The following is a 56284-nucleotide window of genomic DNA, read 5'->3' as shown; positions in this document are numbered from 1 at the left end:
GAAGATGTTGTCCGCCGTGACGGCGAGCTGGCCGTGCGCGAACACCTCCTTCAGCGCATACAGCGGGCTGGTGCCGATGTCGCCATAGACGATGCCGATGGCGCCGAGCGTGAGCACGGCCAGCTTGGAACCGGTGGCCGGGGCTTGGGGGCTGGATTGCACTGAAACGGCAGCGGAGTCGGAAAGCCCGCCATTGTGCGCCTGAGCGTGAAGCCCGCCACAGGCCGGATGTTGCAGCGCAGCAACGCCGGCCGGGGGGCCTCAGGCGGCGGGCGCGGTCACTCGTAGACCTCGGCGTCGGGGTCGGTGGCTTCCAGCTCGTAGCTGGCCGCCAGCATGGCCAGCCGGCCGATCACGCCATACATGTAGAAGCGGTTGGGCGCGCTGGCGCCAGGCTTTTCGCCCGGCTTGGGCAGGTGGTGCGATTCGGCAAAGGCCAGCGGCACGAAGCTGGAGCCCGGCGCGTTGAGGTTTTCGTCGATGCCGCGCTCGGCATGCACCCGGTAGAAGCCGCCCACCACGTAGCGGTCGATCATGTAGACCACCGGCTCGGCCACCGCCTCGTTGATGCGCTCGTAGGTCGGCACGCCTTCCTGGATGATGACCTCGCTCACTTCCTGGCCGTCCTTGATGACGCTCATCTTGTTGCGCGTCTTGCGGTTCAGGTCGGCCAGCTCCTTCGCGTCGCGCACGGTCATGATGCCCATGCCGTAGGTGCCGTTGTCGGCCTTCACGACGACGAACGGCTTTTCGTTGATGCCGTATTCCTTGTACTTGCGGCGCACCTTGGACAGCAGCGCGTCGACGTTGCTCTGCAGGCATTCCTGGCCGGTGCCGTTGGCGAAGTCGACCTCGCCGCACTTGGCGAACATCGGGTTGATGAGCCATGGGTCCATGCCCAGCAGCTTGGCGAACTTCTTGGCCACTTCCTCGTAGGCGTCGAAGTGCTGGCTCTTGCGCCGCACCGCCCAGCCGGCGTGCAGCGGCGGCAGCAGGTACTGCTCGTGGATGTTCTCGAGCACCTTCGGAATGCCGGCCGACAGGTCGTTGTTGAGCAGGATGGTGCAGGGATCGAAGTCCTTCAGGCCCAGCCGCCGCTTGGTGCGCACCAGGGGCTCCACCATGATGTGGCTGCCGTCGGGCAGGTCCAGCCGGGTCGGCTCCTTGATGGTTTCGTCGAGCGTGCCGACCCGCACGTTGAGGCCGGCCAGCGAAAAGATCTGGATCAGCCGCGCGACGTTGGTCAGGTAGAAGGTGTTGCGGGTGTGCTTCTCGGGAATGAGCAGCAGGTTCTTGGCCTCGGGGCAGATCTTCTCGATGGCCGCCATGGCCGCCTGCACCGCCAGCGGCAGCATCTCGGGCGTGAGGTTGTTGAAGCCGCCCGGGTAGAGGTTGGTATCCACCGGCGCCAGCTTGAAGCCTGCGTTGCGCACGTCCACCGAGGTGTAGAACGGCGGCGTGTGTTCCATCCACTCGAGCCGGAACCAGCGCTCGATGGCCGGCATGGATTCGAGGATGCGCTGCTCGAGTTCGTTGATGGGGCCGGTGAGCGCGGTGATGAGGTGGGGGACCATGGCTGCGGGGGGAGAAAAGGCGGGGGCGGCGGGGCGCGAGGCGAAGATTCTAGGAGTTGAGGTCAACCCTAGCAGACACAAGGCGCCGCGCCAAACCTGTTCGATCGCGCCATGAAAAAGGCCGCCCGAAGGCGGCCTCTGCGTTGCGGGCCGAGCCCGCACTCACTCTCGTGTCACTTGTGATAGGCGGTCTCGCCGTGGGCAGCGATGTCCAGGCCTTCGCGCTCTTCTTCCTCGCTCACCCGCAGGCCGATCACCAGGTCGACGATCTTGTAGGCCACCAGCGAGACGACGCCCGACCAGACGATGGTCAGCAGCACGGCCTTGAGCTGGACCCAGACCTGCGCGCCGATGGAGTAGTCGGCCGGCGTGACCATGGTCGCCGTGACCCAGTCGGCCACGAAGCCGGGGCCGCCGAGGGCCGGGGAGTTGAACACGCCCGTCAGCAGCGCGCCGACGATGCCGCCGACACCGTGCACGCCGAACACGTCGAGCGAGTCGTCGGCGCCCAGCAGCTTCTTCAGGCCGTTCACGCCCCACAGGCAGGCGAAGCCGGCGACCAGACCGATGACCAGCGCACCCACGATGCCGACGTTGCCGGCAGCCGGCGTGATGGCGACGAGGCCGGCCACCGCACCCGAGGCAGCCCCCAGCATCGAGGCCTTGCCCTTGATCAGCGCTTCACCCATGCACCAGGCGAGCACGGCAGCGGCGGTTGCGGCGAAGGTGTTGATGAAGGCCAGGGCGGCAAAGCCGTTGGCTTCGAGCGCCGAGCCGGCATTGAAGCCGAACCAGCCCACCCACAGCAGCGAGGCGCCGACCATCGTGAGCGTCAGCGAGTGCGGCGTGAAGGCTTCCTTGCCGTAGCCGACGCGCTTGCCGACCATGTAGGCACCCACCAGGCCCGCGACGGCGGCGTTGATGTGCACCACGGTGCCGCCGGCGAAGTCGAGTGCGCCCCACTGCCAGATCTGGCCGGCCTTGCCGGTCATCTGGTCGACCACTTCCTTGCTGGCGTAGGCATCCGGGCCCATCCAGAACCAGACCATGTGGGCGATCGGGGCGTAGCTGAAGGTGAACCACAGCACCATGAACAGCAGCACCGCCGAGAACTTGATGCGCTCGGCGAAGGCGCCGACGATCAGGCAGCAGGTGATGCCGGCGAAGGTGGCCTGGAAGGCGGCGAACACGATCTCGGGGATGTAGACGCCCTTGCTGAACGTGGCGGCCGGGGCAAAGGTGCCCGCGACGTTGTCCCAGGTGCCCTTCATGAACAGCCGGTCGAGGCCGCCGACGTAGGCGTTGCCCTCGGTGAACGCCAGGCTGTAGCCATAGATGAACCACAGCACGACGATCAGCGAGAAGGTCACCATCACCTGCATCAGCACCGACAGCATGTTCTTGCTGCGCACCAGGCCGCCGTAGAACAGCGCCAGGCCGGGGATGGTCATGAGGATCACCAGCAGCGTGGACACCAGCATCCAGGCGGTGTCACCCTTGTTGATCACCGGGGCTGCGGCCGGTGCAGCCGCGGAGGCGGCTTCGGCAGCAGGCGCCGCAGCGGCGGACGCCGCCTCGGCAACGGCCGCGGCGGCAGGCGCTGAAGCCGCGTCCTGGGCCATTGCCGCACCGGCAAAGCCCAGGACCGCCAGGCCCAGCACGAAAGAAGCGATGAGTTTTCGCATCATGGTCGTCTCTCTAGGTCTCTCTCGAATGGGGTGGCGGCTTAGAGCGCGTCCTTGCCGGTTTCGCCGGTGCGGATGCGGATCACCTGCTCCAGCGTGGTCACGAAGATCTTGCCGTCGCCGATCTTGCCGGTGCGGGCGGAGCCTTCGATGGCCTCGATCACACGGTCGACGACGGCGTCGTCCACGGCGGCCTCGATCTTCACCTTCGGCAGGAAGTCGACAACGTACTCCGCACCGCGGTACAGCTCGGTGTGGCCCTTTTGGCGGCCGAAGCCCTTCACTTCGGTCACCGTGATGCCTTGAACGCCGATGGCGCTCAGGGCTTCACGCACTTCATCAAGCTTGAAAGGCTTGACGATGGCGGTCACCATCTTCATGGTCGTCTCCGTTTTCCTCAGAAGTTGTACTTGACGCCGACAACGACGCCGGCCTTGCCGAGATCCTTGCCGTTGGCAGGCGACGCATAGGCTTTCGCCCCGCCGATGCTCTTGGTGTCGGTCCCCACCACTGCAGCGCTCACGACGAAGCCGCTGAAGTCCTTGCTCACGGTCACCGAGTAGTCGGTGTACGAGTAGTCGTCGTTCTTGGCAACCTTCTGGTAGCCGACGTGAGGCGTGAGCATGATGCCGCCGCCCAGGTCGAAGGTGGCGCTCGCATCGAGGTAGCCGGAGTTCTTGCTGTTGCGCGTGCCGAACAGGTTGGTGGCAGTGTGCGAATACTTCAGCGTGGCCGGCCCGAACGTGATCGCTCCGTACACCTCCGTGGTGTTCGGGTCGTCGTAGAGCGCATCCCAGGCAGCCGTCTTGGCGCTCGGGTAGACGTACTGCAGCACCCCGACGTCGAAGCTCAATCCCTCGGTGATGGCGCCCTTGTAGCCGCCGTAGATGTCGAGTTCGATGTTGGCGTCACCGCCCCAGTCCTTGATCCACTTGATCGTCGACGCCCAGGTGCCGACGTAGAAGCCGCTCGAATGCGAGTAGTCGGCGCCGCCTTGCAGCGCCGGTTTGAAGCGCGTTTGCGAGATGCCGCGGTAGCGGTAGTCGGTCACGGCGCCCGCATTGAAGGCAAACGTGTGCTCATCGGCCGCCTGCGCGAGACCAGGCAGGGCCGCCACCACCAGCGCGGCCGCGAGGGCCGCCAGCGACGTCTTCATGGGTTCTCTCCTCTCCAGGTTAGACAGGTCGAAATCAGGATGGACCTCTGCACGATCCGTGCCATTGCGCCAATAGCGGGAGCGATGAACTGAAACGGGGCTCTCAGCGCACCGCGCGCCCCATGTTCGGGAATATTCGCCCCCGCAAAAGCACTTGTTTGGTGCCACGGCCTGACCGCAGTCGCTGTTCTGGGGAGGCGGCCGGCACTGCTGCAGGAGCACAATGGCCGGCTTCGCTGCCGCCTGCCCTTCGTCATGTCCCTTGCCGTCGTCCACAGCCGCGCCCTGGACGGGCTCCATGCGCCCGAGGTCACCGTCGAGGTGCATCTGGCCAACGGCCTGCCGAGCTTCACGCTGGTGGGCCTGGCGGACACCGAGGTGAAGGAAGCCCGCGAGCGGGTGCGGGCCGCGCTGCACAACAGTGCGCTCGAGTTTCCGCACAACAAGCGCATCACCGTCAACCTGGCGCCGGCCGACCTGCCGAAGGAGTCGGGCCGGTTCGACCTGCCCATCGCCCTGGGCATCCTGGCTGCGGCCGGCCAGATCGATGCCGCCCGGCTCGGCGACTTCGAGTTCGCCGGCGAGCTGTCGCTGGCCGGAGACCTGCGGCCGGTGCGCGGCGCGCTGGCCCTGGGGCTCGCATTGCAGCAAGGCGCCGGGCGCCGCACCCTCGTATTGCCCGAGGAGAGCGCGCGTGAAGCCGCGCTGGTCGAAGGCCTGAAGCTGTGCGGCGCGCGGCACCTGCTCGACGTGGTGCGCGCGCTGCAGCCCACCGACCCCGAACCGCTGCAGCGCACGCCCGCGGCAGCGCCGCCGGCCCGGGCGAGCGGGCTGAACCTGCGCGACGTCAAGGGCCAGGTTGCCGCCAAGCGCGCGCTCGAGATCGCGGCGGCGGGGGGGCACAGCGTGCTGATGGTCGGACCGCCCGGCACCGGCAAGTCGATGCTGGCGCAACGCTTCGCCACGCTGCTGCCGCCCATGACCGACGAGGAAGCGCTGCAGTCGGCGGCCGTGCTGAGCCTGGTGGGCGACTTCGACGCGCACGGCTGGAAGACCCGCACGGTGCGCTCGCCGCACCACTCGGCATCTTCGGCTGCACTGGTGGGCGGCGGCTCGCCACCGCGGCCCGGCGAGATCTCGCTGGCACACCACGGCGTGCTCTTCCTCGATGAACTGCCCGAATTCCCGCGGGCGGCGCTCGAGGCGCTGCGCGAACCGCTGGAAACCGGCCGCATCACGATCTCGCGGGCGGCGCGGCAGGCCGAATTCCCGGCCCGCTTCCAGCTCGTGGCGGCGATGAACCCCTGCCCCTGCGGGCATGCCGGCAGCAGCCTGCGCGCCTGCCGCTGCTCGCCCGACGTGATCGCGCGCTACCAGGGGCGGCTGAGCGGCCCGCTGCTCGATCGCATCGACCTCCAGGTGGAAGTGCCCGCCGTGGCGCCCGAGGTGCTGGCCGCGGCGCCCGCCGGCGATGCAAGCGAGCAGGTGGTCGAGCGTGTGGTACGGGCACGCGAACGGCAGCATCGGCGCCAGGGACGCGCCAATGCAGCGCTCGAACCCGCGGAGATCGACAGCCACGTGCGGCTGGAACCGTCAGCCGTGCAATTCCTCCAAGCCGCATCCACCCGGCTGGGCTGGTCGGCCCGCGGCTACCACCGGGCCTTGCGCATCGCCCGCACCGTGGCCGACCTCGCCCAGGCCGACAGCATCGAGACGGCACACGTGGCAGAAGCCATCCAGTACCGGCGCGTGCTGTCGGTGCAATAGTCCTCCGCTCCTCGTACCTCTTCATGACCATGCAACGTCCCTCCCCCCGCTTCATGTCTTTCGCGGCCGCCGTGCTGCTGTGTGCCGCCCCGGCCTTGACCTTCGCCCAGCCTGCCTCTCTGGTGAAGGTCGAGAACGCCTGGCTGCGACCGGCGGTGGCCGGGCAGTCCGGCACCGGCGGCTTTGCACGCATCACCAGCGACAAGGGCGCCACGCTGGTGGGCCTGGCTTCGCCGGCCGCCGGCGTGGCCGAGATCCACGAGATGGCGATGGAAGGCGACGTGATGAAGATGCGCGCCGTCGAATCGCTGCCGCTGCCCGCCGGCAAGCCGGTCGAGCTCAAGCCGGGTGGGCATCACCTGATGCTCATGCAGTTGAAGCAGCCGCTCACCGCAGGCAGCACCGTGCCGGTGACGCTCAAGCTCAAGGGCGCCGACGGCAAGCTGATCGAACAGCGCGTCGACTTCAAGGTCTCGGCCACCGCGCCCGCGGCAGCCCCGGCCGCAGGCAGCCAGGGCCACGACCACCAGCACAAGCACTGAGGCTGCGCGCCCCAATGACAAACGGCCCTCGCACGCGAGGGCCGTTTGCCGTGGAACGCCGCAAGCCGTGCCGGCTCAGGCCCCCATGTCGGACGACTTGGTCTTCCAGGTGCGGGGCGCATCGCCTGCGGCGCCCTGCGATTCGCTCACCGCGCGCAGCGCTTGCCCGTCGAGGGTGACGCGCTGGCCGACCGCGGGTGCCTGCCGCTGGGTGGTAGTGCGCAGTGAACCATCGTCCATGCGCACCTTCACGCTATAGACGGTTTCGGAGCGGGCGCGCTTTTCGATCTCGTGGCCGGCCAGCCCGCCGCCCACCGCGCCCACCACCGTCATGGCCTTGCGGCCGTCGCCCTTGCCGACCTGGTTGCCCAGCAAGCCGCCGACCACGCCGCCGGCCACGGCGCCCAGCCCCGTGCCCTCGCCCTTCTTCGTCACCGGGGTCACCGACTCGACCACGCCGCAGGTGGCGCACACACTGACCGCCGGCTGCATGTGCCGGGTGTCCGGGTAGCTGTTGTTGTGTCCGGCAGCGGCCTCGCGCTGCGCACTGCTGCCGCCTGCCTTGGGAGTCTTCGCGGTCTTGCCGGCAGGCGCCGCGGGAGCCGTGTTCTCGGCCACTGCAGCTGGCGTTTCGGGTTCGGAGCCGGAGCGGTTCATCACCAGGGCAGAAGCCAGGCCGGCGATGGTGAGCAGCAGAGCCCCACCCACCAGCCAGACGGCACGCGGCAGCGCGCGCCAACCTTGCTGAGGCATCGCGGTCGCTGAATCGAGAGGTTGGGGGTTGTTCATCTGGAAGGTCCTTTCGTGTTGTTGTGGCCGGCGCCTGCAAGGCTTGCCGGCCGCCCACATTCAACGCGACAAGTCGCAAACGGAAATCAGCCGTCCGGTCGGAGATGTAACTGCCGGTCACGCCAGGCGGCCGCGCTCACGTCATGAAACCAAGGTTGCGACTGCTGGCATTCCAGTTGGCGAGGTTCGGAAACAGGTCGAGCAGTTGACCGTCGGACAGACCGAACCAGCGGCCGAGCGTCGCGGCGTACTGGTCCACCGAAACCGCAGGCAGCATGGCGCCGTTGCCGATCTGGTCGGGGCTGTTGTCGAAGTCGTTGTTGTTGGCGTTCTTGGTGCCGAGCACCGGGAAGGCGCCGTAGAGGTCGCCGCCCCGCACGGCACCGCCCATCACCATGTGATGCGACCCCCAGCCATGGTCGGTCCCGTCGCCGTTGCTGGTGAAGGTCCGCCCGAAGTCCGACGCGGTGAAGGTGGTCACCTGGTTGGCCACTCCCAGCGCGGTGAGGACGTTGTTGAAGTACTGCAGCCCATGGCCCAGCTTTGCGAGCAGATCGGCAAGGCTGCGGTTTTCGTTGCCGTGGGTGTCGAAGCCGCCCAGGCTGACGAAAAACACCTGGCGGGTCGCTCCGAGCGCCGAACGCGCGGCAATGGTGCGGGCCACCACCTGCAGTTGCTGCGCCAGCGAGTTGAAGGCCGCGGTGCCGGTGAGCGGATTGTTGTATCGCAGCAGCGGATCGTTGATCACGCTGTAGCTGGCGCTGCCGGCCGGTGGCGTACCGTAGGGCGCCTGCCCGGCGGCCGGCAAGGCGCCGGACAGCAGCGCCTCGGCATCCATCGAGCGCGCCACCACGGCCGCGTGATCGCGCTCCATCAGGTGGCCGCTTTGCGGCGTGCGGACGATGCTGCGCAGCTTGCTGAGCACGGTGGGCGAGTTGAAGAGCGTGGTGCCGGTGCCGCCCACGCGAATGGCGCCGTTGCCGCCCACCTGGTACTGCAGCACGCTGCGCCCGGCCGACCACACCGCGTTGCCGGAGGCGGAAATGCTGCTGAAGATCCGGTGCTGGTTGCCGCTGGCGAGCAGGTCAGCCATGCGGCCGCCCCAGCCGGCCGTGGCGCCTTCGGGGGCGTAGGCCTGCCAGGTGGACTGCTGGTCGTTGTGCGAAAAGAGCTTGGGCGGCTTCGGGAAGCTGGAATTGCGGTAGTCGGCCTTGGTGGTGGGGCGGACCAGCGGACCGACGTTGGGCACGATGGCCAGCCGCTGCGCGGCGAACAGGTCGCGCACGGCGCCGAGCATCGGGTGCACGGCGAAGCTGCGGCCCTGCGCGTTGAGCGGGCTGATCGGCAGCACACCGCCCAGGCGATCGAGTGAGCCGAGCGCGGCATCCGGGTTGGGGGCCACGACCGCCGCGCGCAGCGCGATCGGGTCTGGCGCCTGGTTGCGAACCGCGATGTAGTTGTTCCAGGAGGCGGTGTCGGTGGGCAACACCACGTTGTAGGTGTCGCAGCCGCCGTAGAGGAACAGGCACACCAGCGCCTTGTAGTCGCCTGCGTTCTGCGCGGCCGCAGTGCCGAGCGCAGCGAGGTTCAGCGCAAACGGCGCCCCGGCGGCACCGACGACGGACAGCGCGCTCGCCTGGCGCAGGAATTCGCGGCGGGAAGTGTTGAGTGTCATGGCAGGCCTCGCGCGCAGGGATGGGTCATTTCTGGACGATGAACTCGGGCGACGCGAGCGTGAGGAAGGCCGCCGCCTGCACCCGGTTGCGCCTGGCGGCATCCACCTGCGACTGGTTGCTGCCGTCGGCACGCAGGGCCGGCACGTTGATCGATTCCACCGCCTGCACGATGTCGGCTTCGAGCGCGCTGCTCATGCGCCCGCCCAGCAGCAGCTCGTCCATGCGCTGCACGAGCTCCGCCGGCTTGTCGGACAGCGGCAGTTCGTTGGCCCAGTTCACCTGCACATCGTTGCGAGGCGCGTTGTAGTTGATGCCGCGCCGACCGACCCCGTTTTGCACCACGCTGCGCATGAAGTTCACATAGCCGGCCACCGAGGACTCGTGCGTGATCTGCATCTCCGGGGCGGCAAGGCCCAGCGCGCCCAGTTCGCTGCCGGGCGGCACGTAGCCCGGGCGGTAGAAGTTGAAGACCGAAGGCGAGCGCATTGGCGACTGGCCGAGTTGCGTGCCGGGGTCGTCTGTCGTTTCGATCAACCACCCGCCGCTGTCGGACGCTGCCCCGAAGGCGCGCAGGTAGGCGGTGAGGCGCAGCACCGGCTCACGCAGCTTGCCGAAGCGGTTGCTGCTCGCATCGCCGCGGGCTTCTGGATCGAGCAGCACGGCCCGCACCACCGCGAGCATGTCGCCGCGCACGCCGGCGCCGTTGTTGTTGAAGGTCTGCGCGACGCGGCTCACGTACGCCGGGCTTGGGTTGCTCGTGACCAGCCGCTGGATCAGCTGCTTGCCGATGAAGGGGCCGACGTTGGGGTGCTGGAACAGGGTGTCCATCGCGATGGACAGGTCGCCCGCCGGGTCGGCATCGGACGCCGCCACGGCGGGAATGGTGCGGCCGAGGAAGCGCTTTTCCGATATCGAGTGGAACTGCTTGTAGCCCTGCATCGGCTCGATCGTGCGGTTCGGGTTCACCGGCGTGCCGTTACCGTAAAAGCGCGAATTGCTCGTGTCCGGACCCGCCCAGCTGAAGCCGGTGAACACTTTTGCGAGGCCGGCGATGTCTTCGGCGGTGTAGGTCTCCAGCGGCTTGCCGGCGCCATCGGTCTTGACCGTGCCGTCGAGGTCCAGCTGGTGCAGTCCGATGGAGAACAGCTGCATCACCTCGCGGGCATAGTTCTCGTCGGGGACGCGGCCGGTGGCCGGGTTCTCCTTCTGGTTGCGCAGGTGCGACAGGTACACCCCCATCATCGGGTGGGTGGACACGTCCTGCAGCAGGTTGCGGTAGTTGCCGAAGGCGTGCGTCGCCAGCATGTCCATGTAGCTCGCCGCGCCACGCGGGTGGTCGTTGACGTTGCCGTCCTGCAGCGAGATCACGAAGATCTGCGACAACGCGAAGGCGATGCGCTGCCGCAGCTGGTCCTCGCCGGTGATGGCCTGGCGGTAGAAGCTGTCGAAGATCTCCCGCGAGCCGGCTTCGTCCTCGGGATCGACCGCCTTCAAGGCGGCGTCCGCCGCATCCCAGTAGGCGCGGTGCGAGGTCTGGGGCCGGGCGGCCTGCTCGTTGATCCAGGCGCTGTAGCCGATGCTGCTCACGCGCGAAAGGCTGGCTTCGGTGGGGCCGAAGGTGGCCTGGGTCAGAAAGCCATGGGCCTCGATACGCGATGCGGGCTTGTCGCTGGCGGGCGGCGTGTCGCCATTGCCCTTGTCGGCGCCGCCGCAGGCGGCCAGGGCGATGACAACACACGCAGCCAGCCAATACCGGGCGGCACGCCCCCCTCCACACGCACGCGCAGCGGTGCGATCACGCGCTGTTTCCACGGCCCCTCCAGCGGTTCTTTGTTGATTGACCGCCGGGCGGAAGCAGCTTCTGCGCCATCGGTGCGCAGCCGCCGAAAGCACCGTTGCGCTTGCGAATCAGACCGTTCGTCGGAGCCGGTGCCGACGATTCATGCAGGCGCCGCAGCCACGACGACGACGTCCGTCGCAGTTATGTGCACACGCTTCTTTTGTAAGAGAAGGCAGCGCCGGCCGGTTCAAAGCAGCGGTGCCAGCGCCCGCTGCGCGTCTGCCTGGGCCATGGCGTTGCGCCGGGCCCAGTCCTCGAGCTGGTCGTGACCGATCTTGCCGACGTTGAAGTAGGCGGACTCCGGGTGCGCGAGGTAGAAGCCGCTCACGCTGGCAGCCGGCGTCATGGCCAGGCTGTCGGTGAGGCCCATGCCGATCTCATCGCAGGCGAGCACGCGGAACATCTCTCGCTTGACGGTGTGGTCCGGACAGGCCGGGTAGCCCGGCGCCGGGCGGATGCCGCGGTACTTCTCGGCGATGAGTTCCTCGTTGCTGAGCTGCTCGCCGGCCGCATAGCCCCAGAGCTCGGTGCGCACGCGCTGGTGCAGGCGCTCGGCGAAGGCTTCGGCCAGGCGGTCCGCCAGGGCCTTGAGCATGATGGCCGAGTAGTCGTCGAGATCCTTGACGAACTGCTGTTCCTTCTTCTCGATGCCCAGGCCGGCCGTCACCGCGAACAGGCCGACGTAGTCGGGTTTCACGCCCTTCGGAGCCACGAAGTCGGCCAGGCAGCGGTTGGGCCGCTTCACGCCGTCGACCGCCGGACGTTCGCTCTGCATGCGCAGGCCGTGCCAGGTCATCAGCACTTCGCTGCGCGACTCGTCGGTGTAGATCTCGATGTCGTCGTCGTTCACCGTATTGGCCGGGTAGAGGCCGATGACGCCATTGGCCGTGACCCAGCGGCCCTCGATGAGGCGCTGCAGCAGGCGCTTGCCGTCGCTGAACACCCGCTGCGCCTCGGTGCCGACCACGTCGTCCTTCAGGATCTGCGGGAAGGGGCCGGCCAGGTCCCAGGTCTGGAAGAACGGGCCCCAGTCGATGGTCTGCGCGAGTTCGGCCAGGTCGTAGTTCCTGAACACCCGGCGGCCCAGGAACCTGGGCTTCGCCGGCTCGGCGGCCGCCCAGTCGATGGGGGTCTTGTTGGCACGCGCGGCAGCCAGTGACACGAGCGGCGTGGCCTTCTTGTTGGCATGCTGCTCGCGCACCTTCTCGTAGTCGGCCTTCAGCTCGTCGATGTAGCGCGCGGCCCGCTCGTCGGAGAGCAGGTCGGAGCACACGCCCACGCTGCGCGACGCGTCGGGCACGTAGACCACCGGGCCTTCGTAGTGCGGCGAGATCTTCACCGCGGTGTGCACCCGGCTGGTGGTGGCGCCGCCAATGAGCAGCGGGATCTTCTTCACCCGGAAGTAGTCGTCGCGCTGCATCTCGGCGGCGACGTGCTGCATTTCCTCGAGGCTGGGTGTGATGAGGCCGGACAGGCCGATGATGTCGGCGCCCTCGACCTTGGCCTTGGCGAGGATGTCCTGGCACGGGACCATCACGCCCATGTTGACCACCTCGAAGTTGTTGCACTGGAGCACGACGGTGACGATGTTCTTGCCGATGTCGTGCACGTCGCCCTTCACCGTGGCGATGACGATCTTGCCCTTGGGCTTCACGTCGCCGCCGGCGTCCGCGAGTGCCTTTTTCTCTTCCTCGATGTAGGGCAGCAGGTGGGCCACCGCCTGCTTCATCACGCGGGCCGACTTCACCACCTGCGGCAGGAACATCTTGCCGGCGCCGAACAGGTCGCCCACCACGTTCATGCCGTCCATCAGCGGGCCTTCGATCACGTGCAGCGGCCGGCCGCCCTTGGCGCGGATGGCCTGCCAGGCTTCCTCGGTATCGGCCACTATGAAGTCGGTGATGCCGTGCACCAGCGCATGCGACAGGCGCGCGTTCACGTCGTTCGCGCGCCAGGCCAGCTTGGCCGACTCGTCCTTGGCCGCGCCCTTGGCGCTTTCGGCGATCTCGATCAGGCGCTCGCTGGCATCGGGCCGGCGGTTGAGCACGACGTCCTCGACGCGCTCGCGCAGCTCGGGGTCGAGGTCGTCGTACACGCCCACCATGCCGGCGTTGACGATCCCCATGTCCATGCCGGCCTGGATGGCGTGGTACAGGAAGACGGTATGGATGGCTTCGCGCACCGGCTCGTTGCCGCGGAAGCTGAAGCTCACGTTCGACACGCCGCCGGACACCTTGGCGCCCGGCAGGTTGCGCTTGATCCAGCGCGTGGCCTCGATGAAGTCGACCGCGTAGTTGTCGTGCTCCTCGATGCCGGTGGCGATGGCGAAGATGTTCGGGTCGAAGACGATGTCCTCTGGCGGGAAACCGACCTCGTCGACCAGGATGCGATAGGCCCGCTCGCAGATCTCGGTCTTGCGGGCATAGGTGTCGGCCTGGCCCTTTTCGTCGAAGGCCATCACCACCGTGGCAGCGCCATAGCGCTTGATCAGCCGGGCCTGGTGCTTGAACGGCTCGATGCCTTCCTTGAGCGAGATCGAGTTGACGATGCCCTTGCCCTGGATGCACTTGAGCCCGGCCTCGATGACCTCCCACTTCGAGCTGTCGATCATGATCGGCACGCGGGCGATCTCGGGCTCCGAGGCGATGAGGTTGAGGAAGCGCACCATCGCGGCCTTGCTGTCGAGCATGGCCTCGTCCATGTTGATGTCGATCACCTGCGCGCCGTTCTCGACCTGCTGGCGCGCCACCGACAGCGCCTCCTCGAACTGGCCGTTGAGGATCATGCGCGCGAACGCCTTCGAGCCGGTGACGTTGGTGCGTTCGCCGATGTTGACGAACAGCGTGCCCTCGCCGATGAGCACCGGCTCCAGGCCGGACAGGCGCATCGGGGCAACGGCGGAAGGGGCAGCGGAGGTGGTGGCTTCGGACATGGCACGCATCGATTTCGAACGGGGCCTCGCCGTGTTGCCGCGGCCCACCCGCGGCCGCACGAAGACAAGACAACAGGCGGCAGGGTGAGCGTCGTTGCGAGTCTCAAGCCTGGCGGGGCCTTGCGGCCGCCGTTGCAACGCTCCTTGAGAGAGGCCGCGATTTTAGCCGGGCCGGCCGCGCGGCCCTTACAAGGGTTACACCAACGTCGCTTGCTGCCGCCGCGCGATCGGGATGGAATGCAGCGATGTCCGTGCGCCTGCCCGCCCTTGCAACCGCAGCCCTGTGCGCCGCCCTGCTGGCGGCCTGCGGCAGCGCACCCCCGGCCAAGCCCGGCGCGCCTTCCGAGTCACCCGGGGTGCTGGGCCGCATCTTCGGCCCGTCGCTGGCGCCGCCGCTGGAGGCGCAACGCAAGCGCCTGGCCGACGCGTTGCGTGGCACGCCGGTCACCGTCGAAGGCACCGAGGACGGCCGGCTGCGGGTGGAGGTGCCGCTCAAGTACGCCTTCGACCCGGGGCGCTCGGTGGTGAAGCCGCCGCTGGCGGCCGTGCTCAACGAGGTGGCCGCCGGCCTGAAGCCGCATGCCCAGGCCGAGGTGCGCGTCTCAGGCCCCGCCGACGGCGCCAAGGGCGGCGCGATGCTCGCCCAGGACCGCGCCGCCAGCACACGCGACTACCTCGTGGCGCGCGGCGTGCCGCCCACCCGTTTCGGCGGCCTCGGCCGCGCAAGCGGTGAAGGGGTGGAACTGCTGATCGCCGACCGGGGCACGCCGTCGGCGGCTGCCCGCTGAAAGAAGCCGGCTCAAGCCGCCTGCAGGGCCGAGAACATGCCGGTGCCGCCGTGCTGCGGGCAGCGCGGCTGGAAGCGCCCGACGCGCTGCGCAATGGCGGCGATGTGCTCCGGCGTGGTGCCACAGCAGCCGCCCACGATGTTGAGGAAGCCGGCCTTGGCGAAGTCCTCCATCAGGCCCCCGGTGACGTCGGGCGTCTCGTCGAAGCCGGTCTCGCTCATCGGGTTGGGCAGCCCGGCGTTGGGGTAGCACGAGATGAAGGTGTCGGGCGCGGCCTTGGACAGCTCTTCGATGTAGGGACGCATCAGCGCCGCGCCGAGGGCGCAGTTCAGGCCGACGGCGAGCGGGCGCGCATGGCGCACCGAGTGCCAGAACGCGCTCACGGTCTGGCCCGAAAGGATGCGGCCGGACGCGTCGGTCACGGTGCCCGAGATGATGACCGGCAGGCGTTCGCCGCTGTCTTCGAACAGCTCGTCGATCGCGAAGATCGCGGCCTTGGCGTTGAGCGTGTCGAAGATGGTCTCGACCAGGAACACGTCGGCGCCGCCTTCGAGCAGCCCGGCGCCCTGTTCGTAGTAGGCCGCCTTCAGGGTGTCGAAGTCGATGTTGCGGGCGCCGGGGTCGTTCACGTCCGGGCTGATGCTGGCGGTGCGCGGCGTGGGGCCGAAGGCGCCGGCCACGAAACGCGGCCTGTCCGGCGTGCTGAACTTCGCGCAGGCGGCACGCGCGAGGCGGGCGGCTGCCAGGTTCATCTCGCGGGCCACTTCGGCCAGGCCGTAGTCTTCCTGGGCGACCGAGGTGGCGCCGAAGGTGTTGGTCTCGATGAGGTCGGCCCCGGCCGCCAGGTAACCCTCGTGGATCTCGGTGATGACGTCTGGGCGGGTGAACTGCAGCAGCTCGTTGTTGCCCTTCAGGTCCTTCGGGTGGTCCTTGAAGCGTTCGCCGCGGTAGTCGGCCTCGCCGAGCTTGTAGCGCTGGATCATCGTGCCCATCGCGCCGTCGAGGATGACGATGCGTTGCTTGAGGATGTCGGGCAGCTGCGCCGCGCGGGTGTACGTCTGGGGCTTCATGGGCAGCGATTGTAGGAAGCCGGCCAAACACGCAGCGCGCGTGCGGGGTCTCAGGCGTCGGAGGTGGTGCCCACGCCGCCGAACAGCGAAGGCCGGAACGCCATCGAGCCCGGCGCCTGCGGCGCATCGTCCATGGCCCACAGCGTGAGCGCCTTGGCCGGCATCGGCCGGGCATACAGGTAGCCCTGCAGTTCGTCGCAGCCCAGCTCCAGCAGCAACTCCTGCTGCGCGGTGGTTTCCACGCCTTCGGCCACCACCTTCAGCCCGAGCGCGTGCGCGAGCCGCACCACCGCGTCGACGATGGCGCGCGCATCGCTGCTGTGTTCGAGATCGCTGACGAAGCTGCGGTCGATCTTCAGCTGGCCGGCGGGCATGCGCCGCAGGTACGACAGGCTCGAATAACCGGTGCCGAAGTCGTCGATCGACAGCTGCACACCGGTGGCAGCCAGCCGCTCCAGCGCGCGCAACGTGGGCTGTGCATCGTCCATCGCGACGCTTTCGGTGATCTCGCAGGTCAGCAGGGCGGCGTCGACCCGGTGGCGGTCGAGCGCCTGGCGCAGGCGCCCGGACAGCTCCTCCTGCCGCAGCTGGTGCACCGACAGGTTGATGGAGACGCGCATGCGCAGGCCGCCGTCGAGCCACAGGCGCATCTGGCGGGCCGACTCGTCGATGACCCAGTTGCCCAGCACGCCGATGAGGCCGAAGCGTTCAGCGATCGGGATGAAGACGCCGGGCGGCACCATGCCGCGGGTCGGGTGGTGCCAGCGCATCAGGGCTTCGGCGCCGGTGACCTGGCCGCTCACCCCGTGGATCTTCGGCTGGTAGTAGAGCTCCAGTTCGCCATGGTCGAGCGCGCGGCGCAGATCGCGCTGCAGCTCGACCTGGTCGCGGCTGCCGGCGTCCATGCGCGCCTCGAAGAAGCAGTAGGTGGAGCCGCCGGCGCGCTTGGCTGCGTACATGGCCGCATCGGCATGCGCGATGAGCTTGTGGTGGGAGCCGTGGTCCGGATGGAACACGATGCCGATGGAGCACGACAGGTGCACCTCGCGGTCGCTCAGCACATAGGGCTGGTTCAACGCCTGCAGCGTGCGCTTGGCCACCAGCGCGGCGGCGGCCTCGTCGAGCTGCCCGCCTTCGAGCAGCAAGAGGAACTCGTCGCCGCCCACGCGGGCGACGGTATCGGCCTGCCGCGCCAGGAGGCCGAGGCGGCGGCCCACCTCCCGCAGCACCTCGTCGCCCGAGCCGTGACCGAAGGAGTCGTTGATCGGCTTGAAGCCGTCGAGGTCGACGAACAGCACCGCCACGCGCGTCTGCTCGCGTTCACACCGTGCCACCGCGTTGCGCAGGCGGTCCTCGAACACCAGGCGGTTGGGCAGGCCGGTGAGCGGGTCCTTGAAGGCGATGCGCTGCAGCTCCTCGTTGGCGCGACGCAGCGAGGCCGCCATGCGCGAGTGCGAGCTTTGCATGCGGGCATCGAACACCGAAGCGATCAGCGCGATGGTGAGCAGCGCCGTGGCCGCCAGCGCGACCAGCACGCCCAGGGCTCCGCCCGCGAGGTCGCCGGCGCTGCGGCACACGCTGCCGGCCGCGAAGTGAGCGGCCGCCATGCCGGTGTAGTGCATGCCGGAGATCGCGCCCCCCATCACCAGCGCGGCACAGGCCTGCCAGGCCAGGCTTTCGTGCTCGGAGCGGGTACGCAGCCAGAAGAAGATGGAAAGCGCCACCGCGGACGCGCCGACGGCGATGCCCGCCGAGGCGGCCACCAGCCAAGGGCTCCACACGATGCCCGGCTCCATGGCCATGGCCTGCATGCCCAGGTAGTGCATCGCGCAGATGCCGCCGCCCATGACGAGCGCGCCTCCCACCAGGCGCCAGGCGGTGAGCCGCCGGCGGCCCGCGATGGCGAGCGCCGCGCCCGAGGCCGCCACCGCCGCGGCCCACGAGGCAAAGGTCACGAGGTAGTCGTAGCCGATCGGGATGGGCAGCCGGAAGGCCAGCATGCCGATGAAATGCTCGGCCCAGATGCCGGTGCCCATGGCGAGCGAGCCGCCCAGCAGCCAGGCACGGGCCACCGAACGATCGGCAGAACGCACGCGCTTGGCCAGGTCCAGGGCCACGAAGGAGGCATACACCGCGATCAGCACCGAAGCCACGACCGTGAGCGGGTCGTAGCCGGGCACCAGGAAGGCGGCCGCGGGCGTCATGGTGCGGTCGCAGCGGCCATGCCCGCGCCCTGCCCGGCGCGCGCCAAGGCACGACGACGGGCCCCGGAACCGGCGGGCGGCGACACGACGAAGCTAAGGGGCATGGGCGGTTATCGACGCTTGTGCAGGGCACTTGACCCACAGGGTCGTGAGGGATGCCGCACAGGCGGCGCGAAGCCCCGGTTTGTAGCCGCGGTGACGCGACTTTTTGCACGCCGCGCGGCGGCACCCCCTCAAACAGGGGCGTACCGCCGGCGGGTCAGTGCAGGAATCCCATGCCCCGGCGCTGGCGCACCTCGGGCTTGACGCGGTGCTCGGCCTCGAGCTGCGCCAGGAATTCGTCCGCCGTCAGCACGGCCGCCAGGATGTCGGCCTGCCGGCGCACCGCGGCGAAGTCGCCGGGTGTGAGCAGGTCGAGCGCCGAAAGGCGCTTGCGCTGGTCGGACGAGAGCGCCTGCACGTCGGCACCGGCCAGCGCCTCGGCGGCGAACATGCGCTCGCGCTGCGGCGCGGACAAGGGCTTGAAGCGGATCTTGAAGGTGAAGCGGCGCAGCGCGGCTTCGTCGAGTTCGTCGAACAGGTTGGTGGTGCAGACGAACACGCCGCTGAAACGCTCCATGCCCTGCAGCATCTCGTTCACTTCACTGACCTCGTAGTTGCGCTCGGCCATGCGGCGGCTGCGCAGGAAGCTGTCGGCCTCGTCGAGCAGCAGCACCGCGCCTTCGCGCTCGGCGTCCTCGAACATGCGCGCCATGTTCTGCTCGGTTTCGCCGACGTACTTGCTCATGACGTCGGACGCCTGGCGCACCTGCAGCGGCCGCTGCAGCGATGCCGCGATGTGCTCGGCCAGTGCGGTCTTGCCGGTTCCCGGCGGGCCGTGAAAGCACAAGGTACCGCCCTGCCGCCTTCGCAGGGCCTCGATGATGCGCGGCACCTCGAAGCGGCTTTCGACGTTGAGCAGGCCGAGGTCGTAGTGGGTGACCACGGCTCGGGCGCCGCGCTGCGCATGCATGCCGAGCGCCTTGTCGGCATTGGCGAGCTGCCGCTCGATGAGCGCCTGCGCGGTTTCGCCCTCGGCGCCGGCCAGCTTGGCGAAGCGCGCTGCGGTGCGGATCTGCGCCGGGGTGAGGCCCTGCCGGCCGGCCAGCCGCCCCACCAGTTGCTGCGACACGCTCACCCCTTCGAGCGCCCGCGCGACGATGGCCTCGCGCGCGCCCGGCGGCGGCGAGGTGAGCTCGAGGTGGTACTGGAAGCGCCGGCGGAACGCCGGGTCGATCTGCTCGATGCGGTTGGTGACCCAGATCACCGGCACCGGGTTGGTCTCGAGGATCTGGTTCACCCAGGCCTTGCCGCTCACCGAGCCGGAGACCGTGCCTTCGCCGGTGTCGAGCCGCGCCATCAGCTGCGCGGTGTCGGTGGAGATCGGCGGGAACACGTCTTCCACCTCGTCGAACAGCAACGCGACCTTGTGGCTGCCCTTCAGGAACACCTGGCTGATCTGCAGCGAGCGGTAGCGGTCCCGCCCCGACAGCGAATTGCCATCGCGGTCGGCGTATTCCACTTCGTAGAGCTCGAGCCCGGCCGCCTCGGCCACCACCTTGGCGAGCTCGGTCTTGCCCGTGCCCGGCGGGCCGTACATCAGGATGTTCACGCCCGGTTCCTTGTGCGCCACGGCGTTGCGCAACAGCGCCACCAGCATGCGTGCGTCCTCGGCCACGAAGGAGAAGTCGGCCATTGCCAGTTCGGTGCGGCTGGCCGGCCGGGTGAAGACCGCCATCAGCTCGGACTGGTCGCGGTATTCGCGCATCAGCACCGGCGGCAGCTGCTCGCTCACCTTCATGAGGTCGGCCAGGTCGGTGATGTTGTGCTCCGAGATGAGGTTCTCGACCATGCCGATGCGCTCGAGCCGCGAGCCGGCCCGCAACGCCTCGGCGACCTCCTTCTCGTCGACCCCCGCCACGTCGGCGATGGCGGCGAACGCCTCCTGTGCGTTCGAGACCTTGAACTCGACCAGCAGGCCGCGCAGGTCGCGCTGGTAGCGCGCCAGGGTGCCGTACAGCAGCAGCGCACGCTCGGCCGGGTTGAGCTGCAGCAGGCCGGCGAGCGAATCGATGTTCTTCTCGACGAGGGTCGATTCCTTCTTCAGGTTGCGGGCCAGCCATTCGCAGGTGGCGCCCAGCATCACCATCAGGTCCTTGGCCTGGTCCTTGATGTATTCGTCGATGTAGAAGAACAGCGTGCCTTCCTCATAGGGCCCGCGCCAGGCCGCAAACCGCGCGATGAAGGCGTCATGGCTCAACGCCTCGTGGCCGGCCCATTGCGCGTTGCCGCGCACGCGGCGCACCAGGAATTCGCGCAGCCGCTCGAGCACCGACACCGGCCACACCAGATGCCGGCCGGTCAGCGACAGCAGGCTGTTCCAGTCGCGGCGCAGGTTGAAGCGCCCGGCGCTCTTGAGGGTGAGCGTGAGCACGAAGTGCGAGCACATGCGGTCGAGCACCGGCGCCTCGGACAAGCCGGGCGACAGAAGCACTCGCGTTTCCTGATGGCGTTTGACCACGCAGCGTCTCCGCATGTGCCCCATGACGGAACCAGGGGTTGCGGGCGATCTTGGCGCAGCCGCGCGCGCCCGGCAAGCCCCGGGCAAGCACGCAGTCGGCGAAGACGCGAAGCGGGAGACGCGCGGCGCCGCCTGGGGCGCTCAGTGGAGGACGACGGGCTGCTGGGCCAGGTTGGCGAAACGAGCGACGTAGGCATCGAGCTCGTCGACGTCGGGAGACGTCTCGATGAGGGCTTCGACGCCCTCCTTGAAGCTCTGGGCCAGCGCCCCTTCGATGAAGATTTCCTTGCGCGCGAACTTGTCCACGATCTCGTAGCCGCCGCGAGTCAGCGCATTGGCGCCGAGTTCGGCCTCGTCCACTCCGTCGGTCGGTACATCGAACTGCACGACCGCAAAGTTTTCCGAGTTGTACAGCATTTGCATGGAAGGGTTCTCCTTGAGGAGCCTACCTGCGGTCTCCAACGCAACTTTCAAGCCAGACGATGACAGCAGCTTCGGCATTAGTCACCCCCGACTTGAGCGGTGGGTTCACGGTGCGCGGAGTTCCTCGCTCAACTGCAGCTCGAAGGGGTCGCCGTTGGTGTCGGTGAGGCGGGCGCGCACCGGCAGGTGGTGGCGGGCCGGATCCAGCCACACCTCGACCTTGGTGTCGTAGGGGCGCCGCGGCTCGCGCAGCAGCTTCAGCACCGGCACCGGGCCGACCGGCAGCGACACCGTTTCGGTGCCCTGCACCCGGAACGACCACACGTCCGCATCGCCCCTCGCGCTGGCGACCAGCAACACGATGTGTTCACCGCTGGCGAGCGACCCGCGCCATGCCTGGGCGATGGCGGCGAGCTGCACCATCCAGCTCACGCGGTCCTGCGCGCCGGGCACCAGGGGGTACTGGGCCGAGGAGCCGGAGAACGTGATGAGCCCGGCGTCGCGCTGGAAGTTCGCGGCCTGTTCGCCGCGCCGGCGCCGCTTGTCGGTATGGCGCTCGGGCGCGAGGCCGGCCGAGTCGAAGCCGCCGCGGCTCACCTGGGTCAGCAAGGTGCCGAGCAGGGGCACCCTGCCCTCTAGCCGCAGCTCGTAGCTGCCGCCGTTGCGCTGCCAGCGCAACTCACCCTCGCCCGCGATGGGGCCGCGGCTCATCACGTAGCGCAAGGTCGTCGAGGGCGGCACGCGGGTCGCATACACCGGAACCTTCTCGATCGGTGGCTTCTCCGGCGCACTGCCGCCGGCCGCAGCCTCCTCCACCTCGACGGTTGCGGGCACCAGCGCAGGCGCTTCGGCGGCGTGCGAAGCCGCTGCCGTGGCAGGCGCCCCTTGCGGCTGCTTCACCACCCGCCGCCTCTTCTCGCTGCTTCGCGCGGCGGCAGCCGCCTGCGGCTCACTCGGGCGACCCTCCGGCGTCGCGGGCTCGCGATGCGGCGGATCGGTTGGCGCAGCCTGTGCCGGCGCTGCGGCCACGGCGACGGGGCGGGTTTCGACCGTCTGGGGCGGCGGTGCGCTCGTCGCCTGCAGGGCGGGTGGGGGCGCGGGTGCGGGGTCGTCGCCCAATCCGCCCAGGAGCGCCAGGTGGAGGCTGACCGCCAGGCCCACGGCCAGCAGGAACGGCACGGCCCGACGCAGCGCCGGGCGCCGGGCTGCACGGTTCTTCTCGGAGTCATTCATTCGTCGCATCGTAATATCGCGCCGCCTCGCCCCCCGTGTCAGCCGGCGCATTGCGTCACTCTCATGAAACTCGCCACCTACAAGGACGGTTCGCGTGACGGCCAGCTGGTCGTCGTCTCGCGCGATCTGAGCCTCGCCCACTACGCCACCAACACCGCCACACGCCTGCAGCAAGTCCTGGACGACTGGAACTTCCTGTCGCCGCAGCTGCAGGACCTGTACGAGACGCTCAACAGCGGCAAGGCACGCCATGCCTTCGCGTTCGATCCGCAGCTGTGCATGGCGCCGCTGCCGCGGGCCTATCAATGGGCCGACGGTTCCGCGTACATCAACCATGTCGAGCTGGTGCGCAAGGCGCGCAATGCCGAAGTGCCCGAGAGCTTCTACAGCGACCCTCTGATGTACCAGGGCGGCAGCGACGACTTCCTCGGCGCCTGCGATCCGGCCGTCTTCGCCAGCGAGGATTTCGGCATCGACTTCGAGGCCGAGGTGGCGGTGGTCACCGGCGACGTGGCCATGGGCTGCACGCCCGACGAAGCGCTAGAGGCCGTGCGGCTCGTGATGCTGGCCAACGACTGGAGCCTGCGCCAGCTCATTCCTGCCGAACTCGCCAAGGGATTCGGCTTCTTCCAGAGCAAGCCGGCCACGGCGTTCAGCCCGGTGGCCGTCACCCCGGACGAGCTGGGTGACGCCTGGCAAGGCGGTCGCGTGCACCTGACGCTGCAGTCGGCCTGGAACGGTCGCAAGGTCGGCATGTGCGACGCAGGCCCCGAGATGACCTTCCACTTCGGCCAGTTGATCGCCCACGTCTGCAAGACGCGCAACGTGCGGGCCGGGTCCATCGTCGGCTCGGGCACGGTGAGCAACAAGGACTGGTCGCACGGCTACAGCTGCATCGCCGAGAAACGGGCCATCGAAACCATCGAGAACGGGCAGCCGTCCACCGAGTTCATGAAGTTCGGCGACACCATCCGCATCGAGATGAAGGGCCGCGACGGCCAGAGCGTATTCGGCGCCATCGAGCAGACGGTGGTGTCGGCTGACCGCTGAGCCTGCCTCTTCTTGCCGGCGGCGATCGGCAAGAAGGAGTGTCGCTGCGTCGCCAGCCGACGACAAACCTTCGGATTCGGCGTGGCCGTACCAAGCAAATGTTGCGTGGACACATCAGTTTGGGCGCGATTGCGGCCGTTTTGCGGCGTTCTACGGTGGAACCCCTAGGGCGTTTCTTATAGTTCCCGCACGCACAAGGTCGCGTGACATGCATCACGCCCGGCGCATCACCACTCGAACCCTCTAGAGGACATGCAAATGAAACGTACTCTTCTCCTGGCCGCGCTGGCCGCTACGGCTGCCACGTCGGCGTTCGCTCAAAGCTCGGTGACCATCTACGGTCGTCTGAACATGACCTTCGAGCGCGAGAAGTTCTCCGGACAGGACGCCGCCAACAACCTGAACAACAACTCGTCGCGTATCGGCTTCCGCGGTACCGAAGACCTCGGCGGCGGCCTCTCCGCTCTCTTCGAGATCGAGCACGGCTTCAGCCCTGACACCGGTACGGCCGCGTCCACGTTCTGGGGTCGCAGCAGCTTCGTCGGCCTGCAAGGTGGATTCGGCAAGGTGCGTCTGGGCAACATGACCAGCGAGGCCTACTACGCCACGGCTGACTACGTCAGCATGCACAACCACGACACGGGTACGTCGGAAGACAAGCTGTACGACTACCTGTCGCAGAACACCGACAAGATCTCGTACAAGACCCCCAGCTTCGCCGGCAACACCATCGAAGTGGCCGGAACCACCCGCGACGGTGGCGTGGGCAACCGTACGTATGACGTGGCCTACAACGGCGATTTCGGCCCCCTGCACGTGGGCGCCGGCTACCAGGACGTGAAGGACGGTCCGAGCGCGCTTGCCGTGCGCGCACTGTACGAGCTGGGTGCCTTCACGCTGGGTGGCTACTACCAGCGCACCATGGGCGAGACGGCGGGCGCGCCGAGCGACAGCGCCAAGCGCAACACCTTCCGCTTTGCAGCCATGTACGCCCTGGGTGCTGGTGAGTTCCACGCCAACGTGGGCTGGGCCGGCGACCGTGGCGGTGTCGACAACACCGGTGCCAAGCAGTACACGCTGGGCTACAACCACAACCTGTCCAAGCGCACCAAGCTGTACGGCTACTACACCCGCCTCGACAACGAGTCGGCCGCTGACTACTTCCTGCCGGCCACGGCCGCCGATGGCACCGACTACTCGTCGTTTGCTTTTGGCATCCGCCACAACTTCTGATCGGCGCAAGCCCATCTCGAAAGCGGCCCCGCGGGGCCGCTTTTTCTTTTGGTCATGTCATGCTTGCCGGCCGAACCATCTGCCCCCTCTGACATGAAGCGCCGTCTCGCTGTGTGCCGCCTCGCTGCCTCCCTGAGCCTGCTTTGCGGGCTGCTGGCTCCCAGTGTGGCGCGGGAACAGTCCGATGCGGCCTGCCCGCCTTCGGCTGTGGCGCCCACGGCCGAGCAGGCGCAGGCCGGTCTCAAGTCCGCTCGCGACCGCGGCTTCCTCTGGCGGCTTCAGAAAGACGGCCGCAGTTCCTGGCTGTACGGCACGCTGCATGTGGCGCGTCTCGAATGGGTGTTTCCAGGGCCGCTTCTGACACAGGCGTTGCGACAGGCGGACACCATCGCCCTGGAGCTCGACATGCTGGACCCGCAGATCCGGGAGCAGCTGCTCACGCCGCCCGCCGGCGCGGAGCCGGTCACCTTGCCGCGAGCGCTGTCGGACCGCCTCATGCGGCAGGTCGAGCGCGCATGCCTGCCTGCGCAGGCGCTCTCGGCACTGCCGCCAGCCCTGCAGGCAGCCACGCTGATGGTGATGTCCGGTCGCTGGGACGGGCTGGATCCTGCCTACGGGATCGACCCGATGCTGGCCGCGTTTGCCCGCACGGCACGCAAGCGCGTCGTCTCGCTCGAGACACCCGAACTGCAGACACGCGCCCTGCTCGGCCGCTCGGCCGCCGAACACCTGCAATTCGTCGAACAGACGCTGGCCGAACTCGAAACCGGTCGCGCACGGCCGGCGCTGCTGCGCATCGCCGACGTCTGGGCCCGTGGCGACCTCGCCGAGATGGAACGCTACGAGCAGTGGTGCGGCTGCATGGAAACGGAAGCCGAGCGAGCGCAGATGCGGCGGCTGCTCGACGACCGGAACATCGGCCTGGCCGAGGGCATCGACCGGCTGCACGGCGAGGGCGCCTCGGTGCTGGCCGGCGTCGGCAGCCTGCACATGATCGGCCGCAACGGCCTGCCGGCGCTCATGGCACAGCGCGGCTACCGGGTCGAGCGCGTGCCGTTCGAACCCGCGCAGCGGGCTGACGCACAATGAGCCCTCGCCTCGCCTGACCACAACGCCCCACAGGAGACAAGCAAGATGACGACTTCGAGCGGCCCCATCGATCAGGCGCTGGCCTTCGGCAAGCTGGTCCCCGGCTTCGAATTCCTGCAGGGCCTGGTGAAGAACGCGGGTGCGGCCCTGCCCAACATCGGCTCCTGGGTGGCTCCGACCTTGAACCCCGAAGAGCTCGAGAAACGCATCGAGGAGTTGCGCACGGTGCAGTTCTGGCTCGAGCAGAACGCCCGCATGCTGGGCGCCACGATCCAGGCGCTCGAAGTCCAGCGAATGACGCTGTCCACGCTCAAGAGCATGAACGTGCCGGTGGATGTGCTGCGCGACTCGCTGACGCTGCGCACGCCGTCGGCTCCCGCAGGCGGCGGCGAGTCACCCGCAGCCTCGGCCAGGAAGCCAGCCGCTGCGCGCGGCAAGGGCAAGGCTGCCTCCGACGCCGCCGGCGCGAGCCTGCCGGTCGGCGCGGTGGACCCGATGCAGTGGTGGGGTGCTCTCACCAAGCAGTTCACGCAACTGGCCGCCACGGCGATGAAGGATGCAGCCACCGACTCGGCGAAGAACCTGGCCAGCAACCTGGTGAAGCAGAGCTTCAGTGCCGCCGAGCAGACGCTCAAGGCCGGCATGGCCCCGGCCAAGAAAGCGGCCGAGGTGGCCGGCAGCGTGGTAGGCGCCGCGGCACGCACAGCGACGCGCAAGGCGGCGCCTGCCCGCAAGGCCGCGGCCAGGCCTGCGGCCAAGTCCACGAAGAACACGGCCGACGGCCGCGGCGACTGACCCACAACCCTGCCGGGCTGTACACCTTTTGACGCGCGCGGCCGAACCGCCTGCTGTTATCGTGGGCGCCGGATCCGCCTGCCTCCTGCCATGACACCATTTGCCTGCGCCCACGCCACGCACCCGGACTGGCGCATGGCCCTCGGACTGGCCCTTGCCCAGCTCGAAGCTCAAGTGGCCGGACACAGCGGCCTCACGCTGGGCTGGATCTACCTCACCGATCACTACGCCGGCGCTGCCGAAGCGGTGCTCGAGCGCCTGCGTGAGCGCTTCCCGGGTGTCGCCTGGGTGGGTGGGGTGGGGGTCGGCGTGTCGGGCAGCGGCGTCGAATACTTCGACGAGCCCGCCCTGACGCTGATGCTGGGCGACGTGCCGCGCGACCAGTTCAAGCTGTTCTCGGGCCTGCGCCCGCTGTCCGGCTTTTCAGCGCAGACCGCACTGGTGCACGCCGATGCCGGCACGCCCGATCTGGGGGAACTGATCGTCGAGCTCGCCGAGCGCACCGATGCGGGCTATGTCTTCGGCGGCCTGACGGCTGCGCGCACACGGGCGCTGCACATGGCCGACGGCGTGTTCGAGGGCGGCCTCTCCGGCGTGGCATTCGGCGCGGGCGTCGGCATCGTCTCCCGGGTCACGCAGGGCAGCCAGCCGGTGGGCCCCGCGCGGCGTATCACCGAGGCTGAACAGAATGTGGTGGTGTCGCTCGACAACGAGCCGGCGCTCGAATGCCTGCTGCACGACCTGCAGCTCGACGCCGCAAGGCCGCGCGAGGTGCTGCCCCGGTTGCGAAACACGCTGGTCGGACTCACCGACGCCGGTGACACCGTCGTCACGCGGCCCGGCCAGTTCGGCACCGACGTGCGGGTGCGACACCTTGTAGGCATCGACCCGGGCCGGCGCGGCGTGGCGATTGCCGACCGAGCCCAGGTGGGCGCGCAGCTGGCTTTCTGCACCCGCAACGTCGAAGCAGCGCGACGCGACCTGGTGCGCATCTGTACCGAGATCCGCGAGGAAGTCGAGCCGGAAACCCAGCCGCTGGAGCAGGCGCTGCAAGGGCGAGGTGCCGACCCAGGCCACCCGGCCCACACCATGCCGGGCATTGCCGGCGCGGTGTACGTGAGCTGCGCCGGCCGCGGCGGCCCGCATTTCGGTGCGCCGTCGGCCGAACTGGCCATCGTGAAGCACGCGCTCGGCGATGTGCCACTGGTCGGTTTTTTTGCCGGCGGCGAAATCGCGCATCACCACCTGTATGGCTACACCGGCGTCCTGACGGTGTTCACCCATCAGCGATAGACCAGCCCCGAGAGCCGCCACGCCAGGCGCTGGCGGAACGCAGGCAGCCGCGACAGGCACGACAGCAGCAGGTTGCGCAAGCCCCGCAATCCCGGCCGAACCGTGGCCAGGCGCGTGAGGCGATCGGCGAAGGCCACCACCTGCTGCGCGACCGGCCGGCGCCGGCTGCCGTAGGCATCGAGCGCACTCTCGTCGCCCTTCAGCGCCCGGGCCAGCGCATCGGCCAGGCTCATCGCGTCGAGGATGCCGGCATTCATGCCCTGGCCGCCCGCCGGGCTGTGCACATGGGCCGCGTCGCCGGCCAGCAGCACGCGCCCGGCGCGATAGCTGTCGGCCACGCGGTGATGCACCCGGAAGCGCGAGCCCCACAGCACCTCGCGCACGACGGCGCGCTCGCGCTGCGGGCCGCGTGCGTCGAGCAGCGCCTGCACGCAGGCGGCCGAGGGCTGTTCGGGCGCATCGTCCACCGTGGCGACGATGCGGTGGACGCCGCCGGGCAGCGGGGCCACCACCACCATGCCGGCCGGCGAGAAGTACAGGATCACCTCGTCGGCCGGAGCGCCTGCGTCCAGGTGCACGTCGGCCAGCACGAACGACTCGCCGTAGCTGCCGCCCGAGAACGGTATGCCGCACAGCTCCCGCACGCTGCTATGCATGCCGTCGGCACCCACCAGGTAGCGGGCGCGCAGCCGGCTGCCATCGTCCAGCGTCGCGGTGACCCCGCCTGGGTCCTGCGCGAGGGCCGCCAGCGCGCGCGGCCGCAGCACATGGCCGCCCAGTGCTGCCAGGCGCTGCAGCAGCACGTCTTCGGTCACCGCCTGCGACACCATCAGCGTGTAGGGATAGCGGGTGGGCAGCTGCGAGAAGCCGATCGGCACCAGCACACGATCGCGATCGCGGATGGTGAAGCGCTGGGCGGGAATTCCCAGGCCGACCAGCGTCTGCGAAACGCCCAGGGGCTCCAGCACTTCCAGGGTGCGCGCATGCACGACGGCGGCCCGCGAGGTGTTGGCGCCTTCGGCCTGGCGGTCGATGACGCCGGCGCGGATGCCGCGGCTGGCGAGCGCAACGGCCAGCGCAAGGCCGGTCGGCCCGGCGCCGACGATGAGCACGTCGGCATCGAAGCCGTTGCGGGATGGAGAGTCGACGGTCATGGCGGATTCCTCTTGTCAACAGTTGTTGGTCAACACATGTTGACAATAGATGCACAAAACCAGGATGTCAACAGCCGTTGACATATACTGGATGACATGCGCAACGAAGAAGACGCCCCCGCCCCGCGCCGCTCCGACGCCACCAAGGCCGCCATCCTGGCCGCAGCGCGCGAGCAGTTCGCCGCCAACGGCTACCAGGCCGCCACCATCCGGGCGGTCGCGGCCCAGGCCGGCATCGACCCGGCGATGGTCATGCGCTACTTCGGCAACAAGGAAGGGCTGTTCGCCGCCGCCGCCGAGTTCGACCTGCGTCTGCCCGACCTGTCCGCCCGGCCGCGCCGCGAAGTGGGCGCCGCGCTGGTCGAGCACTTCCTCGACCGCTGGGAGTGCGACGAAACGCTGATGGCGCTGCTGCGGACCGCGGTCACCCACGAGGCGGGAGCCGAGCGCATGCAGGCCATCTTTGCCACGCAGGTCGGGCCGATGGTGGCGCGGCTGTGCGGCGAGACGGGTGCGGCCGCCGCGCGCCGCGCCGGGCTCATCGCCACGCAGATCCTCGGCCTTGCGCTGTGCCGCTATGTGCTCAGGCTGCCACCGGTGGTCAACCAGAAGCGCGCGGAGCTCGTGCGGCGCGTGGGCGCGACGGTGCAGGCCTACCTCTACGACGACTGACGCCCTGCACCTCATTCAGCAGGAAGTCCACGAACGCCTTCACGCCGGCCGACAGGTGCCGGTTGTGCGGGTACAGCGCCGAGAACGGCCGGCTGCGGCCGCGCAGGTCCTGCAGCACCTCGACCAGCTCGCCACGCTGCAGCGCCTCGGCCGCGACGAAGTCGAAGGTCTGGCACAGGCCGGCGCCGGCCCGGGCCAGGCTCACGCACCCCAGCACGTCGTCGCTCACACGCCAGCGGCTGTCGAACGCCAGGTCATGCTCCCGGCCGCCCGCCACGAAGATCCACGGCACGGGGCGGCCGGTGCTGGGCAGTTCGAACTGGATGCAGGCGTGCTGACGCAGATCGTCGAGCGAACGCGGCGTGCCGTGCCTGCGCAGGTAGGCCGGTGATGCATACACGCCGACGGCGGCATCCTCGAGCGTGCGCGCCACCAGCCGGCTGTCCGGCGGGTTGCCGGCCCGGATGGCCAGGTCGTAGCCCTCCTCGACGAAGTCGATGTTGCGGTTCGAGACGTTGAGCTCGACCGCCAGCTGCGGATGTCGCTCCATCAGCCGCGGCAGCAGCGGCAGCAGCCGGTGATGCGCATAGGTGGTGGGCGCGCTGATGCGCAGGGTGCCCACCGGCTGGCCCTGCCGGCCGGTGATGGCGCGCTCGGCGGCCTCGATCTGGCCCAGCGCTTGCCGGCAATGCTCGAAGTACAGGCGCCCGTCGTCGGTGAGCCGCACCTGACGCGTGGTACGCACGAAGAGCTTGACCTTCAGCCGCGCCTCCAGGCGGGCGATCGAGCGGCTCACTGCCGCCGGCGTGAGGCCGAGGGCCTGCGCCGCGGCGGTGAAGCTGCCCAGTTCGGCAGCCCGGCAGAAGAGCTCGATGCTGCCCAGCTGCACGGGCTCGAAGTGGCGGCTCATCAGCGCTTGTTCCTTTGCGTAATCAATGAATTGAAGCTGCGGCCATTTTCTTACGGCGGCAGCGCCAATACAGTGACTTCACATTCAAGCACCCTCGAGGAACCCTCCCATGAGCAAGCAGACCCGCGTCCTGATGATCCTGACCTCCAACAACGTGATGGGCCAGCACGGCAAGCCCACCGGCATCTGGGCCGAGGAGCTGGCCGCGCCCTACTACGCGCTGGCCGACGCCGGCGCGGTGGTCGACTTCGCGTCGCCGCGCGGTGGCGCCGCCCCCTTCGACGAGCAGAGCCTCAAGCCTGCCGGCCAGAACGAGTCGCCGGCCGTCGAGCGGCTGGTGAAGGACGAGGCGCTGCAGCGCCGGCTCGCGCAGGTGCCGGTGGCCGCTTCGGTGGATGCATCGGCCTATGACGCGGTGTTCTTCCCCGGCGGCCACGGCACGATGTGGGACCTGCCCGGCGATGCCGGCGTGCAGCGCGCGGTCGAATCGGCCTGGGCGGCCGGCAAGTTCGTCGCGGCGGTATGCCATGGCCCCGCCGGGCTGGTGAGCGCGAAGCGGCCGGACGGGCAGTCCATCCTGGCCGGCAAGCGCGTCAACGGTTTCACCGACGAGGAAGAGGTCGCCGTGGGCCTGGCCGACATCGTGCCCTTCCACCTGGAGCAGCGCATGCGCGAGCTGGGCGGGCGCTTCGAGCGCGGCCCGAACTGGAGCGCCTATGCGGTGCGCGACGGCCAGCTCATCACCGGCCAGAACCCGATGTCGTCCGCCGCGGTGGCCGCCGAGCTGCTCGCCGCCCTGGGCCTGAACGCGCGCGCTGCCTGAGCGCCAGTTCCTCTTTCCACGCAGCGCGGTCACGGTTGATGTGACCGCGTCCGTTCAGGCCGTGCTCAGCACGCGCGCAGTACAGTCGGGGCAGCCTCAAAGAGCCAGGCCGCCCCGCGATGAACGCCCAGCCAGAACTCGCCCCTCCCACCGCTCACACCGCCACGACCGATCGCGCCGCCCGCCAGGCTGAAGTGGTGAATGCCCTGAAGGGCGTGCTGCCGGCCCATGCGCTGCTGTGGCGGCGCGAGGACACCGTGCCCTACGAGTGCGACGGACTCACCGCCTACCGCGAGCAGCCCCTGGTCGTGGCCTTGCCCGAGACCGACGAGCAGGTGGCGGCCGTGCTGCGCGCCTGCCATGGCCTCAAGGCGCCGGTGGTGGCGCGCGGCGCGGGCACCGGCCTGTCCGGCGGCGCGCTGCCGCATGCGCTGGGCGTGACGCTGTCGCTGGCGAAGTTCAACCGCATCCGGAAGGTCGATCCGCTGGCGCGTGTGGCGGTCGTGCAATGCGGCGTGCGCAACCTCGCCATCAGCGAAGCGGCCGCGCCCTTCGGCCTCTATTACGCCCCGGACCCGAGCAGCCAGATCGCCTGCACCATCGGCGGCAACGTGGCCGAGAACTCAGGCGGCGTGCACTGCCTCAAGTACGGCCTCACCGTGCACAACGTGCTGAAGCTGCGCGGCTACACGGTCGAAGGCGAAGCCTTCGAGTTCGGCAGCGACGCGCTCGATGCAGCAGGGCTCGACCTGCTGTCGGTGTTCATCGGCAGCGAAGGCATGCTGGGCGTGGTGACCGAGGTGACGGTCAGGCTGCTGCCCAAGCCGCCCACCGCGCGCTGCATCATGGCCAGCTTCGACGACATCCGCAAAGCTGGAGACGCGGTGGCCAACATCATCGGCGAAGGCATCATCCCCGCCGGCCTCGAGATGATGGACAAGCCGATGACCGCCGCAGTCGAGGACTTCGTGCATGCCGGCTACGACCTCAATGCCGAGGCGATCCTGCTGTGCGAAAGCGACGGCACCCGCGAGGAGGTGAACGAAGAGATCGGCCGCATGATGGACGTGCTGGTCGGCTCGGGCGCCACCCGCGTCGAAGTGAGCAGGGACGAGGCGCAGCGCCTCAAGTTCTGGAGCGGCCGCAAGAACGCCTTCCCGGCCTCCGGCCGCATCAGCCCCGACTACATGTGCATGGACTCGACCATCCCGCGCAAGAGGCTGGCCGACATCCTGATCGCCATCGCGCAGATGGAAACGAAATACGGGCTGCGCTGTGCCAACGTGTTCCATGCCGGCGACGGCAACCTGCACCCGCTGATCCTGTTCGATGCCAACGACGCCGACCAGCTGCACCGCGCAGAGCTCTTCGGCGCCGACATCCTGGAAACCAGCGTGGCGCTGGGGGGCACGGTCACCGGCGAGCACGGCGTGGGCGTCGAGAAGCTCGGCTCGATGTGCGTGCAGTTCAGCCCTGAAGAACGCGAGCAGATGCTGGCGCTCAAGCGCGCCTTCGATCCCGATGGCCTGCTCAACCCCGGCAAGGTGATCCCCACGCTGGCGCGCTGCGCCGAGTACGGAAAGATGCACGTGAAACGCGGGCTGCTGCCCTTCCCCGACCTGCCGAGGTTCTGAACACGACGATGGATCTCGCACTCACGGACCTGGTCGAGCGCGTGCGCGGCGCGGCCGCCACCCAGACGCCGCTGCGCATCCGCGGCGCGGGCAGCAAGGACTTCTACGGCGGCTCGCTGCGCGGCGACCTGCTCGACGTCAGCGGACTGGCCGGCATCAGCAGCTACGAACCGACCGAGCTGGTGGTCACCGCACGCGCCGGCACGCCGCTGGCCGAACTGGAAGCCGCGCTGGCCGAACGGGGCCAGTGCCTTGCCTTCGAGCCGCCGCGGTTCGGCGGCGGCGGCACGGTGGGCGGCATGGTGGCCGCCGGGCTGTCCGGCCCGCCGCGCGCCAGCGCGGGTGCGGTGCGCGACTACCTGCTCGGCGCCACGCTGCTCAACGGCCGTGCCGAGGTGCTGAGCTTCGGCGGGCAGGTGATGAAAAACGTCGCGGGCTACGACGTCTCACGCCTGCTGGCCGGCTCGATGGGCACGCTGGGAGTCATCCTCGAGGTATCGCTCAAGGTCCTGCCCATGGCGCCGGCGACGGCCACGCTGCGTTTCGAGCTGCCGCAGGCCGAGGCGCTGCAGCACCTGCACACGCTGGCGGCCCGGCCGCTGCCGCTCAACGCCAGCGCCTGGTGGGACGGCACGCTGGTGCTGCGGCTGCGCGGCGCCCATGCCGCCGTGCAGGCGGCCATGCAGGAGCTCGGCGGCGAGCTGATCGACCCGGTGTTCGCCAGCCAGTTCTGGAACGGCCTGCGCGACCACAGCGACGAGTTCTTCCAGAAGGCACGCGGCGCCGTCGATGCCGGCGCGGCGCTGTGGCGCCTGTCGCTGCCGCAGACGGCTCCGCCGCTGCCGGTGTCGGGCGAACTGCTGGTGGAATGGGGCGGCGCGCAACGCTGGCTGTGCACCACCGCACCGGCCGCCGGCGTGCGCGAGGCGGCGGCCCGGCTGGGCGGGCATGCGACGCTGTTCTACGCGGCCAACAAGGCGGCCGGCGCGTTCGCCCCGCTCTCCGCGCCGCTGGATCGCATCCACCGCGAATTGAAGAAGGCATTCGATCCGGCGGGCATCTTCAACCGCGGGCGACTGTACGCGGACCTCTGAATTCACCACGACGATGCAGACGCACCTCGCCCCCGAGTTCCAGAACACGCATGAAGGCCGCGACGCCGAGGCCATCCTGCGCAAGTGCGTGCATTGCGGTTTCTGCACCGCCACCTGCCCCACCTACCAGTTGCTGGGCGACGAGCTCGACGGGCCGCGCGGGCGCATCTACCTGATGAAGCAGGTGCTCGAAGGCGCCGAGCCCACCCGCAGCACGCAGCTGCACCTCGACCGCTGCCTCACCTGCCGCAACTGCGAGTCCACCTGCCCTTCGGGCGTTCAGTACGGCACCCTGGTCGACATCGGCCGCCAGATCGTCGAAGCCAAGGTCGAGCGCCCGGCGGGCGAACGGGTGAAGCGCTGGCTGCTGAAGGAGGGGCTGACCTCCGCGCTGTTCGCGCCGGCCATGAAGCTCGGGCAGGCGGTGCGGCCGCTGCTGCCGGCCACGCTCAGGAACAAGGTGCCGCCGAAGCCCGCCACGCGTGCGCACTTCTGGCCCACGCGCCAGCATCCGCGCAAGGTGCTGCTGCTGCTGGGCTGCGTGCAGCCGGCCATGATGCCCAACATCAACAGCGCGACCGCACGCGTGCTCGACGCCGCCGGCATCCAGGCCGTGGTGGCCGACGGCACGGGCTGCTGCGGCGCCATCCGCGCGCACCTGAACGACCACGAGGGTGGCCTGGCCGACATGCGCCGCAACATCGATGCCTGGTGGCCGCTGGTCGAACGCGGCGACGTGGAGGCGATCGTCATGAACGCCTCCGGCTGCGGCGTCACGGTCAAGGAATACGGTCGCCATCTGGCGCACGACACTGCCTACGCCGAGCGGGCCTCGCGCATCGCGTCGTTGACCAAGGACCTCTCCGAGCTGCTGCCCGAGCTGCTGCCCAAGCTCAAGCCCAAGCTGCGTTCACTGCGCAACCGGAAGCTCGCCTTCCACCCGCCTTGCACCCTGCAGCATGGGCAGCAGTTGCGAGGCGGGGTCGAAACGGGGCTGCGCGAGCTGGGCTTCGAGGTGGGCCTTGCGCCTGCCGAGAGTCACCTGTGCTGCGGTTCGGCCGGCACCTACTCGGTGCTGCAACCGAAGCTGGCCTACGAGCTGCGCGACCGCAAGCTCGCACAGCTGCAGCCGCTCGCGCCGCAGGCCATCGTGTCAGCCAACATCGGCTGCATCCAGCACCTGCAAAGCGGCACCGACACGCCGGTCAGGCACTGGATCGAAGTGCTGGACGAAGCGCTGCCGGCCTGAGCGGCGCAGCGGCGATCGAAGGCTCACGCGCGCGGCGGATTGACTGGCGGGTCCCGCACCGGGGGCATGGTCGGCTCGGGTTCCTTGATGTCGGGCACCTCGGGCTCGGGCGGCGGCGGGGCCGGCACCTCGATCGGCGGGTCCTCCGGAGGTGAATGCATGCGCAGGCCGCGAGCGGGATGCAGGCGCACACGTTTCAGCAAGGTAGGGATGTGGGCACCAAAAGGTGGCTGGGGAAAGAACAGGTTCAAGGTCTTGGCAATTCGCATACAGCCCGCCCCCAGCTTGGGTACGCCGGGCGCGCTCGAAAGGCCATGTGACGGCCTGCCCTTTCAATATCGTTGACCGCCTGCAGCAGCACCGTCAGCGTGGAGCGGACGCCGGTGTAGGACCACACTGAGCTTCACCGCACGCGCACAGAAAGAAAAAAGGCCACCCCGAAGGGTGGCCTGAACGCTCTCGAAAACTTCTGACGGGCGAGTTGCAGCGCCCGGCTTCATCAGAAGTTGTGCTTGATGCCGAGATCGAAACCGTTTTTCTCCAGGTTCGCGGCCATGTTGTCGCGACGCTCGCTCACCAGGTCGGCATAGACCGTGGTGCGCTTGGAGAGGAAATAGTGGTAGCCAATGCCGGCCTGCTTGTCGAGCTTGCGCGACAGGTCCTTGTTCTTCAGCTCGCCGTAGCTGGCGCGCAGCTCGCCGCCGCCGATCGGAGCGGCCGCAGACACGAGGTACGACTGCACCTTCTGCGCAGCGGTGTTCTTGCCCGAGCCGTAGAACGCGCCCAGCTTCAGGAAGCCGAGGTTGTACGAGCCGTTGATCGTGGCCCAGCGGTCGTCGGTGTCGGAGGGGTTCTCGAAGCCCACGCCCACGACGATCGGGCCGGCGACATACGAACCACCCAGGCTGTAGGGACGCTTCTGCGCGTCGCCGACGGCGTTGCTGGAGGCTTCCGCGACCTGCGCGCCGAAGGAGAAGCCGGCGATCGAGTAGCGGTAGTTCACGGTGTCGCTGTAGCGCGTGGTGCCGACGCGGCCGTTGACGATGGTGCCGTTGGTGGCCACGGTGTCGGTGCCGAACGGATCGGCCGGACCTTGGCTGAACGTGTAGGCCGGGTTCTCTTCGCGACCCAGCGTCACGCGGCCGAAACCGCCTTCGAGGCCGACGATGGACTTGCCTTCCCAATAGCGGTCGGCATTGCTTTGCGTGCCGGTGTCGGCGTTGAAGCGGTGTTCGATCTGGAACACGGCCTTCAGGCCGCCGCCCAGGTCTTCGACGCCGCGGAAGCCCAGGCGGCTGCCCGAACCATTGCGGACTTCGCGGTTCTTCACCGCATCGGCCTGCTGCGCCAGCGAGAGGTCAACGCGGCCATACACCGTGACGGACGACTGTGCCGAAGCTGCACCAGCAGTACCAAGCACGGCGAGGGCGATCAGGGATTTTTTCATCTTCATCTTTCCTGCGGACTGAGGGGGAAGCACTGCAAGGTGGCAGTCACCGTGCGGTGCCGGGGTGGGACAACCGTGAAAGCGCGGTTGGCACGTCGGGCATCAGCACTTGTTGCTCGACGTTTGCTTGGGGGCCGGCTCGGCAGCGAGCATCACGCGCTCGGCCGGCGCGATGAAGTCCGCGCTCAGCAGGCCGGTCAGCTCGCCTGTGGCAACGGCGGCATGAACTGCATCCTTCAGGGCAACCGCGTCAGCCCGATCGGGCGCGGACGCCTGAGCCATCAGGCTGGTGGTCATCAGCAACAGGCCGCCGGACAGCGATGCGGCAAAACGATTCATTCGGGTGGGAGGCCAATGCGTCCTGAATGGACGATGGCCGCGACTCTAGGCAGCTTGCCCTAGTCGATAAACACGGCGCCCAGCAATGGGGCATTTCACCTACGCGAACAATGCGGACACATGGCCGTCACGTAGGGTCTTTCAGGCGTCCTTAACGAAAAAACAAAAAGCCGCTGCACACGACCAACGCGTGCAGCGGCATGCAACACGATGCCGGTCAGGCCGGCATCAGAGGAGACAACGGATCAGCGCACCTTGCCTTCCTTCCAGGCTTGCAGCAGGCGCGAATAGTCGATGGTTTCACCCTTCGGCTTTTCGTTGGCGAGCTTGGCCCACGGAGCCTGCTTGTCGCTCAGCCACTTCTTCGAGTCTTCCTTCTTGTTGAGCTTGGGCGCGCATTTGGCCATGCCGGCGCGCTCGAGGCGGGCCAGCACCTGGTCCATTTCGTCGGCCAGCGTGTCCATCGCACCCTGCGGGGTCTTTTCACCCGTCACCGCCTGCGCCACGTTCTTCCACCACAGCTGCGCCAGCTTCGGGTAGTCGGGCACGTTGGTGCCGGTGGGCGACCAGGCCACGCGGGCCGGGCTGCGATAGAACTCCACCAGCCCGCCGAGCTTGGGCGCCATGTCGGTCATGGCCTTGCTCTGGATGTCGCTCTCGCGGATCGGCGTGAGACCCACGATGGTCTTCTTCAGCGAGGTCGACTTGGCGGTGATGAACTGCGCATACAGCCAGGCGGCCGCGGTGCGGTTCTCGTCGTGGTTGGCGAAGAAGGTCCACGAGCCCACGTCCTGGTAGCCGTTCTGCATGCCCTGCTTCCAGTACGGGCCGTTGGGGCCGGGGGCCATGCGCCACTTCGGCGTGCCGTCCTCGTTCACCACCGGCAGGCCCTTCTTGGTCATGTCGGCGGTGAAGGCGGTGTACCAGAAGATCTGCTGGGCGATCTGGCCTTGCGCGGGCACCGGGCCGGCTTCGCCGAAGGTCATGCCGGTGGCTTCCTTCGGCGCGTACTTCTTCATCCAGTCCACGTACTTGGTGAGCGCATACACGGCGGCCGGCGAGTTGGTCGCGCCGCCGCGCGCCACCGAGGCGCCCACCGGCGTGCACTTGTCGTCGGCCACGCGGATGCCCCACTCGTCGATCGGCAGGCCGTTGGGCGTGCCGATGTCGGCGGTGCCGGCCATCGACAGCCAGGCATCGGTGAAGCGCCAGCCGAGCGACGGATCCTTCTTGCCGTAGTCCATGTGGCCATAGATCGGCTTGCCGTCGATGGTCTTCACGTCGTTGGTGAAGAACTCGGCGATGTCCTCGTAGGCACTCCAGTTCAGCGGCACGCCCAGGTCATAGCCGTACTTCTCGCGGAACTTGCGCTTCAGGTCCTGGCGGGCGAAGAGGTCGGCGCGGAACCAGTACAGGTTGGCGAACTGCTGGTCGGGCAGCTGGTACAGCTTGCCGTCCGGCGCGGTGGTGAACTTGGTGCCGATGAAGTCCTTCAGGTCCAGCCCGGGGTTGGTGTAGTCCTTGCCCTTGCCGGCCATGTAGTCGGTCAGGTTCATGATCTTCCCGTACCGGTAGTGGGTACCGATCAGGTCGGAGTCGCTGATCCAGCCGTCATAGATGGACTTGCCCGACTGCATCGAGGTCTGCAGCTTCTCGACCACGTCACCTTCCTGGATCAGGTCGTGCTTGACCTTGATGCCGGTGATCTCCTCGAAGGCCTTGGCCATGGTCTTCGATTCGTATTCGTGCGTCGTGATGGTTTCCGAGACCACCGAGATTTCCTTGACCCCCTTGGCCTGCAGCTTCTTGGCTGCCTCGATGAACCACTTCATCTCGGCCAGCTGCTGGTCCTTGCTCAGCGTGGACGGCTGGAACTCGTTGTCGATCCACTTCTTGGCTTCGGCTTCGCCGGCCCAGGCGGCCTGGCCGGCCAAGGCAGCCATCGAAGCCACGGCCAGCGCAGTGAACTTCACCTTCATCACTCATCTCCTCGTTGTTTCTTCCCCGTTGTGCGTGAAGACATCGGCCCCGGGGAAGCTGGCGGGCCGCATCCTTGAAGCGATTCAGCCGCGCCGCATGATCAATGCGAGCACCGCCATCGAGATCACGAAGCTGATCCACACGCTCGGCTCGCTCTCCAGCGAGAACCACTGCATGAACTTGTCGGCCAGGCCCACGAAGGCCAGGTTGATGTAGGCCGCGGTGAGCAGCCCGATGAAGAGGCGGTCGCCGCGCGTGGTTTCCAGCGGCAGGAAGCCGCGGCGCGACGTGGTGGGTGACTTGAGCTCCCACACCGTCATGCCGATCAGCATCAGCACGATGCAGGTGAAGAAGACGGCCACGGGAGTGGTCCAGACCATCCAGGCAAACATATCTCGAACTCCTCGGGGTCTGTGTCGACCCTAAACGCGGCCCATCGCGAATCCTTTCGCGATGTAGTGGCGAACGAACCAGATCACGATCGCGCCCGGCACGATGGTCAGCACGCCGGCGGCGGCCAGCACGGCCCAGTCCATGCCGGAGGCCGACACGGTGCGGGTCATGGTGGCCACGATGGGCTTGGCGTCCACGCTGGTCAGCGTGCGGGCGAGCAGCAGCTCGACCCAGCTGAACATGAAGCAGAAGAACGCCGCCACGCCCACGCCGGCCTTGATGAGCGGCAGGAAGATCGTGAGGAAGAAGCGCGGGAACGAGTAGCCGTCGATGTAGGCGGTTTCGTCGATCTCGCGCGGGATGCCGCTCATGAAGCCTTCGAGGATCCACACCGCCAGCGGCACGTTGAACACCAGGTGCGCCAGCGCCACCGCGATGTGCGTGTCCATGAGTCCCAGCGTCGTGTAGAGCTGGAAGAACGGCAGCAGGAACACCGCAGGCGGCGTCATGCGGTTGGTGAGCAGCCAGAAGAACACGTGCTTGTCGCCCAGGAAGCTGTAGCGCGAGAACGCATAGGCCGCCGGCAGCGCCACGGTGATGGAGATCACCGTGTTGATGGCCACGTAGATGAGGCTGTTGATGTAGCCCGAGTACCAGGACTCGTCGGTGAAGATGGTCTTGTAGTTGTCCCAGGTGAAGGTCTGCGGCCAGAACGAGAAGCTGGAGAGGATCTCCTCGTTGGTCTTGAAGCTCATGTTCACCATCCAGTAGATCGGCAGGATGGCGAACAGCAGGTAGACGATCAGGAAGATCGTGCGCTTCTGGAATTTCGAGCCCGTGTTCATTCCGCGACCTCCTTGTCAGCGGTGCCCACGCGCTGCATCCAGTTGTAGAGGATGAAGCACAGCAGCAGGATGATGAGGAAGTAGATCAGCGAGAACGCCGCGGCCGGGCCGAGGTCGAACTGGCCGACCGCCTTCTGGGTGAGGTACTGGCTGAGGAAGGTGGTGGCATTGCCCGGGCCGCCGCCGGTGAGCACGAAGGGCTCGGTGTAGATCATGAAGCTGTCCATGAAGCGCAGCAGCACCGCGATCATCAGCACGCCGCGCATCTTGGGCAGCTGGATGTAGCGGAACACGGCGAACTTGGAGGCGCCATCGATGCGCGCCGCCTGGTAGTAGGCGTCGGGGATCGAGCGCAGTCCGGCGTAGCACAGCAGCGCCACCAGCGGCGTCCAGTGCCACACGTCCATGACGAGCACGGTGATCCAGGCATCGGTGGCATTGCCGGTGTAGCTGTAGTCGAAGCCGAGGTACTGCAGCGCCGCGCCCAGCAGGCCGATGTCGCCGCGGCCGAAGATCTGCCAGATGGTGCCCACCACGTTCCAGGGAATCAGCAGCGACAGCGCAACCAGCACGAGCACGGCCGAGGCCTTCCAGCCCTGCGCCGGCATGGCCAGCGCGAGCAGGATGCCCAGCGGGATCTCCACCGCCAGCACCGACAGCGAATAGCCCAGCTGGCGCCACAGCGCCGCATGCAGGTCCTCGTCGCGCATCACCGCGGCGAACCATTCGGTGCCGACGAACACCCGGCGTTCCGGATCGATGATGTCCTGCACCGAGTAGTTCACCACCGTCATCAGCGGCAGGATGGCCGAGAAGGCCACGCAGATGAAGACCGGCAGCACCAGCAGCCAGGCCTTCTGGTTGATCGGTTTGAGCGCGTTCATGCGACCAGTACCTCGTTCTTGTAGAAGCAGGTGTGGGTGCCCAGCACCTTGAGCCATGCCACCTCGCCCGGTGCCGGCACCGCCTGTTCGGGCGACACGCGTGCGCGCAGCGTGATGTCGCCCTGCTTCGCGGTCAGCAGCGTGTAGGTGCCGATGTCCTGCGCGCTGGCCACCGTGAGCGGCAGCGCCTGCGGGTCGTTGGCGGAGCTGAGCGTCACGTACTCGGGCCGCACGCCCAGCTTCACCGCCCCTTCGAGCGGCTTGGCGCTCGGAAGCGGCAGGCTGCGCCCCGCCACCTGCAGCACGCCGCCCTGTACCTCGCCTTCGAGGAAGTTCATGCCCGGCGAACCGATGAAATGGCCGACGAAGGTGTGCGCCGGGCGCTCGAACAGGTCGCTCGCGGTGCCCACCTGCACCGCGCGACCGCGGGTCATCACCACCACCTGGTCGGCGAAGGTCAGCGCCTCGACCTGGTCGTGGGTCACGTAGATGAGGGTGAGCTTGAGCTCGTGGTGGATCTGCTTGAGCTTGCGGCGCAGCTGCCACTTCAGGTGCGGGTCGATCACCGTGAGCGGCTCGTCGAACAGCACGGCCGACACGTCCTCGCGCACCAGGCCGCGGCCCAGCGAGATCTTCTGCTTGGCATCGGCCGACAGGTTGGCGGCTCGCTGGTTGAGCTGGCCCGACATCTCGAGCATCTCGGCGATGCGGCCGACACGCTGCGTGATCTTGTCCGGCGCGACGCCACGGTTGCGCAGCGGAAAGGCCAGGTTCTCGGCGACCGTCATGGTGTCGTAGATCACCGGGAACTGGAACACCTGCGCGATGTTGCGGCCCTGCGGCGACAGCTTGGTGACGTCCATGCCGTTGAAGCGCACCGTGCCATGCGATGGCTCGAGCAGCCCCGAGATGATGTTGAGCATGGTGGTCTTGCCGCAGCCCGAAGGCCCCAGCAGCGCATAGGCGCCGCCGTCTTCGAAGCTCATCTTCAGCGGCAGCAGCGCGTAGTCGCTGTCTTCCTTCGGGTTGGGCCGGTAGGCGTGTGCGAGGTCGAGGTCGATGCGGGCCATCATGCGCTCCGTAGGGCCGCTCCAAGGAGGGCATGCGCCCCCTCGGGGGGCAGTGCAGCGGCGAAGCCGCAAACGTGGAGGCTCATCATCAGCGGGCTCCTTTCGCTCGCGCAGGCGCGACGAGCAGGTTGCCTGCCGCGTCGAACACGTACACCTGCGCCGGGTTCATGTAGAGCGTGATCGAGGCGCCCAGGTCGAAGTAGTGCACCCCGGTGAGCTGCGCCACCAGTTCGCCCACCGCCGTGTGCACGTGCACGAAGGTGTCGGAACCGGAGATCTCGGCCAGCTCCACCTTGCCGGGCAGCGCCACGTCGCCGTCGCGCCGCTGCACCCGCAGGGCGCCGGCGCGCACGCCGATGGTGAGCGACTTGCTCGCGGCAGCGGGCAGCGGAATCTGCAGCGCCGGGCCTGCATTGAGAACGACACCCAGCGTGGCCGCCTCGGCCGCGACCAGGTTCATCGGCGGGTCGCTGAAGGCCCGTGCCACCCGCAGCGACTTCGGCGCATGGAACACCTCGGCCGTCGGCCCGTACTGCAGCAGCTCGCCGGCGTCCATCACAGCCGTGTAGCCGCCCAGCAGCAGGGCCTCGCCCGGCTCGGTGGTGGCGTACACCACGGTGGAGTCCCCTGCCGCGAACAGCGCCGAGAGTTCCTCGCGCAGCTCTTCGCGCAGCTTGTAGTCCAGGTTCACCAGCGGCTCGTCGAGCAGCATCAGCGGTGCGTTCTTGGCCAGGGCGCGGGCCAGCGCCACGCGCTGCTGCTGGCCGCCCGACAGCTCGGCCGGCAGGCGCTTCAGGAACGGCTCGATGTGCAGCTTGGCGGCCAGCTGCTGCACGCGCGCGGCGATGTTCGATTCGCCGCGCAGCTTCAGCGGCGAGGCGATGTTGTCGTAGACCGAGAGCGACGGGTAGTTGATGAACTGCTGGTAGACCATCGCGACGTTGCGGTCGCGCACCGGCTTGCCGGTCACGTCGGCGCCGTCGACCTTCACCGTGCCCCGGGTGGGCGCATCCAGCCCCGCCATGATGCGCATCAGCGAGGTCTTGCCCGCCTGCGTGGCGCCCAGCAGCACCGTCACCGCGCGCGGCACGAGCGCGAGATTCATCGGGTACAGGTGGGTGCTCGGCCCCACCTGCTTGCTCACATCTTCCAGCGTGAGTTGCATCACGCGACCTTTCGTTTGGTTTGAGCGCCGGCTTGCGCCAGCCACTGCGTCACTTGTTGTTGTTCACCCTGGGTGTAGTGCAGGCCGAGCTTGGAGCGGCGCCAGAGCACGTCGCTGGCGTCCACCGCCCACTCCTCGCGCCGCAGGTAGTGCAGCTCGGCCTCGTGCAGCCCCGGCGCCACTTCGGCACCGAGGTCGGCCAGCGAGCGGGCGTTGTCCAGCACGCGGTCGACACGCGAGCCATAGGCGCGGGCCAGGCGGCGCGCCAGCGCGGCAGACAGCCACGGATGACGGCGCTGCAGTTCGACGACGAAACGCTCGAAATCGGTGTCGGGCCGCTGTGCCTTGCCGATGTAGGCCGACAGGTCGCCGCCGGGCAGGTGCGCGCCTTCGGTCCACGCGCGGCGCTGGTCACCGAGCAGCCGGCCGAGTTCGTCGGCCGCATCCTCGGCCAGCTTGCGGAAGGTGGTGATCTTGCCGCCCCACACGCTGAGCAGCGGCGCCCCCGCGTCGTGATTGGCTTCGAGCAGGTAGTCGCGCGTCACCGCCGACGGGTCGCCCGATGCGTCGTCGAGCAGCGGGCGCACGCCCGAATAGCTCCACACCACATCGGACGGCCGGATGGCCTGCTTGAAGTAGCGGCTCGCCTGCTCGCACAGGTAGGCGGTTTCCTTGGCGTCGATGTGTGCCTGCCCCGGGTCGCCTTCGAGTTCCACGTCGGTGGTGCCGATCAGCGTGAAGCGGTCCTCGTAGGGGATGGCGAAGATGATGCGCTTGTCGGGGTTCTGGAAGATGTAGGCATGGTCGTGCTCGAACACCCGCGGCACGATGATGTGGCTGCCCTTCACCAGGCGCAGGCTCCTGGTGGCGAGCGCTTCGCCGCGCGCGGGCCGTGCCACGTCTCGCAGGAAGCTCTCGGCCCACGGCCCGGCGGCATTGACGAGCGCGCGTGCCTGCACCGTGCGCTGCGTGCCGTCGCGCGACTGCAGCTGGGCGGTCCAGCCTTGTTCGTCGCGCTGGGCCGACACCACGGCGGTGTGCGTGAGCACCGTGGCGCCCTTGGCCTGCGCATCGATCGCGTTGAGCACCACCAGCCGCGCATCGTTGACCCAGCCGTCGGAGTAGACGAAGCCGTGGGTGAACTGCGGCTTCAGCGGCGCGCCCACCTTGTGCGCGCGCAGGTTCACGCCTTCTGAGCCGGGCAGCACCTCGCGGCGCGCCAGGTGGTCGTACAGGAAGAGCCCGATGCGGATCATCCAGACCGGCCGCAGGAAATTGGCCTTGGGGTCGTGCGGCATCACGAAGCGCAGCGGCCACATGATGTGCGGCGCGCTCTTGAGCAGCACCTCGCGCTCCATCAGCGCCTTGCGAACCAGGCCGAACTCGTAGTACTCGAGGTAGCGCAGCCCGCCGTGGATGAGCTTGGTGGACGACGACGAGGTGTGCGCCGCGAGGTCGTCGCGTTCGGCCAGCAGCACGCGCCAGCCGCGGCCCGCGAGGTCGCGCGCGATGCCGCAGCCGTTGATGCCGCCGCCCACGACGAGCACGTCGTATCGGCCGGCATCGGGCGCCGTGGCAGGCGAGGTCGAAGGCGCCGACGGGGTCGGCGGCAGCGTGGTCAAACCAGTTCTCCTGAGGGTGGGGCCGGGCACTGAAGAGGCCGGCGGAACAGCGGCGCAGAGCTCGCTTGGAAGCACCGATCCGCGTTCTTCTTTTTTCGTTTTACGCGAATGCGGCGCGAATCGTATCAGCGTTTTCCCGCGATTGTTTTCGTTTCGGTTCGTTTTAGGCTCGCGTCCCAGCTCGAACCGGTAAGCTCGCTCCATGACTCCAAACCCCCGCCAGTCCCAGTTGCTGGACGAAGTGCGCGCACGCGGCAGCGTCAGCGTGGAGGCGCTGGCGGAGCAGTTCGGCGTGACGCTGCAGACGGTGCGGCGCGACGTGCAGCGGCTTTCGGAAGCGGGCCTGCTGTCGCGCTTCCACGGCGGCGTGCGCGTGCCGAGCTCGACCACCGAGAACATCGCCTACCGCCAGCGCCAGGCCCTGCAGGCCGACGGCAAGTCGCGCATCGCGCGCGCCATCGCCGCCCGGGTGCCGGAGGGCTGCTCGCTCATCCTCAACATCGGCACCACCATCGAAGCGGTGGCCCACGAGCTGCTGCGGCACCGCGGGCTGCGCGTCATCACCAACAACCTCAACGTCGCGGCCATCCTGTCGGACAACCCGGACTGCGAGGTCATCGTGGCCGGCGGCGTGGTGCGCGCGCGCGACCGCGGCATCGTGGGCGAGGCCACGGTCGATTTCATCCGCCAGTTCAAGGTGGACATCGGCCTCATCGGCATCTCGGGCATCGAGGCCGACGGCACGCTGCGCGACTACGACTACCGCGAGGTGAAGGTGGCCCGTGCCATCGTCGAGCATTCGCGCGAGGTGTGGCTGGCGGCCGACCACAGCAAGTTCAACCGCCCGGCGATGGTGGAGCTGGCCCGGCTCGACCAGGTCGACATGCTGTTCACCGACGCCCCGCCGCCCGAGCCCTTCCCGGCCCTGCTGGCCGACGCAGGGGTCGAGGTGGTGACCGGTGACCAGTGATCTGTGACTGGTGAATTCAACCGTCACCCGGAGAGAGAAATGACCTACCTGCTCGCCTTGGACCAAGGCACCTCCAGTTCACGCAGCATCGTGTTCGACCGCGACGGCCACATCGTGGCGATGGCACAACGCGAATTCCGCCAGATCTACCCGCAGCCCGGCTGGGTGGAGCACGACGCGAAGGAGATCTGGGACTCGCAGCTCGCCACGGCCCGCGAGGTGCTGCAGCAGATCGGCAGCGAGAAGGCCGCCGCCATCGCAGCGCTGGGCATCACCAACCAGCGCGAAACCACCGTGGTGTGGAACCGCAGGACCGGCGAGCCCATCCACAACGCCATCGTCTGGCAGGACCGGCGCGCCGAGCCCACCTGCGCCGAACTGCGCGAGCGCGGCCTGGGCCCGCTGGTGCAGGAGAAGACCGGCCTCATCATCGACGCCTACTTCTCGGGCACCAAGCTCAAGTGGATCCTCGACCACGTGCCCGGCTCGCGTGAGCAGGCGCGCCGCGGCGAGCTGGCCTTCGGCACGGTGGACGCGTGGCTGGTGTGGCACCTCACCGGCGGCAAGGTCCACGCCACCGACGTGAGCAACGCCTCGCGCACCATGCTCTTCAACGTGCGCCGCAACGAGTGGGACGCCGAGCTGCTGGCCGCGCTCGACATCCCGCCCGAACTGCTGCCCCAGGTCCACCCGTCGAGCCACCACTTCGCCGATACCGATGCCGGCGTGCTCGGCCGCAGCATGCCCATAGGCGGCATCGCGGGCGACCAGCAGAGTGCGCTCTTCGGCCAGGCCTGCTTCAAGCCCGGCTTCGCGAAGAACACCTACGGCACCGGCTGCTTCATGCTCATGCACACCGGCAATGCCTTCCAGATCAGCGCCAACGGCCTGGTGACCACCAGCGCCGCACAGCCCACGCGCACGCCCGAGTTCGCCCTGGAAGGCAGCGTCTTCATCGGCGGCGCCGTCGTGCAGTGGCTGCGCGACGGCCTGCGCGCCATCAAGGGCTCCAGCGAAGTGCAGAGCCTTGCCGAAAGCGTGCCCGACGCCGGCGGCGTGATGTTCGTGCCGGCCTTCACCGGCCTGGGCGCGCCTTACTGGAAGCCCAACGCCACCGGCGCGATCGTGGGCCTGACGCGCGGCAGCACGGCGGCCCACATCGCCCGCGCGGCGCTGGAAAGCATCGCCTTCCAGAGCGCTGCGCTGCTGCAGGCCATGAGCCGCGACGTGTCGGCCTCTCGTGCGGCGAGCACGCCGGCCGGCGGCTCGCAGGTCACCGAGCTGCGGGTCGACGGCGGCGCCTGCGTCAACAACCTGCTGATGCAGTTCCAGGCCGACCTGCTCGGCATCCCGGTGGTGCGCCCGCAGGTCATCGAGACCACCGCGCTGGGCGCCGCCTACCTGGCCGGCCTTTCATGCGGCGTCTACCGGAACCTGGACGAGCTGGCCGCGCAATGGAAGGTGGAACGCCGCTTCCTGCCCACCATGCCGCGCGAGCGCGCCGCGGAGCTGATGGGCCGCTGGGAACATGCGGTGAGGCAGGCGACGCTGGAGTAGCGCGAAGACGTCTCGACGCCGCTCAGGCGTCCACCCCTTGCCGCGGCGGCGGTGCCGGATTGCGCGACGGGAACTCGGCAATCTGCAGCTGCGCGTCCGCCCCCTGCGTGTAGCCCTCCCGCAGGAAGAAGTTGACGCCGTTGGTGGCAGAGGACTTGCCGCGCTCGAAGAGGTTCATCGTCGAGCGGCGCCAGGTGGACGGCTCGTTGAACAGCTGGTCGCGGTCGGCCTTCACCGCCTGGCTCATCGCGTCGTTGCCGGTTGCCCGGGCCACGTCGCCGAGCATGTAGAGCGTCTCGAAGTGGCCCGATGCCTGCGGCATCATCGTGTCGTGGATGTTGTAGAGCGCGAAGTTGCTGCTCTGCAGGGCCTGGGCCTGCTCGAGGAAGCGGTCGAGGTCCCGGTGGGCCAGTTCGCGCCCTTGGGTCTGCTTCTGTTCCTCGGTCCAGCCGGTCAGCGTTTCGAGGTAGCGGTGGACCCACTGTTCGCGGTTGCGCTCCACCTCGGCCACCAGCGGCTGCGGCGAGTTGTAGAAGCGGTCGTGGTCGGCGTCGATGGTGCCGACGAAGTCGAGCACCGTGACCGAGACCTTCTCGTAGTCCTGGCCGAACTCGCGCGTGCCGGACAGGTTCAGCGGCAGCTTCACGCCGGCGACCTGAGCGACCTCGCGAGGTGGCTCACCCGGCGCGGCATCGGGCGGTTGCGGGTGGTTGCGCGGATCGCCCACGTTGGCCGAGAGACCGGCCGACGCGCGGAACTTGTGATGCGCAGCGGACACCTGCTCGTTGAGCACGCGCACGCTGCCCGAATGGTCGGCGTACACCTGCTGCTGCCGCTCGGTGGACAGCTGCACCGAGGCGTTGGGGCCGAAGGTGGCGTTGCGCTGGCCCTTGCGGGGGTCGCCCACGTTGAGGCCCACCGAGGCGGACGCCTCCAGCGCCAGGCTGCCGGTGTCCTGGCTCATGTCCGAGATGATGAGCTTCTCGTTGCGCGCCAGGAGCGCCGACACGGCGTCGTTGAACGGCTGGCCGCGCTCGTCGCGCAGGGTTTCCCACCGGCCGAGGTCGCGCACCACGTTCTTCATGTTCTCGATCATCTCGGGCAGGCGACCGGCCTCGCGGCGGATGCGCAGGGTGGCGCCTTCCATGTGCGTGTCGCTGTACCCGCCCTTCAACCCGCCGGAAACGCGCAGTCCCAGCAGGTCGTCCGCGAGCTTGAAGGTCGGGCCGGCGTTGAGGCCGAGCTCGCCGCCCTTCTGGGTGATGGAGCCGGCCGTGATCTGCAGGCCCTGCATCGGATGAAAGATGTCGATGAAGGCTTCGCGCCGCACGAGCGCACCGGCCACCGGCGCCAGCAGCGGGTCGCCTGCCGCCGGCACCGACACCGGCAGGTTCGAAGGCCAGCCCAGCCCGACCACGCCGCCGCCGGAGGCGCGCAGCCGCGTGCGCAGGTCCCAGGTGTCGAGCTTGGCGCACAGGTCGTCGACGAAGCGCTGGCGGCCTTCTTCCGCCGGCGACAGCAGCTTCGTCGCTGCCGCAGCATGTGCGCTGGCGCTGGCCGCCAGCTCGGCGGTCTGCGCCTCTTGCCGCGTGGCCGGCTGAGGGCCCCGGGCCGAGATCGCCTGCAGCATGGAAGCCGACCGCTCGGCCATGGCCAGCAGCGGTTGCGCCGGCGGCATGTGCACCGGCGCGCCCTGCAGCGCTTCACGGGCATGGGCGCGGATCGTCGCCATTTCCGCGGCCGACGGCGTGTGGTTCGGGGGCAGGTCCGGATGGGCCTTCATGAAGGCGCCGAGCGCCTGGCCGATGGCCGCTTCGCGCGACGGCTCCTCGCGCCGTGCGAAGGCCTGGTCGATGAGCTGGGCGCCAGCCTGCTCCAGCGCCTGTGCAGCCGCGCCCAGGTGCTCGCGCACCTGCACCGAAGGCGTCCGCACACCCACCGAGGCGCCCACCGCGTCGAGCCGCTCCATCACGCCGGCACGCAGCGGCGTCTTCTTGCGCAGCGGGTTCAGCGCCGACAGGTCGAGCCCCTGCGGCCCGCCCGGCCGCCCTTGCTCGAGGTCCGCGGCCGGCGCGGTGCCCAGGCCCAGGGCCTGCTGCAGCCGGCTCGCCACGCCGAGTTCAGGCGCCTGGGCCCGGTCGACCCATTCGGTGACCATCTTGGTCAGCCGCTTGTTGACGCGGCCGTAGTGCGAGTCCGGCGCGTTGGAGACGAAGCCCATGCGCACCGCGCGCAGGGCCGAGAGGTCGCGCTGGCTCGTCACCGACTCGGTCCCTGACGCTGCGCTGGCCGCAGCCGCAGCCTTTGCACCTTCGAGCCACTGGCGCACCGGCTCGGAAGACTCCGTCTGCAGCGCCGCGTCCGCGCGCCAGAAAGCCCGCACGTCCACCGACTGCGGCGTCACCCCGGCCACCGTGCCGCCATCGCGCGACGCCAGCATCAGCACTTCGGTGCCACGGTGCACGCCGCTCATCGCACGGAACAGCGCCTTCACGTCGGCCTCGGCCTGCGAGGCGCCGGAGGCACTCGCTTCGTTCGCCGAAGGCGTCATCCACGCCAGCGTGGGCCTGTCCATGAGCGACTGCAGCGCGCCGGCGGCGCGCTCCGTGTCGCCTCCGGTCACATGGGCCAGCATGCGCGAGGTGGCCTCCACCATCGATGCGCGGGACATCGCCTCCTTCAGCGGCAGGTCGGGCAGCCGCTTGGCGAGCGCCTCGAGCTGCGTGCGCAAGGCCGGTACCTCGCCCATGGCGGCAAAGCCGGGCGGGTGCCTCTCCATCAGGGTCACCAGCCGGTGTTCGGCCGTCGTCAGCGCCTCGTCGTGATGCGCCTGGATCTGCTGCGCGCCGTCGGCCGCGGCCTGCACCGCCGGCCGCTGTCGACCGAGCTCCTCGAGCACGCCCTCGCGATGCGCCCCGCCCGGCGACAGGCGCTGGTCGATGCGGTCGAGTTCGCCCACTGCAAAGTCCAGCCGCACCCGGGTGGCGGTGTGCATTCGCGCCGCCGCCCCGAGGTTGCGCAGCTGCGAGGCCGACAGCACCGCATCGAGCTGCGTCGCGGCCGTGCGCAAGGCTTGCGCTGTCTGCGCATCCGGCGCCATGCCGTGCCGGCGCCTGGCGGCGTCCAGCCCGTTCTTGGCAGCATTCAGGCGCTTGCTGAAATCCGGGTCCACCGGCGCCTGCACCACCTCCGCGGCGCGGCTCGGATTGATCGGGTGCATGCCGCCCGGCGGCTGCGACGGGCCCAGCGGCACCACCGCGCCTCCCACCTCGCCGGTCAGGAAGCTCGGCATCGGTGCCGCGAACGGCGAGGGCATCAGGCCCGCCGGCGAGTGGGCGGCCATGCGGCGCCGCAACTGCGACGCCCCCGGCCGATCCATGTTGGAAGGCGCATCGGCCAACGCGCGACCGGACACCTTCACGACCTCCGCCACGTCGGGCTGGCTGCGCGGGCGCAGCGGGTGGCTGTCGCCCAGCAGTTTCGAGGCGGCCGGCTGCTCGGGGTGTTCGCGTGTGCGCTCGGTGCCGGGGATGACGAGGCTCGCGGCCAACGGCCTCGCATTGAGCCATTCAGGCATGGCGGGGTGCTCCTTGAGGGAGCCAAGTTAACGGGTGGCTTCGCAGCGCGCGGCGGTCGTGCGAAGCCTCCACGGCTTTGGCGAAGCACCCGTCGACCGCCCTCCTGCCAACACGCTGTCAGTAGCCCCCGCGCACCATGGCGGCTCTTCCAACCACCCAAGCTCAGAGGAACCCGCCATGACGACCCAGACCGCCATGCAGAACCACGCCATCAACTGGTTCGAGATCCCCGTCACCGACATCGACCGCGCCCAGGCCTTCTACGAGCGTGTGCTCGGCAAGCCGCTGCGCCGCGAGACCATGGACGGCGCACACCTGGCCGTGTTCCCGGCCGACAAGGACGCCGTGTCCGGCGCGCTGTTCGCCGGCAGTGCGGCCTACAAGCCCGCCGACGCCGGAACCGTGGTCTACCTGAATGCCGAGCCCTCGCTCGACGCGGTGCTGTCGCGCGTGGAAGCCGCCGGCGGCAGGGTCGCCACGCCGCGCACCGAGCTGCCCGACGGCATGGGCTGCTTCGCGCTGCTGACCGACCTCGACGGCAACCGCGTCGGCCTGCACGCGATGGCGTAGCATGGTCCAGCCGCTCGTCCTGTTGTTCCTGCTGTTCGTGCCGCAGATGCTGCGCCTGGCCTGCTCGCCCTTGGCATGGATGCGAACCACCGGCTTCGCGGCCGCGCCGCTGGCGCGTCTGCGGGCGGTGCCCTTCCCGTTGCGCCCGCTGGAAACTCCTGACATGAAGCTCGCCTACACCATCCTGTACGTGGCCGACGTGCCGGCCTCCATCGAGTTCTGCGAACGCGCCTTCGGGCTCGAGCGCGGCTTCGTGCACGAGAGCGGCGAATACGGCGAGCTGCTCACCGGCAGCACCCGGCTGGCATTCGCGCAGCACGGCATCGCGCGCGACAACCTCGGTCAGGACTACGTCGACGCGCAGCGATCGCCGCAGCCGCTCGGCATGGAGATCGGCCTGGTGACCGACGACGTGGAGGCGGCCTGGCGCCATGCATTGGCGTCCGGCGCCACCGCGCTGAAGGCGCCGCAGCGCAAGCCCTGGGGCCAGACGGTCGCCTACCTGCGCTGCCCCGACGGCCTGCTGGTCGAGCTCTGCACGGCCATGGACTGACCGAACCGACGCATGCGCCGTGCAGACCGCCTCTTCCAGCTCGTGCAGCTCGTGCGCAGCCGCCGGCTTTCCACGGCCGCGTGGCTGGCCGGGCGGCTCGAGATCTCCGAGCGCACGGTCTACCGCGACATTGCCGACCTGCAGCAGCAGGGCGTGCCCATCGAAGGCGAAGCCGGCGTGGGCTACCGCATGCGGGCCGGCTTCGACCTGCCGCCGCTGATGTTCACCCGCGACGAAGCCCAGGCCCTGGTGGCCGCGGTGCGCCTGGCGCAGTCGCGGCTCGACGTGGCGCTGGCGCAGCAGGCCGAGCTGGCGCTCGGCAAGATCCTCGCGGTGCTGCCGGCCGCCTCGCGCGCCGCGGCCGAAAGCCTTGCGGTGTATGCGCCGCCGGTCGGCCCGGACGACGCCACCCGCTGGCGCCTGCAGCAGCTGCGCGAGGCCACCGAATCGCGCCGCAAGGTGCGCTTGCAATACCTCGACCTGCAGGAGCGCAGCAGCGAGCGCACGGTGCGCCCGCTGGGCTGCTTCTACTGGAGCGCGGTGTGGACGCTCTCCACCTGGTGCGAGACCCGCCAGGCGTTCCGCAGCTTCCGCATCGACCGCATCCGCGAACTCACCGTGCTGGACGAACGCTTCCGCGACGAGCCCGGCAAGACGCTGGCCGACCTGTTCCGCGAGCACGAGGCGTCGCGCGCGGAATGGGAACGCCCGTCCGCCACCGAGGCACCCGCGGCCGCAAACCCCCGCCTCGCGGGCTGACATCCGGCGGCCCCTACACTGCCGCCCATGCCCGCTGCGCACCTGCTGCTGGCCCTGGCGGTGGTCTTCGTCTGGGGCACCAACTTCGTCGTCATCAAGCTGGGGCTGGCCGAGCTGCCGCCCTTCCTGTTCGCGACGCTGCGCTTCCTGCTGTCGGCCTTTCCCTTCGTGCTGTTCATCCGCCGCCCGGCGGTGCCCTGGCACAAGCTGGCCTTGTTCGGCGTGTTGCTGGGCGCGGGCCAGTTCGGGCTGCTGTTCTACGCCATGCGCGCCGACATATCGCCCGGCCTCGCATCGCTGGTGGTGCAGACGCAGGTGTTCTTCACCATCGGCCTGTCGATGCTGCTGCACCGCGAGCGGCCGCGCCTGGCGCAGGGCGTGGCGCTGGCGCTCGCCGTGGCCGGCATGGCGGTGATCGCCGCCCACCTGAGCGATGCCGTCACGCTGTGGGGCCTGGTGCTGGTGACGCTGGCCGCACTGCACTGGGCCGGCGCCAACCTGGTGGCCAAGTCGGCCGGCCGGATCGACATGCTCGGCTTCATGGTGTGGAGCAGCGTGTTCGCCGTGCCGCCGCTGGCCATGCTGAGCCTGGTGTTCGACGGCCCGGCTGCCATGGCCCAGGGCCTGGCGCATGCGGGCTGGGCGGCCTGGGCCGCAGTGCTCTGGCAGGCGCTGGGCAACACCCTGTTCGGCTATGGCGCCTGGAACTGGCTGCTGGCACGACATGCCGCGGCCACCGTCACGCCGATGGCGCTGCTGGTGCCGGTGTTCGGCATGGGCGCCTCGGCCTGGATGCTGGGCGAGCCGCTGCCCGGATGGAAACTCCTGGCCGCCGCCCTGGTGCTGGCCGGCCTGTCGCTCAACGTGCTGGCCAGCCGCTGGGCGCTCCCACTCTCGATGGCAAAGACATGACCGCACCCGACCACTCGAAGCTCAAGCTCCACTACTACCCCAGCAATGCCAGCATGGCGCCGCACATGCTGCTCGAGGAGATCGGCGAGCCGTTCGAGCTGGTGCTGGTGGACCGCACCAAGGGCGCACACAAGTCGCCCGAATACCTCAAGCTCAATCCGAACGGGCTGATCCCGGTGCTGCAGGACGGCGACCTGGTGCTCTACGAAGCCGCCGCCATCTGCCTGCACCTGGCCGACAGGTTTCCGCAGGCCCGCATGGCGCCGGCGCCGGGCACCGCCGAGCGCGCGCATTTCTACAAGTGGCTGATGTGGCTCACCAACACGCTGCAGGCCGCGCTCATCCTGTACTTCTATCCCGAGCGCTGGTCTGACGACGAGGCCGGCGCCCGCGCGGTGAAGGCCCATGCCGAAGCCAGGATCGGCGGCATGCTCGACCAGCTGGATGCCGAACTCGGCCGCCACGGCGGCCCCTGGTTCATGGGCGAGCACTACACCGCGCTCGACCCGTTCGCGCTCATGCTGTGCCGCTGGACCCGGGGCTTCGAGCGGCCGGCGCGCAGCCTCACGCAGCTGGGCCCCTACCTGCAGCGCCTGCTGAAGCGGCCGGCGATCAACCGAGCCTTCGAGGCCGAGCGCCTGCCGCTGCCCTGGATATGAGATGCCGGCACCCCGGCCGGCGAGTACGCCGGCGGCTGCGATTCAGGCCTTCAGCAGCCCCTCGGCCACCAGCACCTCACGCACTTTCGGCCGTGCGGCCACGCGCTGCAGGTAGGCACTGAGCGCCGGGTACCCCTTGAGGCCGATGCCCAGCAGGTGGCTCCAGTTCACGATCACGTAGCAGTACGCGTCGGCCGCGGTGAACTCTTCGCCGAGCAGGTAGCTGCGCGTGGCCAGACGCCGGTCGAGCTCGGCGAAGCGCGTGGCGAGCTTGTCCTTCACCGTCTTCACGGTGGAATCGGCCGTTTCCTTGTGCCACAGCCAGGGGCTGAATACCTTGTGCAGCTCGCTGCTCACGAAGGTGATCCATTGCTGCGCCTCGAAGCGCTCGCGGGTGCCCGCCTTGGGCATCAGCCGGCCTGAAGGGTCCTGGTCGGCCAGGTACTGGATCAGCGCGCTCACCTCGGTGTGGCGGCTGCCGTCGTCCAGCTCCAGCAGCGGCACGTAGCCGCGCGGGTTCACCGTGTAGTAGTCGCCGCCGTCTTCCAGCTTGTGGGTCATGAGGTCGACCTTGGCCAGCTCGAGCGGCAGGCCGGCCTCGCGGGCCACGATGTGCACGGCCTGCGAGCAGGCGTTGGGAGTGAAGTAGAGCTTCATGCGGTCCTCTTGCGTTCAGGTTCAGGGGGTGAATCGGTGAAGCAAGATTAGGATTGCGTCCGCGCAATGAAAATAGGCCGCCATGCAAGAGCCCAATGCATCAACGCAATACCGCCTGCAGGCAGCCGATCTTGAAGTGCTGCTGGCGCTCACCCGCACCGGCACCCTGGCCGAAGCGGCACGGCGCCTGGCGGTGGATGCGTCCACCGTGTTCCGCTCGGTGCAGCGCATCGAGCGCCAGCTGGGCACGCGGCTGTTCGAGCGATCGCGCAGCGGCTACCTGCCCTCCGAGCAGGCCCTGGCGATCGCCCAGCATGCCGAACGCATCGAGGCCGAGCTGGAGGCTGCACGCGCCGCTTCGCAGCGTCCGGGCGATGCGGTGGCCGGCCTGGTGCGCATCACCACCACCGACACGCTGGCGCACGGCCTGGTGGTCCCGCACCTGGGCAGCCTCAAGGCGCGGCACCCGCAGCTGCGGCTGGAGCTCAATGCGACCAACGAAGTGGTGAACCTCACCCGCCGCGACGCCGACATCGCGCTGCGCGCCACCCGGCGCCCGCCCGACCACCTGGTGGGCCGCCGCCTCGGTGTGCTGCGGGTGGCGGTGTACGGCCGTGCCGAATGCCTGCAGGGCCGCATCGGCCCGCTCGAGGACTACCCGTGGATCGCGCCGGACGAGGCGCTGCCCGAACACCCTTCGGTGCGCTGGCGCCGCAGGCAGCTGCCGCGGGTGGCGCCGATGCTGCTGGTCAACAGCATCTCGATGGTGGTGGACGCGGTGGCCGCCGGGTTGGGCATCGGCGTCGTGCCGGTGTTCCTGGCCGAGCGGCAGGCCGGCCTGCAGGCGCTCACCGAGCCGCTGGCCGACTGCGAAACCGAGATCTGGCTGCTCACGCACCCGGAGTCACGCCACCTGCGGCGCATTGCCACGGTGGCTTCGCACCTGGCGGAGCGCATCACGCTGCCCTAGTGTCCTGTCCCGCTGATAGCTGAGCAAAGTCGGTGCAGTTTTTCGAGAATCGAATCGGCAGTTGCAGTCCAGCGAAACGGCTCGCAGTTGCTGTTGTGGTGCGAGACGAAGTGATCGAT

At 68.8% G+C, this 56284-nt stretch carries 49 protein-coding genes, 1 pseudogene and 1 riboswitch (1 of these 51 cut by a window edge); of the genes and pseudogenes, 21 read left to right on the top strand and 29 right to left on the bottom strand.

Annotated elements, in window-relative coordinates; translation table 11 throughout:
- From E8D38_RS06775 to E8D38_RS06755, 5 genes are all read right to left on the bottom strand, one after another.
- Positions 1 to 162 carry the 5' end (the start) of a potassium transporter Kup gene (locus tag E8D38_RS06775; RefSeq protein WP_140627176.1) on the bottom strand. Its footprint begins 1725 nt before the window's first position, so 162 of the gene's 1887 nt are visible here — the first part of the coding sequence; it begins with the start codon at positions 160 to 162; its stop codon lies beyond the left edge, outside the window.
- Positions 163 to 278: 116 nt separating this feature from the next.
- Positions 279 to 1574 (bottom strand): glutamate--cysteine ligase, encoded by a 1296-nt coding sequence (gshA, locus tag E8D38_RS06770; RefSeq protein ID WP_140627174.1) that lies wholly within the window; start codon positions 1572 to 1574, stop codon positions 279 to 281.
- Between the two features lie 173 nt (positions 1575 to 1747).
- On the bottom strand, positions 1748 to 3259 hold the full coding sequence (locus tag E8D38_RS06765) for an ammonium transporter (protein ID WP_140627447.1): 1512 nt from the start codon (positions 3257 to 3259) through the stop codon (positions 1748 to 1750).
- A gap of 41 nt (positions 3260 to 3300) precedes the next feature.
- Positions 3301 to 3639 carry a P-II family nitrogen regulator gene (locus E8D38_RS06760; protein WP_140627172.1) on the bottom strand — a complete coding sequence of 113 codons (339 nt, stop codon included), beginning with the start codon at positions 3637 to 3639 and terminating at the stop codon, positions 3301 to 3303.
- Between the two features lie 17 nt (positions 3640 to 3656).
- Positions 3657 to 4415: a TorF family putative porin gene (locus tag E8D38_RS06755; RefSeq protein ID WP_140627170.1), complete on the bottom strand. Its 759-nt coding sequence runs from the start codon at positions 4413 to 4415 to the stop codon at positions 3657 to 3659.
- A 255-nt stretch (positions 4416 to 4670) separates the two neighbouring features.
- On the opposite strand from E8D38_RS06755, the gene E8D38_RS06750 reads away from it, so the two are divergent.
- Together E8D38_RS06750 and E8D38_RS06745 are read left to right on the top strand one after the other, a co-directional pair.
- The gene (locus E8D38_RS06750; protein ID WP_140627168.1) at positions 4671 to 6182 is read left to right on the top strand and encodes a YifB family Mg chelatase-like AAA ATPase; all 1512 of its coding nucleotides are present in this window, start codon (positions 4671 to 4673) and stop codon (positions 6180 to 6182) included.
- Positions 6183 to 6235: 53 nt separating this feature from the next.
- A complete protein-coding gene (locus E8D38_RS06745) occupies positions 6236 to 6724 on the top strand; it encodes a copper chaperone PCu(A)C (RefSeq protein WP_246099383.1) in 489 nt (162 codons plus the stop codon).
- Positions 6725 to 6799: 75 nt separating this feature from the next.
- Here E8D38_RS06745 and E8D38_RS06740 read toward each other — a convergent pair whose 3' ends face one another.
- From E8D38_RS06740 to metH, 4 genes are all read right to left on the bottom strand, one after another.
- Complete coding sequence (locus tag E8D38_RS06740; protein WP_140627164.1) at positions 6800 to 7513, bottom strand: glycine zipper 2TM domain-containing protein; 714 nt, start codon at positions 7511 to 7513, stop codon at positions 6800 to 6802.
- Between the two features lie 136 nt (positions 7514 to 7649).
- Positions 7650 to 9188, bottom strand: coding sequence for a DUF1501 domain-containing protein (locus tag E8D38_RS06735; protein ID WP_140627162.1), 1539 nt, complete (start codon positions 9186 to 9188; stop codon positions 7650 to 7652).
- Between the two features lie 25 nt (positions 9189 to 9213).
- Entirely contained in the window at positions 9214 to 11001 is a 1788-nt protein-coding gene (locus E8D38_RS06730; RefSeq protein ID WP_246099382.1) for a DUF1800 domain-containing protein, read from the bottom strand.
- 215 nt (positions 11002 to 11216) lie between these two features.
- Entirely contained in the window at positions 11217 to 13961 is a 2745-nt protein-coding gene (gene metH, locus E8D38_RS06725; RefSeq protein WP_140627159.1) for a methionine synthase, read from the bottom strand.
- Between the two features lie 79 nt (positions 13962 to 14040).
- A riboswitch (S-adenosyl-L-homocysteine riboswitch) is annotated at positions 14041 to 14113 on the bottom strand.
- A gap of 93 nt (positions 14114 to 14206) precedes the next feature.
- Between metH and E8D38_RS06720 the strand changes: the two genes are divergently transcribed.
- Positions 14207 to 14749, top strand: a complete 543-nt coding sequence (locus tag E8D38_RS06720; protein ID WP_140627157.1) for an OmpA family protein — start codon at positions 14207 to 14209, stop codon at positions 14747 to 14749.
- Positions 14750 to 14760: 11 nt separating this feature from the next.
- Here the strand turns inward: E8D38_RS06720 and E8D38_RS06715 are convergent, their stop codons facing one another.
- The 5 genes from E8D38_RS06715 to E8D38_RS06695 form a co-directional block, all read right to left on the bottom strand.
- Positions 14761 to 15819, bottom strand: a complete 1059-nt coding sequence (locus tag E8D38_RS06715; RefSeq protein WP_140627155.1) for a homocysteine S-methyltransferase family protein — start codon at positions 15817 to 15819, stop codon at positions 14761 to 14763.
- 50 nt (positions 15820 to 15869) lie between these two features.
- On the bottom strand, positions 15870 to 18023 hold the full coding sequence (locus E8D38_RS06710) for a putative bifunctional diguanylate cyclase/phosphodiesterase (protein WP_140627152.1): 2154 nt from the start codon (positions 18021 to 18023) through the stop codon (positions 15870 to 15872).
- Positions 18024 to 18282: 259 nt separating this feature from the next.
- A complete protein-coding gene (locus E8D38_RS06705) occupies positions 18283 to 20598 on the bottom strand; it encodes an ATP-binding protein (protein WP_140627149.1) in 2316 nt (771 codons plus the stop codon).
- 126 nt (positions 20599 to 20724) lie between these two features.
- On the bottom strand, positions 20725 to 21006 hold the full coding sequence (locus E8D38_RS06700; RefSeq protein WP_140627443.1) for a BTH_I0359 family protein: 282 nt from the start codon (positions 21004 to 21006) through the stop codon (positions 20725 to 20727).
- Positions 21007 to 21111: 105 nt separating this feature from the next.
- Positions 21112 to 22239: a DUF3108 domain-containing protein gene (locus E8D38_RS06695; protein ID WP_181178960.1), complete on the bottom strand. Its 1128-nt coding sequence runs from the start codon at positions 22237 to 22239 to the stop codon at positions 21112 to 21114.
- 63 nt (positions 22240 to 22302) lie between these two features.
- Between E8D38_RS06695 and E8D38_RS06690 the strand changes: the two genes are divergently transcribed.
- From E8D38_RS06690 to E8D38_RS06670, 5 genes are all read left to right on the top strand, one after another.
- Entirely contained in the window at positions 22303 to 23289 is a 987-nt protein-coding gene (locus E8D38_RS06690; RefSeq protein WP_140627145.1) for a fumarylacetoacetate hydrolase family protein, read from the top strand.
- A gap of 252 nt (positions 23290 to 23541) precedes the next feature.
- Positions 23542 to 24522: a porin gene (locus E8D38_RS06685; protein WP_140627143.1), complete on the top strand. Its 981-nt coding sequence runs from the start codon at positions 23542 to 23544 to the stop codon at positions 24520 to 24522.
- A gap of 93 nt (positions 24523 to 24615) precedes the next feature.
- Positions 24616 to 25611 carry a TraB/GumN family protein gene (locus E8D38_RS06680; RefSeq protein WP_181178959.1) on the top strand — a complete coding sequence of 332 codons (996 nt, stop codon included), beginning with the start codon at positions 24616 to 24618 and terminating at the stop codon, positions 25609 to 25611.
- A 45-nt stretch (positions 25612 to 25656) separates the two neighbouring features.
- Positions 25657 to 26406, top strand: a complete 750-nt coding sequence (locus tag E8D38_RS06675; protein ID WP_140627139.1) for a PhaM family polyhydroxyalkanoate granule multifunctional regulatory protein — start codon at positions 25657 to 25659, stop codon at positions 26404 to 26406.
- A gap of 90 nt (positions 26407 to 26496) precedes the next feature.
- Positions 26497 to 27699: an FIST signal transduction protein gene (locus E8D38_RS06670; RefSeq protein ID WP_140627137.1), complete on the top strand. Its 1203-nt coding sequence runs from the start codon at positions 26497 to 26499 to the stop codon at positions 27697 to 27699.
- Here the strand turns inward: E8D38_RS06670 and E8D38_RS06665 are convergent.
- Positions 27690 to 28853, bottom strand: coding sequence for an FAD-dependent oxidoreductase (locus tag E8D38_RS06665; RefSeq protein WP_140627135.1), 1164 nt, complete (start codon positions 28851 to 28853; stop codon positions 27690 to 27692). The genes E8D38_RS06670 and E8D38_RS06665 overlap by 10 nt on opposite strands.
- 96 nt (positions 28854 to 28949) lie before the next feature.
- Between E8D38_RS06665 and E8D38_RS06660 the strand changes: the two genes are divergently transcribed.
- Positions 28950 to 29525, top strand: a complete 576-nt coding sequence (locus E8D38_RS06660; protein ID WP_140627133.1) for a TetR/AcrR family transcriptional regulator — start codon at positions 28950 to 28952, stop codon at positions 29523 to 29525.
- On the opposite strand, the gene E8D38_RS06655 is transcribed toward E8D38_RS06660, so the two are convergent.
- Positions 29455 to 30435, bottom strand: coding sequence for a LysR family transcriptional regulator (locus E8D38_RS06655; protein ID WP_140627130.1), 981 nt, complete (start codon positions 30433 to 30435; stop codon positions 29455 to 29457). The genes E8D38_RS06660 and E8D38_RS06655 overlap by 71 nt on opposite strands.
- 109 nt (positions 30436 to 30544) lie before the next feature.
- Here E8D38_RS06655 and E8D38_RS06650 point away from each other — a divergent pair, with 109 nt between their 5' ends.
- From E8D38_RS06650 to glcF, 4 genes are all read left to right on the top strand, one after another.
- The gene (locus tag E8D38_RS06650; protein ID WP_140627128.1) at positions 30545 to 31258 is read left to right on the top strand and encodes a type 1 glutamine amidotransferase domain-containing protein; all 714 of its coding nucleotides are present in this window, start codon (positions 30545 to 30547) and stop codon (positions 31256 to 31258) included.
- A 119-nt stretch (positions 31259 to 31377) separates the two neighbouring features.
- The gene (locus E8D38_RS06645) at positions 31378 to 32892 is read left to right on the top strand and encodes an FAD-linked oxidase C-terminal domain-containing protein (protein ID WP_140627126.1); all 1515 of its coding nucleotides are present in this window, start codon (positions 31378 to 31380) and stop codon (positions 32890 to 32892) included.
- Between the two features lie 8 nt (positions 32893 to 32900).
- Complete coding sequence (gene glcE, locus E8D38_RS06640; protein WP_140627123.1) at positions 32901 to 33986, top strand: glycolate oxidase subunit GlcE; 1086 nt, start codon at positions 32901 to 32903, stop codon at positions 33984 to 33986.
- A 13-nt stretch (positions 33987 to 33999) separates the two neighbouring features.
- Positions 34000 to 35235, top strand: coding sequence for a glycolate oxidase subunit GlcF (gene glcF / locus E8D38_RS06635; RefSeq protein ID WP_140627121.1), 1236 nt, complete (start codon positions 34000 to 34002; stop codon positions 35233 to 35235).
- Between the two features lie 23 nt (positions 35236 to 35258).
- Here glcF and E8D38_RS06630 read toward each other — a convergent pair whose 3' ends face one another.
- The 10 genes from E8D38_RS06630 to glpD form a co-directional block, all read right to left on the bottom strand.
- On the bottom strand, positions 35259 to 35504 hold the full coding sequence (locus E8D38_RS06630) for a hypothetical protein (RefSeq protein ID WP_181178974.1): 246 nt from the start codon (positions 35502 to 35504) through the stop codon (positions 35259 to 35261).
- 230 nt (positions 35505 to 35734) lie between these two features.
- On the bottom strand, positions 35735 to 36682 hold the full coding sequence (locus E8D38_RS06625; RefSeq protein ID WP_181178958.1) for a porin: 948 nt from the start codon (positions 36680 to 36682) through the stop codon (positions 35735 to 35737).
- A gap of 102 nt (positions 36683 to 36784) precedes the next feature.
- On the bottom strand, positions 36785 to 37021 hold the full coding sequence (locus E8D38_RS06620; RefSeq protein ID WP_140627115.1) for a hypothetical protein: 237 nt from the start codon (positions 37019 to 37021) through the stop codon (positions 36785 to 36787).
- 245 nt (positions 37022 to 37266) lie between these two features.
- A complete protein-coding gene (locus E8D38_RS06615) occupies positions 37267 to 39000 on the bottom strand; it encodes an ABC transporter substrate-binding protein (RefSeq protein WP_140627113.1) in 1734 nt (577 codons plus the stop codon).
- 84 nt (positions 39001 to 39084) lie between these two features.
- Complete coding sequence (locus E8D38_RS06610; RefSeq protein ID WP_140627110.1) at positions 39085 to 39393, bottom strand: DUF2160 domain-containing protein; 309 nt, start codon at positions 39391 to 39393, stop codon at positions 39085 to 39087.
- Between the two features lie 30 nt (positions 39394 to 39423).
- Complete coding sequence (locus E8D38_RS06605) at positions 39424 to 40239, bottom strand: carbohydrate ABC transporter permease (protein ID WP_140627108.1); 816 nt, start codon at positions 40237 to 40239, stop codon at positions 39424 to 39426.
- Complete coding sequence (locus E8D38_RS06600) at positions 40236 to 41123, bottom strand: carbohydrate ABC transporter permease (RefSeq protein ID WP_140627106.1); 888 nt, start codon at positions 41121 to 41123, stop codon at positions 40236 to 40238. Before E8D38_RS06600 ends, E8D38_RS06605 begins: the two co-directional genes overlap by 4 nt.
- Positions 41120 to 42193: an ABC transporter ATP-binding protein gene (locus E8D38_RS06595; RefSeq protein WP_140627104.1), complete on the bottom strand. Its 1074-nt coding sequence runs from the start codon at positions 42191 to 42193 to the stop codon at positions 41120 to 41122. The genes E8D38_RS06600 and E8D38_RS06595 overlap by 4 nt, the downstream gene beginning before the upstream one ends.
- A gap of 88 nt (positions 42194 to 42281) precedes the next feature.
- Positions 42282 to 43358, bottom strand: coding sequence for an ABC transporter ATP-binding protein (locus E8D38_RS06590; protein ID WP_140627103.1), 1077 nt, complete (start codon positions 43356 to 43358; stop codon positions 42282 to 42284).
- Complete coding sequence (glpD, locus tag E8D38_RS06585) at positions 43358 to 44980, bottom strand: glycerol-3-phosphate dehydrogenase (protein WP_425462757.1); 1623 nt, start codon at positions 44978 to 44980, stop codon at positions 43358 to 43360. The genes E8D38_RS06590 and glpD overlap by 1 nt, the downstream gene beginning before the upstream one ends.
- Before the next feature lie 202 nt (positions 44981 to 45182).
- Here glpD and E8D38_RS06580 point away from each other — a divergent pair, with 202 nt between their 5' ends.
- Positions 45183 to 45950, top strand: a complete 768-nt coding sequence (locus E8D38_RS06580; protein WP_140627099.1) for a DeoR/GlpR family DNA-binding transcription regulator — start codon at positions 45183 to 45185, stop codon at positions 45948 to 45950.
- 39 nt (positions 45951 to 45989) lie between these two features.
- Positions 45990 to 47507 carry a glycerol kinase GlpK gene (gene glpK, locus E8D38_RS06575; RefSeq protein WP_140627097.1) on the top strand — a complete coding sequence of 506 codons (1518 nt, stop codon included), beginning with the start codon at positions 45990 to 45992 and terminating at the stop codon, positions 47505 to 47507.
- Positions 47508 to 47529: 22 nt separating this feature from the next.
- Here the strand turns inward: glpK and E8D38_RS06570 are convergent, their stop codons facing one another.
- Entirely contained in the window at positions 47530 to 51084 is a 3555-nt protein-coding gene (locus E8D38_RS06570; protein WP_140627095.1) for a hypothetical protein, read from the bottom strand.
- Between the two features lie 178 nt (positions 51085 to 51262).
- Between E8D38_RS06570 and E8D38_RS06565 the strand changes: the two genes are divergently transcribed.
- From E8D38_RS06565 to E8D38_RS06545, 5 genes are read left to right on the top strand one after another with little or no spacing between them, the layout of a single operon-like run.
- Entirely contained in the window at positions 51263 to 51655 is a 393-nt protein-coding gene (locus E8D38_RS06565; protein ID WP_246099380.1) for a VOC family protein, read from the top strand.
- 1 nt (position 51656) lies between these two features.
- The gene (locus E8D38_RS06560; protein WP_342779515.1) at positions 51657 to 52208 is read left to right on the top strand and encodes a VOC family protein; all 552 of its coding nucleotides are present in this window, start codon (positions 51657 to 51659) and stop codon (positions 52206 to 52208) included.
- Between the two features lie 12 nt (positions 52209 to 52220).
- The gene (locus E8D38_RS06555) at positions 52221 to 52967 is read left to right on the top strand and encodes a helix-turn-helix transcriptional regulator (protein ID WP_140627093.1); all 747 of its coding nucleotides are present in this window, start codon (positions 52221 to 52223) and stop codon (positions 52965 to 52967) included.
- Between the two features lie 27 nt (positions 52968 to 52994).
- The gene (locus E8D38_RS06550; RefSeq protein ID WP_140627091.1) at positions 52995 to 53879 is read left to right on the top strand and encodes an EamA family transporter; all 885 of its coding nucleotides are present in this window, start codon (positions 52995 to 52997) and stop codon (positions 53877 to 53879) included.
- A complete protein-coding gene (locus tag E8D38_RS06545) occupies positions 53876 to 54538 on the top strand; it encodes a glutathione S-transferase family protein (protein ID WP_140627089.1) in 663 nt (220 codons plus the stop codon). The genes E8D38_RS06550 and E8D38_RS06545 overlap by 4 nt, the downstream gene beginning before the upstream one ends.
- Before the next feature lie 42 nt (positions 54539 to 54580).
- Here the strand turns inward: E8D38_RS06545 and gstA are convergent, their stop codons facing one another.
- Positions 54581 to 55195, bottom strand: a complete 615-nt coding sequence (gstA, locus tag E8D38_RS06540) for a glutathione transferase GstA (protein WP_140627087.1) — start codon at positions 55193 to 55195, stop codon at positions 54581 to 54583.
- Positions 55196 to 55277: 82 nt separating this feature from the next.
- Here gstA and E8D38_RS06535 point away from each other — a divergent pair, with 82 nt between their 5' ends.
- Entirely contained in the window at positions 55278 to 56165 is an 888-nt protein-coding gene (locus E8D38_RS06535; protein ID WP_140627084.1) for a LysR family transcriptional regulator, read from the top strand.
- On the opposite strand, the pseudogene E8D38_RS06530 reads toward E8D38_RS06535, so the two are convergent.
- Positions 56162 to 56284: pseudogene (locus tag E8D38_RS06530) on the bottom strand (IS630 family transposase); the annotation flags it as partial. The gene E8D38_RS06535 and the pseudogene E8D38_RS06530 sit on opposite strands and share 4 nt — an antisense overlap.

The organism is Methylibium rhizosphaerae (assembly GCF_006386545.1).
Taxonomy (GTDB): Bacteria; Pseudomonadota; Gammaproteobacteria; order Burkholderiales; family Burkholderiaceae_C; genus Pseudorivibacter; species Pseudorivibacter rhizosphaerae.
This window is presented reverse-complemented; position numbering and strand designations above follow the sequence as displayed.

Coding starts and splice junctions, on each gene's coding strand:
- E8D38_RS06555 (WP_140627093.1), top strand. CDS start 52,221: ATGCGCCGTGCAGACCGCCTCTTCCAGCTCGTGCAGCTCGTGCGCAGC.
- glcF (WP_140627121.1), top strand. CDS start 34,000: ATGCAGACGCACCTCGCCCCCGAGTTCCAGAACACGCATGAAGGCCGC.
- E8D38_RS06740 (WP_140627164.1), bottom strand. CDS start 7,513: ATGAACAACCCCCAACCTCTCGATTCAGCGACCGCGATGCCTCAGCAA.
- E8D38_RS06680 (WP_181178959.1), top strand. CDS start 24,616: ATGAAGCGCCGTCTCGCTGTGTGCCGCCTCGCTGCCTCCCTGAGCCTG.
- E8D38_RS06655 (WP_140627130.1), bottom strand. CDS start 30,435: ATGAGCCGCCACTTCGAGCCCGTGCAGCTGGGCAGCATCGAGCTCTTC.
- E8D38_RS06560 (WP_342779515.1), top strand. CDS start 51,657: ATGGTCCAGCCGCTCGTCCTGTTGTTCCTGCTGTTCGTGCCGCAGATG.
- E8D38_RS06755 (WP_140627170.1), bottom strand. CDS start 4,415: ATGAAGACGTCGCTGGCGGCCCTCGCGGCCGCGCTGGTGGTGGCGGCC.
- E8D38_RS06550 (WP_140627091.1), top strand. CDS start 52,995: ATGCCCGCTGCGCACCTGCTGCTGGCCCTGGCGGTGGTCTTCGTCTGG.
- E8D38_RS06625 (WP_181178958.1), bottom strand. CDS start 36,682: ATGAAAAAATCCCTGATCGCCCTCGCCGTGCTTGGTACTGCTGGTGCA.
- E8D38_RS06565 (WP_246099380.1), top strand. CDS start 51,263: ATGACGACCCAGACCGCCATGCAGAACCACGCCATCAACTGGTTCGAG.
- E8D38_RS06720 (WP_140627157.1), top strand. CDS start 14,207: ATGTCCGTGCGCCTGCCCGCCCTTGCAACCGCAGCCCTGTGCGCCGCC.
- E8D38_RS06670 (WP_140627137.1), top strand. CDS start 26,497: ATGACACCATTTGCCTGCGCCCACGCCACGCACCCGGACTGGCGCATG.
- E8D38_RS06685 (WP_140627143.1), top strand. CDS start 23,542: ATGCAAATGAAACGTACTCTTCTCCTGGCCGCGCTGGCCGCTACGGCT.
- E8D38_RS06600 (WP_140627106.1), bottom strand. CDS start 41,123: ATGAACGCGCTCAAACCGATCAACCAGAAGGCCTGGCTGCTGGTGCTG.
- gstA (WP_140627087.1), bottom strand. CDS start 55,195: ATGAAGCTCTACTTCACTCCCAACGCCTGCTCGCAGGCCGTGCACATC.
- E8D38_RS06595 (WP_140627104.1), bottom strand. CDS start 42,193: ATGGCCCGCATCGACCTCGACCTCGCACACGCCTACCGGCCCAACCCG.
- E8D38_RS06745 (WP_246099383.1), top strand. CDS start 6,236: ATGTCTTTCGCGGCCGCCGTGCTGCTGTGTGCCGCCCCGGCCTTGACC.
- gshA (WP_140627174.1), bottom strand. CDS start 1,574: ATGGTCCCCCACCTCATCACCGCGCTCACCGGCCCCATCAACGAACTC.
- E8D38_RS06715 (WP_140627155.1), bottom strand. CDS start 15,819: ATGAAGCCCCAGACGTACACCCGCGCGGCGCAGCTGCCCGACATCCTC.
- E8D38_RS06690 (WP_140627145.1), top strand. CDS start 22,303: ATGAAACTCGCCACCTACAAGGACGGTTCGCGTGACGGCCAGCTGGTC.
- E8D38_RS06605 (WP_140627108.1), bottom strand. CDS start 40,239: ATGAACACGGGCTCGAAATTCCAGAAGCGCACGATCTTCCTGATCGTC.
- glcE (WP_140627123.1), top strand. CDS start 32,901: ATGGATCTCGCACTCACGGACCTGGTCGAGCGCGTGCGCGGCGCGGCC.
- E8D38_RS06630 (WP_181178974.1), bottom strand. CDS start 35,504: ATGCGAATTGCCAAGACCTTGAACCTGTTCTTTCCCCAGCCACCTTTT.
- E8D38_RS06705 (WP_140627149.1), bottom strand. CDS start 20,598: ATGCGGAGACGCTGCGTGGTCAAACGCCATCAGGAAACGCGAGTGCTT.
- E8D38_RS06620 (WP_140627115.1), bottom strand. CDS start 37,021: ATGAATCGTTTTGCCGCATCGCTGTCCGGCGGCCTGTTGCTGATGACC.
- E8D38_RS06580 (WP_140627099.1), top strand. CDS start 45,183: ATGACTCCAAACCCCCGCCAGTCCCAGTTGCTGGACGAAGTGCGCGCA.
- E8D38_RS06695 (WP_181178960.1), bottom strand. CDS start 22,239: ATGAATGACTCCGAGAAGAACCGTGCAGCCCGGCGCCCGGCGCTGCGT.
- E8D38_RS06615 (WP_140627113.1), bottom strand. CDS start 39,000: ATGAAGGTGAAGTTCACTGCGCTGGCCGTGGCTTCGATGGCTGCCTTG.
- E8D38_RS06765 (WP_140627447.1), bottom strand. CDS start 3,259: ATGCGAAAACTCATCGCTTCTTTCGTGCTGGGCCTGGCGGTCCTGGGC.
- E8D38_RS06570 (WP_140627095.1), bottom strand. CDS start 51,084: ATGCCTGAATGGCTCAATGCGAGGCCGTTGGCCGCGAGCCTCGTCATC.
- E8D38_RS06665 (WP_140627135.1), bottom strand. CDS start 28,853: ATGACCGTCGACTCTCCATCCCGCAACGGCTTCGATGCCGACGTGCTC.
- metH (WP_140627159.1), bottom strand. CDS start 13,961: ATGTCCGAAGCCACCACCTCCGCTGCCCCTTCCGCCGTTGCCCCGATG.
- E8D38_RS06710 (WP_140627152.1), bottom strand. CDS start 18,023: ATGACGCCCGCGGCCGCCTTCCTGGTGCCCGGCTACGACCCGCTCACG.
- E8D38_RS06735 (WP_140627162.1), bottom strand. CDS start 9,188: ATGACACTCAACACTTCCCGCCGCGAATTCCTGCGCCAGGCGAGCGCG.
- E8D38_RS06545 (WP_140627089.1), top strand. CDS start 53,876: ATGACCGCACCCGACCACTCGAAGCTCAAGCTCCACTACTACCCCAGC.
- E8D38_RS06675 (WP_140627139.1), top strand. CDS start 25,657: ATGACGACTTCGAGCGGCCCCATCGATCAGGCGCTGGCCTTCGGCAAG.
- glpK (WP_140627097.1), top strand. CDS start 45,990: ATGACCTACCTGCTCGCCTTGGACCAAGGCACCTCCAGTTCACGCAGC.
- E8D38_RS06610 (WP_140627110.1), bottom strand. CDS start 39,393: ATGTTTGCCTGGATGGTCTGGACCACTCCCGTGGCCGTCTTCTTCACC.
- E8D38_RS06760 (WP_140627172.1), bottom strand. CDS start 3,639: ATGAAGATGGTGACCGCCATCGTCAAGCCTTTCAAGCTTGATGAAGTG.
- E8D38_RS06750 (WP_140627168.1), top strand. CDS start 4,671: ATGTCCCTTGCCGTCGTCCACAGCCGCGCCCTGGACGGGCTCCATGCG.
- E8D38_RS06535 (WP_140627084.1), top strand. CDS start 55,278: ATGCAAGAGCCCAATGCATCAACGCAATACCGCCTGCAGGCAGCCGAT.
- E8D38_RS06660 (WP_140627133.1), top strand. CDS start 28,950: ATGCGCAACGAAGAAGACGCCCCCGCCCCGCGCCGCTCCGACGCCACC.
- E8D38_RS06700 (WP_140627443.1), bottom strand. CDS start 21,006: ATGCAAATGCTGTACAACTCGGAAAACTTTGCGGTCGTGCAGTTCGAT.
- E8D38_RS06650 (WP_140627128.1), top strand. CDS start 30,545: ATGAGCAAGCAGACCCGCGTCCTGATGATCCTGACCTCCAACAACGTG.
- E8D38_RS06590 (WP_140627103.1), bottom strand. CDS start 43,358: ATGCAACTCACGCTGGAAGATGTGAGCAAGCAGGTGGGGCCGAGCACC.
- E8D38_RS06645 (WP_140627126.1), top strand. CDS start 31,378: ATGAACGCCCAGCCAGAACTCGCCCCTCCCACCGCTCACACCGCCACG.